The sequence below is a fragment of the Chitinophaga vietnamensis genome (assembly GCF_902167635.1).
In the GTDB taxonomy this organism is placed as follows: Bacteria; Bacteroidota; Bacteroidia; order Chitinophagales; family Chitinophagaceae; genus Chitinophaga; species Chitinophaga vietnamensis.
The window spans coordinates 173,015-230,685 of the sequence record NZ_CABHMS010000005.1 but is presented as its reverse complement, the minus strand read 5'-3'; the positions used below and the strand labels follow the sequence as shown (position 1 = coordinate 230,685).

General features: G+C 49.4%; 46 protein-coding genes and 2 tRNA genes (2 of these 48 running past the window's edge). 27 read left to right on the top strand and 21 right to left on the bottom strand.

Annotated elements, in window-relative coordinates; genetic code table 11:
• The 6 genes from rpsJ to fusA form a co-directional block, all read right to left on the bottom strand.
• A protein-coding gene (gene rpsJ / locus FPG75_RS15085; protein WP_012789286.1) for a 30S ribosomal protein S10 crosses the window boundary here: on the bottom strand, positions 1-36 show its 5' end (the start). It extends 270 nt beyond the left edge of the window; 36 of the gene's 306 nt are visible here — the first part of the coding sequence; it begins with the start codon at positions 34-36; its stop codon lies off the left edge, out of view.
• 1,078 nt (positions 37-1,114) lie between these two features.
• The gene (locus tag FPG75_RS15080) at positions 1,115-1,714 is read right to left on the bottom strand and encodes a porin family protein (RefSeq protein WP_143307694.1); all 600 of its coding nucleotides are present in this window, start codon (positions 1,712-1,714) and stop codon (positions 1,115-1,117) included.
• A 345-nt stretch (positions 1,715-2,059) separates the two neighbouring features.
• Positions 2,060-2,836, bottom strand: a complete 777-nt coding sequence (locus tag FPG75_RS15075) for a polysaccharide deacetylase family protein (RefSeq protein WP_143307693.1) — start codon at positions 2,834-2,836, stop codon at positions 2,060-2,062.
• Positions 2,837-2,852: 16 nt separating this feature from the next.
• Positions 2,853-3,635, bottom strand: a complete 783-nt coding sequence (locus FPG75_RS15070) for a polysaccharide deacetylase family protein (protein ID WP_143307692.1) — start codon at positions 3,633-3,635, stop codon at positions 2,853-2,855.
• A gap of 26 nt (positions 3,636-3,661) precedes the next feature.
• Positions 3,662-4,702 (bottom strand): glycosyltransferase family 2 protein, encoded by a 1,041-nt coding sequence (locus FPG75_RS15065; RefSeq protein ID WP_143307691.1) that lies wholly within the window; start codon positions 4,700-4,702, stop codon positions 3,662-3,664.
• 434 nt (positions 4,703-5,136) lie between these two features.
• Complete coding sequence (gene fusA / locus FPG75_RS15060; protein WP_201747969.1) at positions 5,137-7,281, bottom strand: elongation factor G; 2,145 nt, start codon at positions 7,279-7,281, stop codon at positions 5,137-5,139.
• Positions 7,282-7,771: 490 nt separating this feature from the next.
• Between fusA and FPG75_RS15055 the strand changes: the two genes are divergently transcribed.
• From FPG75_RS15055 to FPG75_RS15040, 4 genes are read left to right on the top strand one after another with little or no spacing between them, the layout of a single operon-like run.
• Positions 7,772-8,275 (top strand): T9SS type A sorting domain-containing protein, encoded by a 504-nt coding sequence (locus FPG75_RS15055; RefSeq protein WP_143307689.1) that lies wholly within the window; start codon positions 7,772-7,774, stop codon positions 8,273-8,275.
• A gap of 35 nt (positions 8,276-8,310) precedes the next feature.
• Complete coding sequence (gene porV, locus FPG75_RS15050) at positions 8,311-9,480, top strand: type IX secretion system outer membrane channel protein PorV (protein WP_143307688.1); 1,170 nt, start codon at positions 8,311-8,313, stop codon at positions 9,478-9,480.
• Between the two features lie 35 nt (positions 9,481-9,515).
• Positions 9,516-9,893, top strand: coding sequence for a hypothetical protein (locus FPG75_RS15045; RefSeq protein ID WP_143307687.1), 378 nt, complete (start codon positions 9,516-9,518; stop codon positions 9,891-9,893).
• 13 nt (positions 9,894-9,906) lie between these two features.
• The gene (locus FPG75_RS15040; RefSeq protein ID WP_143307686.1) at positions 9,907-13,200 is read left to right on the top strand and encodes a hypothetical protein; all 3,294 of its coding nucleotides are present in this window, start codon (positions 9,907-9,909) and stop codon (positions 13,198-13,200) included.
• A gap of 229 nt (positions 13,201-13,429) precedes the next feature.
• Here the strand turns inward: FPG75_RS15040 and rpsG are convergent, their stop codons facing one another.
• The 3 genes from rpsG to FPG75_RS15025 form a co-directional block, all read right to left on the bottom strand.
• Entirely contained in the window at positions 13,430-13,897 is a 468-nt protein-coding gene (gene rpsG, locus FPG75_RS15035; RefSeq protein WP_143307685.1) for a 30S ribosomal protein S7, read from the bottom strand.
• Between the two features lie 29 nt (positions 13,898-13,926).
• Positions 13,927-14,307: a 30S ribosomal protein S12 gene (gene rpsL / locus FPG75_RS15030; RefSeq protein ID WP_012789278.1), complete on the bottom strand. Its 381-nt coding sequence runs from the start codon at positions 14,305-14,307 to the stop codon at positions 13,927-13,929.
• Between the two features lie 284 nt (positions 14,308-14,591).
• Positions 14,592-15,689, bottom strand: coding sequence for a branched-chain amino acid aminotransferase (locus tag FPG75_RS15025; RefSeq protein WP_143307684.1), 1,098 nt, complete (start codon positions 15,687-15,689; stop codon positions 14,592-14,594).
• Between the two features lie 128 nt (positions 15,690-15,817).
• Between FPG75_RS15025 and FPG75_RS15020 the strand changes: the two genes are divergently transcribed.
• The 4 genes from FPG75_RS15020 to FPG75_RS15005 are packed head-to-tail and all read left to right on the top strand — an operon-like array spanning position 15,818 to position 17,991.
• Positions 15,818-16,318 (top strand): hypothetical protein, encoded by a 501-nt coding sequence (locus FPG75_RS15020; RefSeq protein WP_143307683.1) that lies wholly within the window; start codon positions 15,818-15,820, stop codon positions 16,316-16,318.
• Between the two features lie 29 nt (positions 16,319-16,347).
• Complete coding sequence (gene rdgB / locus FPG75_RS15015) at positions 16,348-16,929, top strand: RdgB/HAM1 family non-canonical purine NTP pyrophosphatase (protein ID WP_143307682.1); 582 nt, start codon at positions 16,348-16,350, stop codon at positions 16,927-16,929.
• 21 nt (positions 16,930-16,950) lie between these two features.
• The gene (locus FPG75_RS15010) at positions 16,951-17,385 is read left to right on the top strand and encodes an acyl-CoA thioesterase (protein WP_143307681.1); all 435 of its coding nucleotides are present in this window, start codon (positions 16,951-16,953) and stop codon (positions 17,383-17,385) included.
• Between the two features lie 12 nt (positions 17,386-17,397).
• The gene (locus tag FPG75_RS15005; protein WP_201747967.1) at positions 17,398-17,991 is read left to right on the top strand and encodes a nitroreductase family protein; all 594 of its coding nucleotides are present in this window, start codon (positions 17,398-17,400) and stop codon (positions 17,989-17,991) included.
• Between the two features lie 113 nt (positions 17,992-18,104).
• Here the strand turns inward: FPG75_RS15005 and FPG75_RS15000 are convergent, their stop codons facing one another.
• Positions 18,105-19,670, bottom strand: coding sequence for a glycerol-3-phosphate dehydrogenase/oxidase (locus FPG75_RS15000; protein WP_143307680.1), 1,566 nt, complete (start codon positions 19,668-19,670; stop codon positions 18,105-18,107).
• A gap of 139 nt (positions 19,671-19,809) precedes the next feature.
• Here FPG75_RS15000 and FPG75_RS14995 point away from each other — a divergent pair, with 139 nt between their 5' ends.
• The 3 genes from FPG75_RS14995 (at position 19,810) to FPG75_RS14985 (ending at position 23,663) form a co-directional block, all read left to right on the top strand.
• Entirely contained in the window at positions 19,810-22,344 is a 2,535-nt protein-coding gene (locus FPG75_RS14995) for a mechanosensitive ion channel family protein (protein ID WP_161596817.1), read from the top strand.
• Between the two features lie 113 nt (positions 22,345-22,457).
• A tRNA-Met gene (locus FPG75_RS14990) sits at positions 22,458-22,531 on the top strand.
• Between the two features lie 226 nt (positions 22,532-22,757).
• Complete coding sequence (locus FPG75_RS14985; RefSeq protein WP_143307678.1) at positions 22,758-23,663, top strand: hypothetical protein; 906 nt, start codon at positions 22,758-22,760, stop codon at positions 23,661-23,663.
• Positions 23,664-23,679: 16 nt separating this feature from the next.
• Here the strand turns inward: FPG75_RS14985 and FPG75_RS14980 are convergent, their stop codons facing one another.
• Both FPG75_RS14980 and FPG75_RS14975 read right to left on the bottom strand, forming a co-directional pair.
• Positions 23,680-24,222 carry an alpha/beta hydrolase gene (locus FPG75_RS14980; protein WP_143307677.1) on the bottom strand — a complete coding sequence of 181 codons (543 nt, stop codon included), beginning with the start codon at positions 24,220-24,222 and terminating at the stop codon, positions 23,680-23,682.
• 33 nt (positions 24,223-24,255) lie between these two features.
• Positions 24,256-24,756: a DUF6496 domain-containing protein gene (locus tag FPG75_RS14975; RefSeq protein WP_143307676.1), complete on the bottom strand. Its 501-nt coding sequence runs from the start codon at positions 24,754-24,756 to the stop codon at positions 24,256-24,258.
• A gap of 251 nt (positions 24,757-25,007) precedes the next feature.
• Between FPG75_RS14975 and FPG75_RS14970 the strand changes: the two genes are divergently transcribed.
• Both FPG75_RS14970 and FPG75_RS14965 read left to right on the top strand, forming a co-directional pair.
• Positions 25,008-25,802, top strand: a complete 795-nt coding sequence (locus tag FPG75_RS14970) for an AraC family transcriptional regulator (protein WP_143307675.1) — start codon at positions 25,008-25,010, stop codon at positions 25,800-25,802.
• Between the two features lie 74 nt (positions 25,803-25,876).
• Entirely contained in the window at positions 25,877-26,728 is an 852-nt protein-coding gene (locus tag FPG75_RS14965) for a class I SAM-dependent methyltransferase (RefSeq protein WP_143307674.1), read from the top strand.
• Between the two features lie 214 nt (positions 26,729-26,942).
• On the opposite strand, the gene FPG75_RS14960 is transcribed toward FPG75_RS14965, so the two are convergent.
• Entirely contained in the window at positions 26,943-28,133 is a 1,191-nt protein-coding gene (locus tag FPG75_RS14960) for an NHL repeat-containing protein (protein ID WP_143307673.1), read from the bottom strand.
• Between the two features lie 21 nt (positions 28,134-28,154).
• On the bottom strand, positions 28,155-30,299 hold the full coding sequence (locus tag FPG75_RS14955) for a TonB-dependent receptor plug domain-containing protein (RefSeq protein WP_143307672.1): 2,145 nt from the start codon (positions 30,297-30,299) through the stop codon (positions 28,155-28,157).
• Between the two features lie 142 nt (positions 30,300-30,441).
• On the opposite strand from FPG75_RS14955, the gene FPG75_RS14950 reads away from it, so the two are divergent.
• On the top strand, positions 30,442-31,416 hold the full coding sequence (locus tag FPG75_RS14950; RefSeq protein WP_143307671.1) for a helix-turn-helix transcriptional regulator: 975 nt from the start codon (positions 30,442-30,444) through the stop codon (positions 31,414-31,416).
• A gap of 1 nt (position 31,417) precedes the next feature.
• On the opposite strand, the gene FPG75_RS14945 is transcribed toward FPG75_RS14950, so the two are convergent.
• A complete protein-coding gene (locus tag FPG75_RS14945; protein WP_143307670.1) occupies positions 31,418-32,443 on the bottom strand; it encodes a S41 family peptidase in 1,026 nt (341 codons plus the stop codon).
• Positions 32,444-32,603: 160 nt separating this feature from the next.
• Between FPG75_RS14945 and FPG75_RS14940 the strand changes: the two genes are divergently transcribed.
• The 9 genes from FPG75_RS14940 to FPG75_RS14900 all read left to right on the top strand — a co-directional run bounded on the left by FPG75_RS14940 (position 32,604) and on the right by FPG75_RS14900 (position 44,676).
• Positions 32,604-33,479: an AraC family transcriptional regulator gene (locus tag FPG75_RS14940; RefSeq protein WP_143307669.1), complete on the top strand. Its 876-nt coding sequence runs from the start codon at positions 32,604-32,606 to the stop codon at positions 33,477-33,479.
• 65 nt (positions 33,480-33,544) lie between these two features.
• Entirely contained in the window at positions 33,545-34,294 is a 750-nt protein-coding gene (locus FPG75_RS14935) for an SDR family NAD(P)-dependent oxidoreductase (RefSeq protein WP_143307668.1), read from the top strand.
• Between the two features lie 47 nt (positions 34,295-34,341).
• Positions 34,342-35,238: a glycerophosphodiester phosphodiesterase family protein gene (locus FPG75_RS14930; protein ID WP_143307667.1), complete on the top strand. Its 897-nt coding sequence runs from the start codon at positions 34,342-34,344 to the stop codon at positions 35,236-35,238.
• Between the two features lie 121 nt (positions 35,239-35,359).
• A complete protein-coding gene (locus tag FPG75_RS14925) occupies positions 35,360-35,953 on the top strand; it encodes an RNA polymerase sigma factor (RefSeq protein ID WP_143307666.1) in 594 nt (197 codons plus the stop codon).
• A 57-nt stretch (positions 35,954-36,010) separates the two neighbouring features.
• Positions 36,011-37,147: a FecR family protein gene (locus tag FPG75_RS14920; protein ID WP_143307665.1), complete on the top strand. Its 1,137-nt coding sequence runs from the start codon at positions 36,011-36,013 to the stop codon at positions 37,145-37,147.
• A gap of 159 nt (positions 37,148-37,306) precedes the next feature.
• Positions 37,307-40,675 (top strand): SusC/RagA family TonB-linked outer membrane protein, encoded by a 3,369-nt coding sequence (locus FPG75_RS14915; protein ID WP_161596816.1) that lies wholly within the window; start codon positions 37,307-37,309, stop codon positions 40,673-40,675.
• A 17-nt stretch (positions 40,676-40,692) separates the two neighbouring features.
• A complete protein-coding gene (locus tag FPG75_RS14910; RefSeq protein WP_143307663.1) occupies positions 40,693-42,129 on the top strand; it encodes a RagB/SusD family nutrient uptake outer membrane protein in 1,437 nt (478 codons plus the stop codon).
• Between the two features lie 17 nt (positions 42,130-42,146).
• A complete protein-coding gene (locus FPG75_RS14905) occupies positions 42,147-43,001 on the top strand; it encodes a DUF4843 domain-containing protein (protein WP_143307662.1) in 855 nt (284 codons plus the stop codon).
• Positions 43,002-43,029: 28 nt separating this feature from the next.
• Positions 43,030-44,676: a PKD-like family lipoprotein gene (locus FPG75_RS14900; protein WP_143307661.1), complete on the top strand. Its 1,647-nt coding sequence runs from the start codon at positions 43,030-43,032 to the stop codon at positions 44,674-44,676.
• A gap of 287 nt (positions 44,677-44,963) precedes the next feature.
• On the opposite strand, the gene FPG75_RS14895 is transcribed toward FPG75_RS14900, so the two are convergent.
• Positions 44,964-46,070, bottom strand: coding sequence for a suppressor of fused domain protein (locus FPG75_RS14895; protein WP_143307660.1), 1,107 nt, complete (start codon positions 46,068-46,070; stop codon positions 44,964-44,966).
• Between the two features lie 71 nt (positions 46,071-46,141).
• Between FPG75_RS14895 and FPG75_RS14890 the strand changes: the two genes are divergently transcribed.
• Positions 46,142-47,962 (top strand): hypothetical protein, encoded by a 1,821-nt coding sequence (locus FPG75_RS14890; protein ID WP_143307659.1) that lies wholly within the window; start codon positions 46,142-46,144, stop codon positions 47,960-47,962.
• Here FPG75_RS14890 and FPG75_RS14885 read toward each other — a convergent pair.
• The gene (locus tag FPG75_RS14885; RefSeq protein ID WP_143307658.1) at positions 47,937-48,638 is read right to left on the bottom strand and encodes a hypothetical protein; all 702 of its coding nucleotides are present in this window, start codon (positions 48,636-48,638) and stop codon (positions 47,937-47,939) included. The two genes, FPG75_RS14890 and FPG75_RS14885, sit on opposite strands and share 26 nt — an antisense overlap.
• Positions 48,639-48,706: 68 nt before the next feature.
• On the opposite strand from FPG75_RS14885, the gene FPG75_RS14880 reads away from it, so the two are divergent.
• Positions 48,707-49,477, top strand: coding sequence for an NIPSNAP family protein (locus FPG75_RS14880; RefSeq protein ID WP_143307657.1), 771 nt, complete (start codon positions 48,707-48,709; stop codon positions 49,475-49,477).
• 205 nt (positions 49,478-49,682) lie between these two features.
• A tRNA-Met gene (locus FPG75_RS14875) sits at positions 49,683-49,754 on the top strand.
• Positions 49,755-49,804: 50 nt separating this feature from the next.
• On the opposite strand, the gene FPG75_RS14870 is transcribed toward FPG75_RS14875, so the two are convergent.
• From FPG75_RS14870 to FPG75_RS14860, 3 genes are all read right to left on the bottom strand, one after another.
• The gene (locus tag FPG75_RS14870; RefSeq protein WP_201747966.1) at positions 49,805-51,613 is read right to left on the bottom strand and encodes a RagB/SusD family nutrient uptake outer membrane protein; all 1,809 of its coding nucleotides are present in this window, start codon (positions 51,611-51,613) and stop codon (positions 49,805-49,807) included.
• A 21-nt stretch (positions 51,614-51,634) separates the two neighbouring features.
• Positions 51,635-55,015, bottom strand: coding sequence for a SusC/RagA family TonB-linked outer membrane protein (locus tag FPG75_RS14865; protein ID WP_201747965.1), 3,381 nt, complete (start codon positions 55,013-55,015; stop codon positions 51,635-51,637).
• Between the two features lie 259 nt (positions 55,016-55,274).
• Positions 55,275-56,357 carry a FecR family protein gene (locus FPG75_RS14860; RefSeq protein WP_143307655.1) on the bottom strand — a complete coding sequence of 361 codons (1,083 nt, stop codon included), beginning with the start codon at positions 56,355-56,357 and terminating at the stop codon, positions 55,275-55,277.
• 256 nt (positions 56,358-56,613) lie between these two features.
• Here FPG75_RS14860 and FPG75_RS14855 point away from each other — a divergent pair, with 256 nt between their 5' ends.
• Entirely contained in the window at positions 56,614-57,138 is a 525-nt protein-coding gene (locus FPG75_RS14855; RefSeq protein WP_161596815.1) for an RNA polymerase sigma-70 factor, read from the top strand.
• Between the two features lie 88 nt (positions 57,139-57,226).
• Here FPG75_RS14855 and FPG75_RS14850 read toward each other — a convergent pair whose 3' ends face one another.
• Positions 57,227-57,671 carry the final stretch of a RagB/SusD family nutrient uptake outer membrane protein gene (locus tag FPG75_RS14850; protein WP_143307653.1) on the bottom strand. 1,130 nt of this gene lie beyond the right edge of the window, so 445 of the gene's 1,575 nt are visible here — the last part of the coding sequence; the start codon falls outside the window, past its right edge — the gene reads right to left on this strand; the stop codon is at positions 57,227-57,229.

The window sequence follows — 57,671 nt, the reverse complement described above, 5'->3', positions numbered from 1 at the left end:
GTAGGACTTCAGCTTGATTCTTATTCTCTGAGACATATGCAATGAACTTCTACTTTTTTTCCCTTTACAAATTGGGAGGGCAAAGGTAACCCGTTTTTTTTATTTGGCAAATAATTCTCAGGAAAAAATAAAAGATTACTGGCAGCAGACACAGTTTGGCAGCAGCGAAAGGAGGGATCTACAGTAGGGAATAGTGCAATGAGGCGCTCGAAAACATTCATTCTGTGCATATTAGGCCTTAGACTAAGTTAATATGCCCATTTTGACAAATATAGGTAAACAAATTTCACAATTCCAAAAATCAAAGAGGATTTATTTATACACAAAAAAAGAGAGGCTGTACCTCTCTGCAGGGAACAGCCTCTCGAATAATCAGGCGCATCGCCTGGGCTTGCTTAACTCTTACAGAGGTAAGCCACCACCCAAACCGCCTAATAATGATTTTACTAATCCTAAGATCAGTGCCAGCAGTTGATTCAGCAGATCCATAGTTTGAAGGTTTTAATAGGTAAACGCCTACTCTATTCTCTGGTTTTCGGCAATCCCAGTGGTTATTTTGTTACCGGAATAAATTTAGACCCAAACTTTCATTCCGCAGTCGTTCATTTTATTCATTTGTCCAACATAACGCCTCATCCATTCATTCCGCTGGCAGCAAGCATTTCAACCAACAATTCGATTTCATATTTTTCAAGTAAGTACGGATTCCTCACAAAAAAAGAGCTCCGGCACGGATCCGGAGCTCTTGAATTTCGTAAGGGAATAATACTGTAATCCCTCACTGGCGGGAACGTACTGATTACAGGCCGCCCAGCAGAGATTTCAGCAATGCAACAATAGTTTGCAGCAGTTGGTTGAGTAAATTCATAAGATGGTTTTTACGTCAAAATAATACCTACTCTGTTACTTGGTTTTCGGCAATCCCAAGGGCTAGCGCTAGACCCGGCATTGAAATTAAAGTGTATTCAGAATATATCACCCATTCATTTTATTCAATTCGTCTTCACTATCTTTCACTTGTTCATTGCGCTGAACCACAGCAAACGGACTCCTAACAACAAAGGCCCCCGGATATATCCAGGAGCCTTGTTGTAAAAGAAATAAATGCTTAAACCTATTTACCAGTTTCTTCTTTATAGATCTGACGAGCTTTGGAAGTAGGCAGGTAGATCTGGAACCCGATGTTCAAACCCAGGTGGTTGGCAGTAGTAGAGCTACCGCCGCCAACAGTCAGATCATACTTCAGCAAGCCTTCCAGGCCCACATTAGGCGTAATGAAATAAGAGATACCAGGGCCTACACCAATGTTGAAACCATTGGTAGAAACACCATTAGCAGGGTTGCTACCGGCGAAGCCTGCATTACCTTCCAGGAAAAAGCGCACCCGCTTTGAAAATTCCAGCTTGCGCACATTCTTGTCTTCAATATAGTAACGGGCAAAACCTCCTACACCGTAATTCACGTCGGAACCGGCATCCTTAACGGTTTTCAGCCCGAAATTAACATACCCGCCAATGGCAAGACCATCCTTAATGAACCAACCTACTTTAGGCGTCAGGTCAAAATTGAATGTCGTGCTGTTTTTCTGGAAGATAAAACCGAGATCGGTTAGATTTGCCCCTACCATTATATTTCCTTTCTGGATTTGTGCATTGGCAACAGAGCCGAACATCAGGGTCAATAATACAAGGGTTAAGAGACGAATTTTTTTCATGATCTAATTTTTAGTTTTAACAATAACATGCTGAATGAGTAACGGTTGACACAGCAATGCAGGTATGCATCAACTGCATTCATGGTAACCAGCGCTTCAAATAATGAACTCGAAAAAAATGTGCAGGCAGGGATAATGGGGAGATATAGTTAACAATCCAAACATTCACAAGGCATTCACACTATACATATGCTTACAAGGGCAAAGCTACTGAAAATGAATATAATAAGTATCTTTTTCTCTCAATAAAATTTAAAAATTCTACTGTAAACCCGTGAATTCCGCTGCCATCAAAGATTATAACACCTTATCACAGCAGGTTGTTTGACAGCATACTGAAAAAATTTATGCATTTATCGGCAGCATATCGATATGCGCACAGAAGGCGCCCTGCTGGCGGAGGAATTGCAGGAAACAATCCATTTTCCTTTCCATGTTGATTCCAGATGTACGCTTGATATAGCCTGGCAATGCATAATTGCTGATATCCGTCATCTCCCAGGGATGGAAGTAAAAAGAAAGGTAGTTGTCTTTACGCAGCACTGTTTTGCAGAAATGCCTGGACAACCACAGCGGCACATTTTTCACGCTGAGCCAGTTGATCGGGTAACGGATCACGGGGGATACGGAAGCTGGAATGATCCATATATTTTCTTCCCGGGAAATTGTACGGGGAAGATGAAAATGGTTATAACGACCGGGCATCCAGGTGGGATTTATCGAAGCGTCGTAAAGGTAGCCGGCCTTATGGAGGGCGGGGAAATTCACCTGTTGCAGGCGTGGCATCCGGAAGCCACGGATCTGCTGGCCGCTGATCTCCTGTAATACCAGCCTTGAGCCTTCAAGATCGGCCGGTGTAAAGGTGTTGTGGTAGTAAGCATGGGAGGCGATCTCATGGCGGGAGGCCACCTGGCGGATCAGTTCAGGATAATGCTGGGCCCAATATGCAGTAATGAAAAAGGTAGCGCGCACCCCATGCTTTTCAAAAAGCTCAAGGGTAGCATGCAGCCCACGACGGGATATTTCCAACTTTTCCTGCAAAGGAACCTGTTGGCCAAATTCTTCGGGGATATCGAATTCTTCAACTTCTACGCTGATCAATATCCTTTTATCGTGTTTCATACAATACCGAACCGGGTTAGCATAAGTTCTTCAATTCAAGATATTCCTGCATGGTAATGAAGCTGCCTTCGGCGGACAGGTCTCTCAACAGCTGCCGGAGGCGGTTTTGCAGGGCAGGACCGGCGTGTCTTTTGGTATATGCCGGTATCTGATACGCTGTCAGTTCCACAAACTCCCATGGATGAAAATACAGACACAGATAGCCATCATGTTTTAAGGTCTGTAATGCGAGAGACTTGAAAACAGCATAGGGAAAATTCTTGAAAGCAAGCCAAAACAAAGGTATACGGAGATTAGGACTAACAGCAGCGGGTACACGTAGTACGCCCTCTTCTGTGTAAACGGTGCGCGGTTTTGACCGATAGTTGTAGCGGCCGGGGATCCAGGTAGGGTTGATCGATGAATCATATACATACCCGGCATTTTTCACATCCAGCATTTCCACATGACGCATACGGGGCATCCGCAGGCCATATACCGGTTTTTCCGTAATGCTCTCCAGCAATTGCTTGCTTTCCAGCAGGTGCTCCGGTGTAAAGGAGGAATGATAGAAGGTATGAGAAGCGATCTCGTGTTTTGTGGCGATCTCTTTGATATCCCCGGGAAAAGTCCGGGCAAAATTGGCCGTAGTAAAAAAGGTAGACCGGGCATTTGTTGCATTCACAATATCCATGGTAGCTATCAAGCCCTCATGGCCTACTCGCATCTGATCGGCCATGTTTACCTGCTGGTTGTATTCCAGGGGCATATCAAACTCCTCCACATCAAAACTCAGTAATACATATCGGTCTTTGGTCATAAATGCTTTTCCTTTGCCGGGCTTCGCTATGAGATGTTCCTTTCTACAACGAGATTATTCTCCCTCAGTATATATCTTTCTTTTGTAATACCTAAATTATTCTCTCTGATCATATCTGTAGACCACATCGTAGGAGCATGCTTTTCCATGTTGCTTTCACTGACCAGGTAAACCGGGCGTTGTTTGCTTTGTGTGAACAACTTGCCGAGGTAGATACCGATAATCCCCAGGATCATGAGTTGCAGACCGCCGAAGAAGGCAATAGTAACGATAATGGACGCCCAGCCGGAGATCGGGTGATCAAAGATCAGACTGAAAAACGCGTAAGGAATATACAGTGATGATAACAGGGAGAAGACAAGCCCGATATAAGTGGCGGCATATAATGGACGGGTACTGAAAGAGGTAAAGCCCTGCAATGCGAAATACAACATTTTCTTGAAAGTGTATTTAGACACGCCAGAGGAGCGTTGCTCGGGCATATACTCTATGGCCAGTTGTTTAAAGCCTACCCATTTTACAAGCCCGCGGAAAAAGAGATCGTATTCCTGGAGGTTACGGATCACGTCCACTACTTTTCTATCGAGCAGGCGGAAATCGGCGGAACCTTTTTCTATTTCTATTTCGGAGAGCTTACTCATCACGGTATAGAAAAGATTGGATGTTTTCCTTTTCAGGAATGGCTGCTTATTATCTTCCTGGCGGAGGGTATATACTACTTCATAGCCTTCTTCCCATTTCTGCAGCAGCAGGGGGATCAGTTTGGGCGGATGTTGCATGTCGCCGTCCATGCTGATCACACAATCGCCATCAGCCATATCGAGACCGGCTTTGAGAGCAGCCTGGTGGCCGAAGTTCCTTGAGAAGGAAATATAACGGACATTTTTATAGACAAGGGCGAGGTTCTTCAGAACGTCGAGGGTACCATCGCGGCTGCCGTCGTCCACGAAGAGGATATTAAACCTGTAAGGTAATGCTTCAAATACTTTCTGCACTGCCTGGTTCAGGAGTGCGACATTACCTTGTTCATTATAAACCGGTACAACGATGGAAATCAATTTCTTCATCTTATGCACAAATTTGATCGTTCTGGTGACACTTTAAATGAAGGCCGGAAGTCATTGCAACCAAGCTCCCGACCTCTGGATAACAGTTGCAGGAGGTAAATGTAATGTGTTCAAGAACGACATATTATTGGTGGCTATCAGTAAAAACTACAGGCAATCAGGTGCATATCACATATAGACTGACATACATAAGAGACGGCTTATTTTTGTCTCCCCCCTATTCAGAGATTAAAAAATCCTGAAATAAAAAGGGCTCCCGATAACTCGGGAACCCTGGCAGTCGGCAAAAAGTATTATGCAGTTGTAAGGTTATTTTACCGAAAATATTAAATTCCAGCTTGATTACAATAGCATGTTCATGCCATCGGGTATAAAAGCAGAAAGGTTGCCCTCGCTATAAGCGGAGGCAACCTTTCCTATAAAAGAGCTAAAAATTAAGCGTTTACTTTACCCTTTACTTTAGCGATCACTTCTTCAGCTACGTTGTTAGGCGCAGGAGAGTAGTGAGAGAATTCCATGATGGAAGTAGCGCGGCCAGAAGACAGGGAACGCAGCTGGGTTACATAACCGAACATTTCGCTCAGCGGAACTTTAGCTTTGATTACCTGTACACCGTTTTTAGAGTCCATACCTTCCAGCATACCACGACGACGGTTCAGGTCACCTGTAACATCACCCATGTACTGATCAGGAGTTTGTACTTCTACTTTCATGATCGGCTCGAGCAATACTGGTTTAGCTTTGCGGGCAGCTTCGCGGAATGCTTGTTTAGCGCAAAGTTCGAAAGACATTGCATCGGAGTCCACTGCGTGGAAGGAACCGTCGAACAGACGCACTTTCAGGTTTACCAGCGGGAAGTTTGCCAGTACGCCCTGACCCATAGATTGTTCGAAACCTTTCTGTACAGCCGGGATGAACTCTTTCGGGATAGCACCACCGAAGATATCGTTGATAAACTGGAATGATTTACCATCGTTTTCTTTCAGCCATTCAGCATCAGCAGGGCCGATCTCTACCTGGATATCAGCGAATTTACCACGACCACCAGTTTGTTTCTTGAACACTTCGCGGTGTTCAACTTTAGCGGTGATAGCTTCTTTGTAAGCCACCTGAGGAGCGCCCTGGTTTACTTCTACCTTGAACTCGCGACGCATACGGTCAACGATGATTTCGAGGTGCAGCTCACCCATACCGCTCAGTACGGTTTGGCCGGTTTCTTCGTCTGTTTTCGCTTTCAGGGTAGGATCTTCTTCTACCAGTTTAGCGAGGGCCATACCCATTTTATCAACGTCTGCCTGAGTTTTAGGCTCGATGGCGATGCTGATCACCGGATCAGGGAAGGTCATGGATTCCAGTACGATCGGATGGTTTTCGTCGCACAGGGTATCACCGGTTTTGATATCTTTAAAACCAACGGCAGCACCGATATCACCAGCTTCGATGAAATCAACCGGGTTCTGTTTGTTAGCATGCATCTGCATGATACGGCTGATACGCTCGTTCTTGCCGGTGCGGGTATTGAGTACATAAGAACCTGCATCCAGGTGACCGGAATAAGCGCGGAAGAACGCCAGACGGCCTACGAAAGGATCGGTCATGATTTTGAACGCCAGTGCAGCGAATGGTTCTTTTGCATCTGGTTTACGTTCAATTTCTTCACCGTTATCAGGATTGGTACCTTTTACTGCATCCACGTCCATTGGAGAAGGCAGGTAGCGGCAAACCGCATCCAGCATTTTCTGAACGCCTTTGTTTTTGAAGGAAGAACCGCACATCATCGGGATGATAGCGATATCGATGGTTGCTTTACGGATCGCTTCGTGGATTTCAGCTTCGGAGATAGAGTTAGGATCTTCGAAGAATTTCTCCATGAGTTTGTCGTCGTATTCGGCTACTGCTTCAACGAGGTTAGCTCTCCATTGTTCAGCTTCTTCTTTCATATCCGCAGGAATTTCGATTTCCTGGTAAGTAGCGCCTTTACCTTCTTCGTCCCAGATGATACCTTTCATGGTGATCAGATCTACCACGCCTTTGAAGGTATCTTCAGCACCGATAGGCAGGGTCAGGGGAACGGGGTTAGCACCCAGCATTTCCTTTACCTGTTTAACCACGTTCAGGAAGTCGGCACCGGAGCGGTCCATTTTGTTAACGAAACCGATACGGGGAACGCGGTAGCGGTTAGCCTGGCGCCAAACGGTTTCTGACTGAGGCTCAACGCCGGATACAGCGCAGAACAGTGCCACCAGACCATCCAGTACACGGAGGGAACGCTCTACCTCAACGGTAAAGTCCACGTGGCCCGGAGTATCAATGATGTTGAATTTATATTGTTTGGTATCTGGAGTTCCTTTACCTTGTTGAGTGGGAAAATTCCAAAAACAAGTGGTAGCAGCAGATGTAATGGTAATACCTCTCTCCTGCTCCTGTGCCATCCAGTCCATGGTAGCGGCACCTTCGTGCACCTCACCAATTTTGTGGGATTTACCTGTATAATACAGGATACGCTCTGTGGTAGTGGTTTTACCCGCATCGATGTGCGCCGCAATACCAAAGTTCCTTTGAAATCTTAAGTCTGCCATAATATTAAAATGACTAAATAATGCGATTTGGGGGGCAAAGGTAATCTATTTTTAACAATAAATAAAACGCTCCCAGTTTGCCAAATTGTTATTTCTTTTTAACAACCAATCCCTTGGTCGATATAAGGAAAAACATCTATGGGTTAGTATACTTTAGCCGTTTGTCGAACTGTACCTGCCGCTTTTTCAGCAAAAACCGCCAGAATTTAAATCCCGCTTTTCGGGCCGGGAGTTTTGCCGCAAATTTAACCCGTTATACTCCCAAAGCAAAGCACTATTCCCCAAAGCATGGAGTTGCGTTATCATTATTGTTTTAACTAAAAATTGAAGTCGATGGCCCTGAATTGTACTATCTAATCACGGGATCTTCCCGTTTGTTTATCTCCCCGTCTGTCATGTGGCTGAGCATTGCAATAACTGTGTGACCAGTACCGGGCACCCCATAAAATTCACCTAGTTAGTACCAGGACAGCGATCAACCAAATTTATTATGAAAGTATGTACCCCAGCCTGTGCAGGCATGTTATTAATGATGGCATGGCTATGCCCATCCGTGAATGCGCAGGTACTCAACAGACAGGTTGTGGCAATTGCCGGTGGCAGCCGGATTGTAAACCAGTTGCAAATCCAGTACACAGTAGGCGAAACAGCAATTACTCCTATTACTGATGGCAGGATGTTACTTACTCAGGGCTTCCATCAACCGGAGGAGCTGCCCAAGCTACCGCCAGGCGGCAATGCAGTGAAAAGTTATATTCTCTTCCCCAATCCTGCGGCTACCAATGTAAAGATAACCTTTGAGCTGATCGCGGGCACCACCGTGACGCTGGAGCTGATCAATACTGCCGGGCAAACCTTGCATACCCAGCTCATTGAGCTGGGACCAGGCAAAACCACTGTGGTATTGCCGGTCAACCATTTTGCGGCCGGTATCTATACTGTTATGCTTAAAATGAATGGCACGGTGTACTTCGAAAAGCTCATCATACAATAACCCCATCAACCTGCTCATCTTAAAAAGACGAGATCATGAAACATTACTTCACCAGTGTTATCATTCCTGCCATGTTGCTATGTACGACTGCCGTTGCGCAGAAGGGCGTGCAAAAGCCTCCTAACATCGGCGCCAGTTTTCTGCTGGTAAACCCTGACGCACGTAGCAGCGGCACAGGCGACGCTACCACAGGCCTTGAGCCTGACCCCAATGCGCTGTTTTCCAATGCCGCAAAAATTGTATTTGCGGGCGACTGGGGCATCAGCGCCAATTACTCTCCCTGGATGTGGGAGTTGAATAATAACCAGTCCAACATGGCCTATGTATCTGCCTACAAGACCTGGCACGAATCAGAAGGGATCGGCATTTCCATGAAATATTTCAACTATGGCAATGTTACTTTCAGAGACGACAATGGCACCGTGTTACAAGATTATAATCCCCGTGAATTTTCGGTTGACGGCAGTTATGCACGCAAACTGGGGCAGCACACTGCCGTGTCCCTGGGCATCAGATATGTGCGCAGTCAGCTGGGCCAGGGCTCCTTTAACGGATTGCAGCAAAAGCCGGCATCCGCGGTAGCTGGCGATATCGGCTTCTATTACCAGAACAGTGTGGACAAACTGGATTTTGGCAACCGCTATTGTTTTGGTGTAAGTATCACCAACGTAGGTACGAAGTTGCAGTACACAGATGACGCCAACAGAAAGAGTTTTCTGCCGATGAACCTTCGTATCGGCGCCGGCTATACGTTTGTGCACACTACCGATCATGAGTTCACCCTTTCGCTGGATATCAACAAACTGCTGGTGCCCACGCCACCAGTTTATGCACTGGATTCAAACGGCATTCCTACCAATCAGATACTGAAAGGCAAAGATCCCAACCGGGGCGTGGTAGAGGCGATCTTCTCTTCTTTCGGCGATGCGCCGGGAGGGTTTAGCGAAGAGTTACGGGAGTTCGCGATCGGCTCAGGGATCGAGTATGCCTACAGACGTGTCTTTTTTGTGCGCACAGGTTATTTCTACGAGCATCCCAACAAAGGCTACAGGCAACACTTTTCAGCCGGGCTTGGCGTGCGCGTGCAAAACATAGGTTTTGACCTGGCTTACCTCATGCCCACAGATGGTAGCCTGAGAGAAAGGCGGACATTGAAATTCTCGCTTGTGTATAACATCGGCCACCAGGCTGCCAAAGATCAATAATTCCATCATCGCTCATCTTCAAAAAAACGATTCATATGAAACTTTTTATTGCATTCATTGGCTTGATGTTGCTGCTTATTGTAACAAGCGTGCAGGCGCAGCAAGCCCCTAAAAATGTGCCGATAAAAACAGGCGCCGACAAGATCAACCTCCAAAAGGAAGTACCTGTAAAACCGGGTGGAGAAGCGGGTTCGCAAGCTCGTTTCAATACATTAGCTACCCACACCAATACACAATCGCCCACTGCTTCTGATACAAAAAACGATGCCGGCAATAACAGCAGGCGCGCTAACGCAATCACGCCGGCACCCGCAACACAAGATAAAAGTGCATCGAGGATACAATCAAATATTGCTAAAACCCCACCGGCTATACGAATAGAATCAGCTGAAAAAGCCGCCAGACAACAATAAAAAAACAAAAGCTATGAAAAGGATATTTCTATACACTACGTTTGTCATCTTTTGCCTGATTCATTATACTAAAACCCAGGCACAAAGCGGCTTTTCGGGCATCAACTATCAGGCCGTGGCGCGTAATGCCAACGGTACAATACTATCGAACCAGCCGATGCAGGTGCGTTTCTCTGTGCTGGATGGTTCCCCGGCGGGCAACGTTCAGTATCAGGAAACACATGATGTAACAACCAATCAACTTGGTTTATTCACCTTACAGATAGGCAAGGGCAGCCCGGTTACCGGCACTTTTGCAGGTGTACCCTGGGCGCATGCCAATCAGTTTTTACGTGTTGAAATTGCCACTAATGGCGGTAATTTCAGTGAGCTGGGTACCAGTCAGTTAATGAGCGTACCCTTTGCGATGGTATCTGCTACCGGTAATCCTGGCCCAACAGGGCCACAAGGGCCGGCTGGACCGGCGGGGCCGCAAGGCGCCACTGGCGCTACCGGACCGGCTGGTGCAACAGGGCCGGCTGGACCCGCCGGGCCCATTGGATTAACAGGGCCTGCAGGACCGGCAGGACCTATCGGACCAGCAGGGTTAACCGGGCCGGCAGGGCCGACGGGACCTGTAGGACCGGCAGGGCCCATGGGATTAACCGGACCTGTAGGACCAGCAGGCCCCATAGGTTTGACCGGTCCTATAGGCCCAATCGGGCCGATGGGACCTATTGGACCTGCGGGACCCATAGGCTTGACCGGACCGGCAGGACCTGTTGGACCACAAGGACCTGTTGGGCCAGCGGGAAGTCTTACCGGAGCTGCTGGCGGTGACCTTACTGGCAACTATCCTAATCCGACCATCGCAAATGCCGCCGTTACCGCGGCCAAGCTGGCCCCCGGTGTGATTCCTGCCAGTCTGCCACCGAATGGCGCTGCCGGCGGTGATTTGAGCGGCACTTATCCCAATCCCGGCGTAGCCAAATTGCAGGGCAAACCAGTAGCTACTACTGCGCCGGCAGCTGGCCAGGTACTTACCTTTGATGGCACCAACTGGTCGCCAGCGGCTGCAGCAGCGGGTTTCGCCATACCGTATGTGAATACGTTCAACCTTCCTACCAGCTTGTTTTCCCTTACAAATCAGGGTATAGGCGCTTCCATAGAAGGTATAAACTCCTCTACCAGCAGCAGTGTCAATGCTGTGCGGGGCACGATATCCTCTACCACGCCGGGAGGTTTCTCTACTGCTGTACGTGGGATTAATAACGGGACTGGTGGATTAGGAATCGGGGTGTGGGGTTCCCAGGCTGGCAGTGGTTGGGGCGTGTATGGTTCTGTACCTACCGGCATAGGCGTATATGGCAATGCAACAGGCAGCGGTTTTGGTGTATATGGCAATAGCAGTAGCGGTACTGGCGTGTATGGCACCAGCAATACCGGCTCGGCCGCTAATTTCGGCATCAGTAACAATGCCAACAATAGTAGCGTAACGATGATATCCACGGTTGGTGGCGGCACAGGCATTAATGTGAGCACTGTTGGCGGAGATGGTATATCTTCCCTCAGTACGGGCGCATCGGGCGTACATGGTTTTGCGCAGGCCTTGTCCGGAGCCGGTATACTTGGCAAGCATAATGGTGGCGGCGAGGCAGTTACGGGGCTTACTCAAAGTGCAACCGGCATACCTACCGGCGCCGTAGTAGGCCGGAATGATGGACCAGGTTATGGTGTAGAAGGGTTTGTTACAACAGATGCTTCCGGTAATGCGGTGGCTGTATTAGGACGCGTTGGTATTGCCAGCGGTACCGGAAGCGCGGGTAAGTTTGAGAATATTAGTACCTCCAATACCATATCTACAGTGGTAGTAACGACGCAGAGCGGCGGTAATGCGGTGGATGCCACTGCCATAGGCGGATTTGCAGTACACGGTACGGCCACCAATATTAGCGGCGGTGGCATTGTAGGAGATAATAGCGGCGGTGGAGAGGCAGTAACGGCGAGAGGCAATACCGGCGCTGGCATCGGCGCCTCAGTAGGCCGCAATGACGGTGGCGGATATGGTGTTTATGGTTTCATTGCTACCAATAGCAGCGGTACGGCGGCAGCGGTGGCGGGCCGGGTGGGGCTCGGTGGCTCTACCGGCAGGGCGGGTTTCTTTGAGAATACTAATACTGCCAATACACATAATACTGTGGACGTGATTAACATAGGTAGTGGATCCATTGGCGATCGCTCACAGGGAAATGCGGGCAATTTCTTTTACAACAATACCAACGGCGTAGGCGCAGGCGTACGTGGAGAGGTGAACAGTATTTTCGGAAATGAAGGGACAGCCGGCGTATACGGTGTGGCTTCCGGTACGGGAGGCTATGGAGGATTTTTTGAACATACCAGTACCACTGGCTACGGGCGTGCATTATATGTCAACTCGCAAGGGCAGGGAACGGCTACGGAGCTGGATCACGGCGGCCCCTCCGGCAATGCTGTACTTATTCAAACTAATAACACTGCCAACACAGACAATACGCTCCAGGTGATCAACAGAGGCGGCGGTGTGATTGGAGATCATTCTTTGGGTAATGCCGGTAATTTTTTCGTGAACAATACTACGAGTGTAGGCGCCGGCGTGCGGGGAGAGGTAAATACCATATTCGGGAACGGTGGTGCAGCAGGCGTTTATGGCGTGGCCTCAGGCACCGGAGGTTTTGCCGGCTACTTCGAGCATACCGAATCTACGGGTTTCGGCACTACCTTATTAGCCACCACCAATGACCTGGGTACTTGTTTCATTGCTAACCACAACGGGGCTTCGGGTAATGTGGCTATCTTCCAGTCAGGCGGCCTTAATGTTGCCCGTATTGACAAAACCGGCAAGGGCTTCTTTGATGGCGGTGCAGTCACAGGGGGAGCTGATATGGCGGAAGCCTTTGATGTGAAAGGTAGTGCCCAGACATATGAACCGGGGGATGTGTTGATCATTTCTACGGATAGCGACCGTATGGTGGAAAAATCAGCCACGCCCTACTCCACCCTGGTAGTGGGTGTATATGCCACCAAACCGGGGGTATTGATGACAGAAGAAAAGGTAGATGCAGATATGTCCGGCAAGGTACCGATGGGCGTGGTGGGTGTGATACCGACGAAGGTATGTAATGAGAACGGGGAGATCCACCGGGGCGATCTGCTGGTAACTTCCAGCAAGCCGGGATACGCCATGAAGGCCGATCCCGACAAGGTGCGGCCGGGGCAGGTGATTGGTAAGGCTTTGCAGGAATTTGCCGGTGTTGCCGGGAAGATCAAAGTACTGGTGAATGTTAAATAATAGTTTCGAGAGATGAGATGAAAAAAGGGCTGCCATCGGGCAGCCCTTTCTTTATGGTGAGCATACCTTATCCATACGCTATACAGGCAGTATACAGGCAGTATACAGGGAGTATACAGGGAGCATACAGGCAGTATCCATACTTGAACCTTGTTATAAACACAAAAGGCAAACAGCTCCATGAAGGAACTGTTTGCCAAATATATTGAGTTGCCTGTTAGGGCGATAACTATACTCTGAAGTGAGAGAAAGCTTTGTTAGCTTCAGCCATACGGTGAGTATCTTCTTTCTTTTTGAAAGCTGCGCCTTCACCTTTGCTTGCTGCTACGATTTCGTTTGCCAGCTTATCAGCCATGCTCTTACCGTTTCTTTCACCAGCGTAGCGAACCAACCATTTGATGCTCAGGGACACCTTTCTATCGGGACGTACTTCAGCGGGGATCTGAAAGGTAGCACCACCGATACGGCGGCTTCTAACTTCTACAGCAGGAGTAACATTGTTCAATGCTTTTCTCCAAACCTCGTAACCGTTTTCGCCGGTCATCTGGCTCACCTTATCCACAGCATCGTAGAAAATTTTATAGGCAATGCTCTTCTTTCCCTGTTCCATTACGTTATTAACAAAGCGGGTAACCAGCTTGTCATTAAATCTTGGATCGGGAGCCAGAGGCAATTTCTTTGCAGCTTGCTTTCTCATTTATTGAAAATTACGACTATTTATAATTGTTATTTCTTAGCCTTTTCCTTTTTAGTACCATATTTGGAACGGCTCTGCTTTCTGTCTTTCACACCAGCAGTATCGAGAGAACCGCGAACGATGTGGTAACGTACACCTGGTAAGTCTTTTACCCTTCCACCACGGATCAGTACGATAGAGTGTTCCTGCAGGTTGTGACCTTCACCTGGGATATAGGCAATTACCTCAACTTTGTTTGTCAAACGCACTTTTGCCACTTTACGCAAAGCGGAGTTAGGTTTTTTAGGCGTGGTAGTGTACACACGAGTACAAACGCCGCGACGCTGAGGGCAGCTATCTAACGCCCTGGACTTGGACTTAGCCCGGATAATTTCTCTTCCTTTTCTTACTAATTGTTGTATAGTAGGCATTCTTTACCTAGTTTTTTATGTCGGTTTACAATGACATCCAAATTTCCCATATGGGATTTTGGGAGGGCAAAGGTAAAACTAATATATGTGAATAACAAAATTGTTCTGAAAAATTTTGCCGGATTATTATCCCGGCGGGCCGGGTGGCCTTTGGTTGCCGGTAATTGATACCTTACCTGAAACCGGATTGCAAAGGTATGCTTTCTGACAGAAACTACCATAAAAAAGATGGACTGCTTTTTCACAGTCCATCTAATCTATTATATTAATACATAACTGGCTGATTATTCACCTACCCGATAATTCCAGTGGCGGGTATCTGCTGCCCTGCCGGTACGGATCGCATCCAAACGGCGAATCACTTCGGCGCCCACTTCATATTTAGCAGTGTCGAGCCGCAGGTGTTCGTCCTTGTAATCCAGCTGTTCTACGTAGGCCACGCTGGCAGCGGTGCCGGTGCCGAACACTTCGCGGAGGCTGCCTTTTTTATAGGCCGTCACGATCTCATCGATGGAAACCGGCCTTTCCTCCACCGTGAGGCCCATGTCGGAGAGTACATCCATCACGCTGGCGCGCGTAACGCCCTCAAGGATGGTGCCCTGGGTAAGATCCGGTGTGACAGCAGTATTGCCAATGATCGCAAAAACATTCATGGTGCCGCATTCCTGCAGGTATTTGTGTTCGTAGCCGTCTACCCACAGTATCTGGTCATAACCCTGTTTCCTGGCCTGCATGGTAGGATACATGGCGCCGCCGTAGTTACCTGCGGCCTTGGCATAGCCCACCCCGCCGGGGAAAGCGCGTACATATTTATCCTGCACCAGCAATTTGATCGGCTTATTAAAATAAGGGCCGGAAGGTGAGTTGATAATAGCGAACTTGTAAGTATCAGAAGGGCGAACGCCGATGAACTCATCCGCAGCGATCATGAAAGGACGCAGGTAGAGGGAACAGCCGTCGCCGGTGGGTATCCAATTGCGGTCCAGGTCAATGAGAAGATCCAGGCCACCGATAAAGAGCCATTCCGGCACTTCGGGCATGCCCATTCTTTCTGCGGAGATATTGAAGCGCTTGTAGTTATCGTAAGGGCGGAAGATCATGGGATTACCCTGGGGATCCTTATAAGCTTTGATACCTTCAAAGATAGCCTGGCCATAGTGCCAGGCGGCGTTGGAGGGGCTTACGGAAAGGTTCTGGAAAGGGAGTATCTGGGCATTTTTCCATTCTTTCCCGTCGAAATCCGCCACCAGCATATGGTCGGCGTATTTTTTCCCAAAAACCAGATTGTCAAAATCCACTTCACTTAACCTGCTCGCGGTAGTTTTTGTGACTTTGATCTTCTGCAGTGCTTCTTCCTTAACTGTTGATTTTGCTACCATCATGGTTAATCAATTTTATCTCAATATTTTTACATTTTTATCGGCATAGGGCCCGTCTGGATGGACGGCAGTGCAAATAAACTGATTTTTCCCCACGCGGGATTGTCACATAAAATTAAATCATAATAAGTATGTCACTTGAGCAACTGGAACTCGACCCTTACTTTGTGGCTAAAATCTTTACCCAGCCGATCATTCCCGGGAAAAGCACGCCTGTTGCGGCGCCGCAAAAAGCAGCCCCTAAAGTGAAATATTTAGGAGAAAATCAAAAAAACATTGCGCTCTTCATACAAAACGAAAATGAAGCGTATTTAAACGAGGAATTATTCAACCTCCTTACCAATATATTAAATGCCTGTAAACTGGGCATGCAGGATGTATCGCTGATCAACACAGTTTCAGCGCGGGGATTGAGCCTTATCGACTGGCAGGCGGGCGTGCTTATCAAGCAGGGCGTACTGTTTGGCATTACGCCGGCGCAGGTGGGATTGGGAGAAGAAATCCCTTTATACCAGCTGGTGACGGTGAACGGCGCCACCTTCCTGTTTTCCGACGAGCTGCAATTGATCGGCACGGATAAAATGCTGAAAGCGAAGCTCTGGGCAGGCTTGAAACAACTATTAGGCATCTGATACAATAAAAGGCAAACGTAAACGACTATATGAAATTGATCTTTGCGACGAACAATGATAACAAGGTGAAAGAATTCCGTTCGCTGCTGGGCGACCGGTTCGAGATCATCACGCTGAAAGAGGCGGGCATTGATATCGATATACCGGAACCGCATGATACGCTGGAAGCCAATGCCCGCGAGAAATCAACGACCATCCACCGAATGACGGGTCTGAGCTGCTTCGGTGAAGATACCGGCCTGGAGATCGATGCGCTGCATGGCGCACCGGGCGTATTATCCGCCCGTTATGCCGGCGAAACCAAGCTGGCAGCGGATAACATCGCCAAGGTATTGCAGGAGATGGAAGGCAAAACAAACCGCAGCGCGCAGTTCCGTACCGTGATATCACTGATATTGAACGGAGAGGAATACCAGTTTGAAGGCGTGAGCCGTGGCCATATTACCACAACGGTACATGGCGACAAAGGTTTTGGCTATGACCCGATATTTGTGCCGGAAGGCGAAACCAGGGCATTTGCAGAGATGGACCTGGCAGAGAAGAACCAATACAGTCACCGGGCGAGGGCTTTCCGTCAGTTTGTGGATTTCCTTCAATCAGCAAAAGTTTAGTATCTACCTATAAATAATATAATGGCAAGGATCAAAATAGAACTACCGGCAGCTTTTCCTTTCAGCACCCATATTCCTGTTAGGATCCAGGATATGAACTATGGCGGACATGTAGGCAATGACGCCATTCTCTCCATCCTTCACGAGGCAAGGGTGCAATACCTGAAGAGCATCGGGACGAAAGAGCTGGACCATGAAACGGGCAAAGGCTTAATTATAGTGGACGTAGCCATAAGCTACAAGAGCGAAGCTTTCCATGGTGATACCTTCCTTGTGGAGGTAGCAGCGGGCGATTTCAGCCCCTTCGGCTTTGACCTCTTCTACCGTATCACCACACAACGTGAAAGCAAGACCATTGTAGTGGCAGAAGCCAAAACAGGCATGATCTGTTTCGACTACCACCAGAGAAAAGTAACGAAACTGCCTGCCGATATGAAGGCAAGCATGGAACAATAAAAAAACAAATCAATGATAGACACAACAACAACGGCTACCTACCTCGACAAAGTGATCAGCAGCCGCCGGAACATAAAGCCCACCAGCATGAACGGCAAGCAGATCCCTGACGCTACCGTACAACACCTGCTGCAGATGGCCGACTGGGCGCCCACACATGGCTATACCGAACCCTGGTATTTTGTGGTTTTCAGCGGTGATAAAGCCCGCCAGTTCTGCGCAGATCATGCAGATATCTATAAGCAATTTACACCGGCAGATAAATTCGTGGCTGGCAACTACGATAAACTGCAACACCAGGGCGACCTGGCTTCGCATGTGATTGCGATCTGCATGAAACGCGGGAATAATCCCAAGATACCGGTGCTGGAAGAAGTAGCAGCTGTGGCTTGCGCCGTACAGAATATGTGGCTCAGCGCTACTGCCCTCAACATCGCCGCCTACTGGGGCACCGGCGGTATGACCTTCCACCCTGCCATGAAGGATTACCTGGAATTGGGTGAAGAAGACCAGGTGATGGGATTTTTCTATCTTGGTTATACAGATGAAGCGCCGGTACCGGGCAAGCGTATCAAGCCAATGAGTGAGAAAACCAAATGGATTTAAATATTTGAGGATTTCTTGATTTACGGATTTATGAATTTATAGCAATGCTGAGGTTCGCTTATAAATTCATAAATCCGTAAATCAAGAAATCCTCAAATATTTAGGCGCACTAATTATAATATATACATTTTGGCTTCTTCCGTGAAACTCCTTACCTGTTCAGTGATCCAGCCATCGTCTTTTTTGAGTTCGGCAGCCATGATAGCGGCTACGGCGGGGGCTATACGAATTGCTTCGCGGGCATCCAGGAACAGGAGGCGGGTGCGGCGGGCCAGAAAATCTTCCACTTTACGGGCCATCTCTTCTCTCACGGCCCATATGACCTGTGCTTTAATAATATTGTATGCGGGGCTCAGCACTTCCTGGAGATCGGGTTGTGTGGCTACCATCTGGTGGATATGTAAGGCATCGCTGCCATAGAAATACCAGGGATCGTCCCAGTTGACGTTGTCGGTGGCGCCGTGGAGTTTCATTTCATGAGTTACGGATGCGGTTTCTTTCCAGCGGAGGGCGCGTTCGAGCTCGTGGATCACATCTTCCGCCATGCGGCGGTAGGTGGTCCATTTACCGCCGATGATGGTGACGAGACCTGATGCGGCTACGATGATCTTGTGGCTGCGGGAGATCTCTTTTGTTTTATGCCCTTCTGCTTTGGGCGCTGCCAGCGGCCGGAGGCCGGCCCATACGCTGCGTACATCGCTACGTTGCGGAGGGTGTGCCAGGTATTGATCTGCTGTGCGGAGGATGAAGCTGATCTCCTCTTCCAGCGCATGCGGTTCCAGGCTGATATGATTCACCGGCGTATCGGTGGTGCCTACTACTACTTTGTTGTGCCAGGGCACTACGAAAAGCACGCGGCCATCGCTGGTAGAAGGGATCATGAGTGCGTTGTGGCCCGGCAGGAAATTGCTGTCGAGCACCACATGTACACCCTGGCTGGCGGCGATAGACTTCGGCGCCGCGGGATTGTCCATCTCAAGGATATCATCTGCAAACACGCCGGTGGCATTGATCACCGCGCGGGTGTTGAGATGAAATTCATCTCCCCCATCCAGTGTATCCTTCACCGTTATACCGCTGATAAATCCTTGCTGATCTTTGTGCAAGCGCGTTACACGCAGGTAGTTCAGTACTGTGCCGCCCTTATCGGCAATGGTTTGCGCGAGATTGACGGCCAGGCGGCTGTCGTCGAACTGGCCATCGTGATACAACACGCCGCCTGCGAGGCGGTCCTGCTTCAGTGTAGACAGGCGTTCCAGCGTTTCTTTTTTAGAGATATGGCGGGACCGGCCCAGACTGAGACGGCCTGCGAGCCAGTCGTACATTTTAAGTCCGATCGTATACTTGATATTTTCCCACCAGCTAAAAGTGGGGATCACGAAAGAGAGGTTACGTACAAGATGCGGGGCATTGTGAGCGAGCAGCCCGCGTTCCACGCTGGCTTCACGCACCAGTGATACATCGCCTTGCGCGAGATACCGCACGCCTCCATGTACCAGTTTGGTACTTTTGCTGGAAGTGGATTTTGCAAAGTCGGCCTGCTCGAGCAGCAGGGTACGGTATCCCCTGGTGACGGCTTCCACTGCGGCTCCCAGCCCGGTGGCGCCACCGCCGATGATAACAATATCCCAGGGTTCGAGATCGTTTCTTAGTGTGGCTACGATTGCTTCTCTTTTCATATCATCAAATGAAAGTCATCTACACTTAAACCGTAAAGGACGATAAAAGTTTGAAAGGCGGAACAATTGGCCGCAAAAAATGTTCTCGAAAAGGATTTCTTGATTAAATTGTAAGCATCCATCAGCAATTCATATGTACATGCAGGTTATAAGGCCATTGTTACGCGTGTTTCTCTTTGTTTGTCTTTTCTTTGCCGCCACGGCGGCAGAAGCCCAGCATAAGAAGAGGCCCCTCCCTCCTATCCCGCCGCCAGATACGCTCCGGACGCCCGACAGCGCCACCTTGAGCAAACGCCTGAGTAACCTGGCCAAAGATTCTTCCAACAAGGCCGGCATTCACCGCTCGGATACCAGCGTGGCGATATTGATCAGTCGCATTGAAAGTTATACCCTGCTGCTGAACCAGGAGATGGCCTCGCTGCGCCGTGGATTCGATACCTCGGCCATCACCGAAGAGATGCCACTGGTGGACGCTTCGCTGGATCTCGTCAAAGAAAATATTGCAGGCCTGAACCGCACGCCCAACATCAACGATATCTATACCAACAAGATCATGCTGGACCAGCTGGACCGCAAGCTGGACTCCTGGCAGGATCTGCTGTTCGACTACTACAGCAAACTGGTGAACATCAATGATACGATACATTCCCTGCGAAAAGATACTGCTATGCGCAGCATCCCCGCGGAAGGCGAACTATATGGCTTTTATATCGGGCAACTCAGCACGCTGATCATGAAATTTCATGCGGTGGACAGCGCCAACCGCATTAATCTATTGAAGATAGGGCTGCTGCAAAACAAAGTAGCCAACCGCTACATCGAGGTGAGCAACCTGGCCGGAGATATGGACTATCGGCTGGATCAATTTACCGCACAGATGCTGAACCGCGACTACCGCTACATCTGGAAGCCGCATCGCGACAGCATCAATCCACTGGATTTCTTCCCGGTAGTAAAACAATCTTTGCACAAGAGCACCAAGGTGCTGGGCATTTTCTTCTCCATACAATGGCCGGTATTCTTCATCTGGCTGATGCTGGCAGGATTATTTTCGTGGTGGATATATTACAATATGCGGCGCATCAAGCAGCGGCACGCTGAAGAGGAAGCCGAGGCCATCATGCAACATTCGCAGTATGTGTACCGGTACCCGATATCGAGCACCATTATATTTGTGACGACTTTGTCATCTGTGTTGTCTGTCCGTTATCCTATTTTATATACAGAGATCAATGGCGCTCTGACGATGATTTCGCTCACTTACATCTTCCGTACCGTCTTCCCGAAAACATTATTCAGGAACTGGCTGCTGTTGATGGCGCTCCTGTTCCTTTATGGTTTGAACAACCTGTTGATAGAGATCACATACGTGGAACAATGGGGGCTGCTGATCGGCAGCGTGCTCTCTATTGTGCTGGGGGCAAGGCTTTTGAAGGAATCTGCCGTTACCACTTTTGTGCAGCCGAGGTATACACGACTGCTATTCAAATCATTTATTTTGATGAGCGCTTTGTCGCTGCTGATGGTGTTGTTTGCCCGTGTGAGCTTTGCCAAGATACTCGGTTCAAGTGCAGTGGTGAGCACGGCGCTGGCGATCAATCTTTTTATCTTCGTGAAGATTGTGCTGGAAGCGATGTATTTACAGGTAGAAGCCAATAAGAACACCAGTAGTTTTATTTCCTTTGTAGATTACCAGGAGGTACAGCGGAAGATGAAGACCTTTCTCACTGTGATGGGCTACATTGGCTGGCTGATGATCATTACACGCAACCTGTATGTGTATGACGATATTTACGAGGCGATCTCGGATTTCCTGCTAACCCGCCACCAGCTGGGCAATTCAGACTTCACCTTCAGCAGTGTGATCATCTTTATGCTGGTGATATGGGTTGCGTTCATCTTATCACAACTGATCTCTTATCTTTTTGGCAACACCGGCCAGGAGAAGGCGCCCGGCAAAAAGAACAAGCTGGGATCTGCCTTGCTGCTGGTGCGGCTGGCGGTGCTGGCAGGCGGTATCCTGCTGGCCTTTGCCGCTTCGGGCATTCCGATGGACAAGCTCACCATCGTCATTGGTGCGCTGGGCGTGGGCATTGGCTTTGGCTTGCAGAACATTGTGAACAACCTGGTATCCGGTGTGATCCTGGCATTTGAGAAACCGATCGAAGTAGGCGATGTGATTGAAGTGGGCAGTCGCTCCGGCACGGTGAAAGAGATCGGGATACGGTCGAGCAAAATATCCGCCCCTGACGGTTCCGAAGTGATCGTTCCCAATGGCGACCTGCTATCGCAGCAACTGGTCAACTGGACGCTGAGCAACCGTACGCGCCGTGTGGAACTGACCATCGGCGTGGGTTATGGCAGCAATGTGCAGCAGGTGAAAGATATCCTGCTGGGCGCTTTCAAAGGCCGCGAAGGCGTGATGATGGCGCCGGAGCCAGTGATCCTGCTCAGCCAGTTTGCCGATAATTCCATTAACTTCAAGGTGTATTTCTGGATCAGCGACCTGGGCACTGCCGGTACGATGCAGAGTGACGTGATGGCGTATATCTATGATGAGCTGAATAAAGCAGGCATCGAGATGCCTTATCCACAGCGGGATCTGCATATCCGTTCAGTGGATAACGAGGTGTTGCAGCAATGGCGTCCGCCGGCTCCCGGGAAGGATGTTTAAAAAAAGTTTCAAAAAAACGCGGGATACATTTTGAATTTTCGTTTATAAGCCGTTATCTTTGCACTCCCGTTTTGAGGAATGCGGCCACTGGTAACGTTCTGAAAGGGAAATATGGCGAGGTAGCTCAGGTGGTTAGAGCGTTGGATTCATAACCCAAAGGTCTCGGGTTCAACTCCCGATCTCGCTACAGATAAAAAGCCGCATCTAATGATGCGGCTTTTTATATTGGTTCACATTCAATACTATCACTCACAATCATTGCAGCAATCAAGCGCTTTTCGACTGCATCGCCCCTCCGACTCACTCATCTCTGTGAACCGCTCAATGAGGCTTTCTTCATGCGTTTTTAAGTTGGAGTTTTGATAAAAGATCCGGCTATTTTATTGTCTTGTCCAATTCCAAAAAATCAACGGATGAAACAGTTATTAATACTATCTGCCACAAGTCTGTTACTGTTAGCAGCTTGCAGCAAGAGCGCCCATCCATCTCCCGGCCCCAATCCACCTCCGGTCACTTCAGGCGCTTTTGATTTTTTGAAAAACTCACAATGGGTAGGAACCTATCATATTGTTTCCCCGGGCACACAGTACGACCCGCCCTGCTGCCTGCAATTCAATGGAGACAATACCGCCGTTACCCTATATTCCAATTTTATATTTTATAATCAGAACCGGTCGGGCTATATATACCTGGACAGCATTCAAGGGACGATAAAAAGTATAAAGAAAGTAGATTACTTAGGTAATCCGAACCAACAGGATACCAGTCAGGTAGGCATTGAGCTGATCTATGCCGCCACGGCAGATACGCATAGGATAATCATTTCGGCAGACAGGAACCAGATGACCAGCTCCACCACTATCGCCAATGCCTATAATTTCAATGCGATCATTGCGGCGAAACTGGCGCCATTCCCGGCTGCCGGATACTCTCTGACCGGCACCAGCTGGAAAGGTAAATATTATGATGGCAATTCTTACCCGGATGTAGCCGGCATTGAATTTATAAAAGATGGTACTAATAATGTGACACGATACCTTAGAAGCGGTATCCTGCTGCATGATGGTGATCAGAAAGCAGTGCAAGCCCTGTATGTTCAACAAGGATGCAGGGTGTATATGAGCGGATTTAATGAAGAAAATCCTCCGGCTGGATTTGTAGGTCGAGCAGTTCCTTATTTTGGCGTATTAGCGCCTGATGGCAAGAGCATGTGGGTACATTCCACTTCCGATCATAGCAGGCTTCCGTATTATGGAGGGACGTCTCCAAATAATCCTTACGGGCCTGTAGGGACCACGCCGGAGATAATCAAGAACTAAAAATGCAAGCAGTCTGTTATTCGAGTTGATCAATATCATCAGCCAGGGTAGCTGCTGCTGTGATCAATTCATGACCGCCCTTTTTAAATGTTCTTACAACTGCGTTGGGTAATTTGTCTGCATAGCGCTTGTGATGGGCAAATGCGACTATTTCATCGTCTTCTGCCTGATAAATGAAAATATGATCAATAACAGGAAGGCGCTCATTAAAATCATCTTTCAGTTTAAAGACCGCGTACTCCCATCCAGGCTCCCCCCAGAACGGGGCTGACACCAGGAAAAGCGCTTTGATATTTTTAATTCCCTTTTCTTCCGACAATAATTTTAGTAATACTGAACCTCCCAGAGAATGTCCTATCAATACGATGGGCGCATCCAATACTTTTAGTTGTTGCAGGATCACTGCTTTCCAGGGTTCATAGTCCGGCGCTTCCTCCCGGGGCATCGGGGGATAATGAAAGGACATATTTCCTTTCACGTATTTTTGTAATTGTTCTACCAGTAACCGATCTAACGCATAGGCGCCTTCACCGGCGCCCTGAATAAACAGGACATTCATCTTCTCTTTTTACACTAAAAATAATAATTCATTTTAACTATGGGCTTTCTTCGCTCTTGTTTTTGCGGCCTTTTTCGCGGCTGCTGAACGTTCGCGCGGACCTTTTGTTTGTGCTGCCTTTTTTGCTGCGGCGGAACGTTCAGACTTTGTCCGTTTCGTTGCTGCACTATGCGCCTGACGAGAGAGCGCCTCATGAGACGCAGCCGTTGTGCTTTCTTTCTTCAAAGCCTTCACCCTGGCTTGTGAGCGCGTTTTTGAAACAGGTTCATGCTTTTGCCCTTTTTCATAAGATCTTTCTGCGCTCTTGCGTGTTTTTTCGGATACAGCTCCTGCTTTGGGCGGTTTCAATTTTACTCCGGCACGACGGGCCTCCGATAATCCAATGGCAATAGCCTGTTTGGCGGATCTTGCACCATGCTCGCCTTTACGGATCTTTTCTATTTCTTTATGTACAAACTCACCAGCTTGTGTGGTGGCGGATTTACCCTGACGTGCAGCTTTCCTCGCCCGCTCAATTGTTTTCTTTTCTGGCATAAGACAATTTTTTAAGTGTGGTAAATAATCTCTTCCATCCAGATGCCGGCAATATCCAAGCCACCTCAATACTTTACGATATACGCAGGTTATCAGGCATTGCCCGTGGCGTTTGACGGACAGAATGCGTAATAAAACCTACAGCATCATGGCTGGAGCAGCCCGTGCAGTAAGGGTTTCAAGGATATGACCTGTGTAGACCCGATCCTGTCTGGCGGTATTTTGTATCTTTATATTTGAAAGATCACTACATGCATTTCCAGTTAATTGCAGCTCCGGCGCCACTCAAAAATTATGTTCAGCATTTCTGGATGCTGGAACATCGAACGAATGATCTATCACATAAAACATTCAGGGTGATGTGCACCGGCGCGCCGGGGCTTATCTTTCAGGAGAACCCTGATGCTTATACTGGTTTCGAAGGAGAGCAGCTGCCGCAATTATTTGTTTTTGGTCAGGCGAAGCAATACGGGCAATTGAGCAGCAGCGGCAGCTTTCGCACGATGGGTGCAAACTTTCATCCGTCGGCGCTCAAGTCGGTATTTGGCCTGGATGCTAATGAGTTAGCCCATCAAAACATCTCCCTCTCTGATCTTGTTAAAACATCTCTGACCGATCAGCTGCTTGGTTGTTGCACGATACAGGAGCGGGTAGCCTTGCTCTCCAATTTTTTGCTGGAGCAGATACGTCATCATGAAAACGATAATCAAAAAGTGGCGTATGCTGTTGCGGCTTTGCAGCAGGGTACGGATATATCCGGCGTGCTCAACGATCTTCAATTATCTGAACGATCATTGGAGCGGCTTTTCCATTCGCATGTGGGCATTACGCCGATCCTGTTTGCACGTATCTGCCGCTTTCAGTCGTCCATGGCGCTTTTGCGCGGGGGCAGGTTTCATTCGCTCACAGATATTGCACATACGCTTGGCTACTACGATCAGTCTCATTTTATCCGTGATTTCAAATTATTTTCCGGTGCGAGCCCGGGTATCTATTTGCGCAAGGCCATTGAGCGGATGCCTGGTTTTCCCGAATGGGCATCCTAAAAGTGCGCTGTCGGTTTTTTACAATTCAGCTATAGTTGGCGCGGGTAACTTTGCTTCAAATTAAATCAACATTTATGCAAAAGACGATACCGGATAATACCGCAGTGCGTACCGCTTTGTGGAGAGCCCTTCATGTACAGATCGATGCGCCGCCGTATATACTGGAAGATGAAACCGGTCTGCAACTGATTGCGCCGGATGCCGGCTGGCAGCAGCGTCCGGATATGCATCCGGAAGGAACGAAGCCTGCGCGCATGTCGATTGTTACGCGGGCACGTTTTGTAGAAGACCTCGTGGAGACAGCCATCAGCCGTGGCGTGCGGCAGTACGTGATCCTGGGCGCCGGCCTGGATACCTTTGCTATACGGCGGAAAGACCTTGGTTCGAAAATAACCGTCTATGAAATTGACGAACCTGCCACACAAGCCTGGAAGAAACAGCGTATAGGCGAGCTTGGCTTTGACGTACCTCACCTGCACTTCGTGCCTGTTGACTTTGAAAAAACATCCAACTGGCTGTCGCCCCTGGCGGATGCAGGCTTTGACATGAAAGCTCCTGCCGTAGTGGCCTGCACCGGGGTGAGTATGTATCTCACACAGGGAGCGGTTGCCGGTTTGCTGCAACAGGTAGCTGCGATGGCGCCCGGTTCAATGCTGGCTATGTCTTTCCTGATCCCAGTGGAATTGCTGGAACCCGCAGAACAACGTTTATTGGAGATGGCGATGAAAGGAGCTGCGGCGGCAGGCACGCCTTTCCTTAGTTTCTTTACGCCGGAGCAAATGCTGGAACTCGCCGTGAAGGCGGGTTTCCGGGATGTGAAAATTATATCGGCCAGCGATCTGTCCGCAAAATATTTTGCAGACAGACAGGATGGCCTTGCGGCATCCAATGGAGAACAGCTGCTGGTGGCTGATAGCACCATTTGAACTGTTCGGAAAACCCGAACAGTTGCTATTTCCAACTGTCAAGGTATCCTTGACAGTTACTTCTTTCTCGAAGATAAAAACACTGTAAAAACAAGAAAGCTTCACGTAATTATTTGTCTATTTTATTATTTTGATATTTTGATATTTAGCCTCCGGGAAAACATTCCTGGAGGCTAAATATCAAAATATCAAAATAATAAAATAGACAAATAATTTAAAACACCTCTATCACTGATGGGTCTCCTTGTGTTGTCACCACCGGGGCCGGACTTGCTATTCCTGAACCGGGATCGTATGTGTAAATACCAACACCGGTAACTGATGAAGCAGAGAATAATATCTTCCCTTCAAATGGCACCACATAGCCAGAATAGCCGTTGGTATTGGGAATACCTATTTTGGTGATCGTTTTTGCCGCCAGGTCCAGTTTGAACGCGCCATAGGAGCGATCTGTCACATAGTTAGGCGGATTGCTTACCAACGAAGGAATATTGCCGGTTGCATAAACAATACCGTTACCTGCATAGGTGAGATAATGCAGGTAGTTGACAGTGGCAGATAGCCCGCTGATCGTGGCTTTGGAAATATTGAAGAAATATGCCGGATCGAAAGTGGTTTCACCATTGCGGATACGCAAGATGCCTGCATCCTGTCCGGGCACAAAGCCATATGACCCAACGCAATTAATATACAGGTCTCCTTTCTCATCAAAGAACATAGAACGCGGTGCATCAATGCTACCGGCCCAGGTAGTACGCGCATCGGTAGTACTGGTGATCTTCTGGCCATTCTTCAGGTCCACTATCAACACCTGTGCGGGATGCGTACTGGTATAACCATTAGATGTTTGTGTAACAGCAATATAAAGTTTGCCATTCCCGTACACCATGTTGGAGGGATTGGGAGTACTGCCTGCGATAGCATAGGCGCGAAGATCGATCGTGCCGGTCAGTTGCATGGTCACTGGATTGAACCGTACTACTGTTCCGGTATTGTATAAGGTGCACCAGGCGCTGGTATCGCTTTCAAAAGCGAAGCCTGTAGGCTGTGATGCAGCGGGCAATACCAGGCTGCCACTCTCCGAGAGCTGGCCATTGCCACTGCGGGTGTACTTTTTCAGTATATCGCCTCCACGGTTGGGTATTACAAAAACGTCGTTGTTGCGGGTATAAATAAAAGGTACGATAGACGAGGGTCTTGCGTTGATATTTGTATAACTGCCTACACCCAGATCTTTCAGTGTTCCTATATAAGATACCTGTGAAGAACCGTTACTGATGCTGGTAACCACCAGCAGTTTGTCTTTTCCGTCAGATGGGCTATTGCCTTGCTGGTCCTTCTTGCAGGCCGCGCCCGACAGCAAGGCGGCGAAGATCATCCACCTGGTAAAATGATTTTGTTTCATAAAAATATCTGGTCTTGTTTTTTACTGATTTTTCCCGAACAGCAGGTAGCGCAAACGCAGGCGCCAGGTGCGGCCGGGCAGCGGATTGTTGTAGTTGTTGATCATCACGGCATCGCCTATATTATGCACTTCTGCAGTGATGGTATAACGGTTACGCCTGAACGATTGCTCCCACGCTATGTTGTGTGTATGATAGGCAGGTATGGTGAGATCGTTATAACTACTCACGGCAAATCCGTAGTCAAACTGGTGTACGTAGCTACCTTCATAGATGATGCGCATCCGGCAATACCGTAGTGGCCAGCCGTCGCGGTGGAACTCCAGGTTCCAGTTGGCAAAGAAAGACGGAATGTTGGGCAGCTGCATCCGGTAGGTGGGATTGGGCACATGCGATGTGCCGGGCAGGTAAGGCATTGCATCCGTAAGGCGCTGGTAAGTAGCGTTGGCAGATACATAAAACTGTTTACTGAGATCATATTTCACTTCTGCATCTGCGCCGTCGATATGCGCTTGCTGGTAATTGACATACCCCACAGAAAGCCCGTTGCCCGCCAGTTGTATCAGGTTCTCCACACGCATGTGAAAGATATTTGCTTCGAGCTGAAGGCGGCGATCGCCGGCATGTACTTTATCGTATAGCCATCCTATTGTGGCGTTGTGGGCAATCTCCGGTTGCAAAGTGATAGCAGGCGTTATCAAGGCGCCATCCCCGAAAAGCTCCGATGGCAGCGGCATACGCAGCGCCCGCTCATAGCTGGCCTTCATCAGCAGCCAGGGAGTGAAGTTGTACCGGGCGCCAAGGTTATACCCCAGCTCCTGTTGCGTGTTGGACACCTCTTCCGGTGCGCCGGTGATATATACATTTGTGTTATACCCATTCACTTTGTAGTAGTAATGCTTCCCGGAGGCCGATAGCAACAGGTTATCATTGATCAATGCACCTTCCAGCGTAAGCCCGCTAACGGTGTTGAATAAACGCCCGGGATAGTTGAAGAGGTTCTTTCCGGCGAAAGCGTTACCCAGACTATCATCCGGCTCGAACCTTGCTGCGCGGAACGTATTGTTCAGGTTCAGGGACCAGTCTTTATTGAGCTTGTAGTTCAGATTGAAACGGTGCCGGGCCTCACGCTGCACAGTGGTGCTCAGGTTAGGCCCTACTCCCAGCTCTCCCTTACCCAGTATGCTTGGATAAGCGCTGCCATCCCAGTTGTACATATTGGAAGACGTATCAATGAGATGTCCGGTAAAACCGGCAAGGATGAAGTTATAGCGCAGATCAAGTTTGCCTTTCAACAGTTTTTCCTTCCGGAGATTGAGCGCTAGGATGCTGGCACGGGAGCGGGTTTCCACGTGCTGTACATTGCGTTGGATGCCTTGTATCTGTTTATAGTTGTCCATATAAACTGCTTCCAGCTCTGCTTCATCAAACCAGGCTTTGTGCATACGAAAGCTGGCGCCTGCGAGCAGGGAGCGATAGCGGTCGTGATCGCGGCGTATCCGCAAACCGGGCTGATAAGGCGACGACATCACATAATCATTGGCGGCATTGGTATAGAAAATTCCGGCGCCAGTTTCTATCCCTGGTTTATCAAAAGTTTTCTTTCCCAATATGGAGGCCTGTGTGGTATGGTTGGCACTTTGTGTGACGCTGGCATCAAGGTAACTGATATCACGATGTTTGATCACAATGTTCACCGCGCCGCCGAGGCCATCACCGCCGAGCCAGGCCGGTACAGTGCCTTTATATATCTCCACGCGCTCGATGAGCTGCAAGGGAATATCATTGATGCTCAAACTGCCATCGGGCGTATTCAAGGGATTGCCTTCAATGAATATCTGCACCCGCTTGCCTTCCAGGCCTCTTATTGAAATGCGGGCATCGCTGCCCAGGCCTCCTGTGAGGCGGATCTGCACGCCTGCTTGTCTGGCCAGCATCTCGGTAAGGTTGCTGGCCCTGTTCTCTATGTCTTTGGACGATAATATCGTTACCGGCACTACGCTACGCTTCAATGCGGCAGCGCTCTCCTTTGCCGGAGCCTGACTGGTAACGTTCACTTCCTGCAGTGCGTGCACTGTTGTGTCTTTTGTGGTTCCTGTGGTCTGGGCGAAAGAACATATCGGCCAGCATAGCAATGGCGCCAGCCATCTCCCTATCTGATCCTTCATATTTTAACCTGGTATGGAATAAATGGGTAAATATTTTTTGAAACACTGTTGCATTTATAATTATTTTTGAGCAAAAATAAGGCAAGCATATTCCCGGGATTTGCCTGAAAGGGAGTATGATTTGCCTGAAAAGGAGTTTATTATGCGAGGAAATATCATAGCGGGAAACATCTCTGAATCTTATGATTCAAGCCAGCTATATGCCGACCCTATGGATATCAATGTAGAAACGGTATCTTTTGATTTCGGCGCGATCCACGGCACACGTAAGAGCTATTACTTTGACGGCGGCGCTATCTTCCATATAAAAGCCTTTGCAGTAAAGGATTACCGCCTGCAGGCAGAACATGATGCACTGGTAAAGCTGCATTTTTGTTTGAATGGGGAGAGAAAATCAGGCATCCCTGCTGATCATCAATACTTCCACACGCGAATGCGGCAGCATAATGTCTATTATTTCAAGCCTGGCAATGGTTATATCGATTTTTGTGCGGGCCAGGAAATGGAGTTTGTAGATATCTGCCTGGATGCCTCCCTGGTGCAGCGTTTGTTCACGGCCTATCCACTGGCCTTTCCGGAACTGCTGGATGCCATACGCCACCAGCGGTTCTTTCAGCTCTCTCCTGCCCCCTTGCCCATCACGGCAGCCATTCATACTCAATTAACAGACATCCTGCATTGCAATGTTACCAGGCGCCTGAAGCGTGCCTTCTTCGATAACAAACTGCTGGGCCTCCTGCTACTACAGCTCGAACAGGCTCAACACAAAGCGCCTGCGTGCCGCTACAGCAGCCCGCATGACCTGGAAAAACTTGAGGCGGCCAGAACATTGCTGATCACACAACATGCCTCCCCTCCTTCCCTGCGGCAGCTGGCAAGACAGGTAGGCATCAACGATCATAAATTGAAAAGAGGTTTCCGGGAACTGTATCACAATACTGTGATGGGCTATCTTACCGATTATAAAATGGGGTTGGCCCATGAGCTGCTGAGCAGCGGCAACTATTCCATCTCTGATGTGTGTTACAAGCTGGGATATAAGTCGGTAGCGCATTTCTCCAGGCTATTCAAGAAAAAATGCAGCATGAGCCCGAGCCAGTTAAAGAGCAGGCATTAGCTTACCATTTTATTTTCCTGATCAGCTGATCAGGCGGCAGGTTCACATCTGCGGGGATATCCGGTATCAGTTTATTCACACCTGTTTTGCCGGCCGGGCGTATCCATTCTTTCACGCCGAATTTCAACTGGATACCCGTATAAGGAAGCTCCACCCCGTAGTTCTCACCAAAATGTGTAGGGTGGCCATTCTCCGGCGATTGCCCTGCCAGCTGCGCGATGCCGTTATCTTTTACAAGTGTGGCGAACATGATGGCGCTGGAAAAAGTTTTCGGGCCGGTGAGCACGATCACTTTCCCGTTGAAGCGGTCTTTGATACTTTCAGGAGGCGTGATCGTATCCGGATCAAAATGTACAATGTCGCCTACGGCGGTATGTTCATATACTTCATCGTTGGAGTGCCATGATTTCATCAGATGGAGGTATTCATCACTGCGCCGCCAGTTGCAGGCATAGCCTATGTAGGGTTTGTTCCAGATATGGTTGATGATGATGTCGCCTACGCCGGAATTACCGCCTGTATTGTGGCTTACATCTATCACTAGCCGGGTAATGCCATCGAGGTGTATCTGATGAAAGATGCTGTCGATATTATGTTCATAGATCGCCATTTCTTTATCGCCATGGCAGGAGAAAGAACGTGCCAGCAGGTAGCCGCTGCGGCCGTAGCGGGTGTAAGAGATATTGGCGGAAACATCTTCTTTACGATCATCTATGATGTGCTGCTTTACTGTTTCCGGCAGGAAGAGCGCGGAATGTTCGTCTTCCAAGGGCGCCAGTGCAGGCTTTGCGCGCTCTAAAAATTCAGCAGCGCTGAGCGGTGCAGTGATACGCGCTTCCATGGAATCCAGGTAATGCGTGTATTGCTCTTTGGTAAGCACAGAAAAAGGATTGGCATGCGCATTGAAAAGCTGTTGGCGGATGAAACGGAAATCTTCCTGTAAAGCGGCCACCGGGAAGGTGTTTGTTTGTGCTTTCAGGTAGATGGGAAGCAGCAACACAAGCAGGCAGATAAAGTTCTTGGGCATAGCGCTGGATGGTTTATGGAAGAAGATACAAAATATAAAGCCCGCGTATCCCGGACTGCCGCTTATTTTTTCAGCTTGATAGTTATATTGATCTGCAAATGCTTTTCGCCCGCCCCGCAGCAGCGATAGATTCTTGATTCGTAATCCGTAATTTTAACCCATGTTCCAGCAATCAACAGACGCCTTGCATCATTTCAAGGTGATACGCCTGCACAGCAATAGCGGCACAACTGATGAATTTAACACCTTGCAACGTGATGAATATTTTCAGATCATCTGGCTTCATAACGGCAAAGGCACGCATTCCATCGATTTGCATGAGTATGTGTATGAGGGGCCTGTGGTGTTCATCATTGCGCCGGGGCAGCTGCATAAGATCATACCGCAGATACCTTCAGACGGCTACCTGTTGAAATTTGCGCCCGGCGTATTCAGTCATGAGAAAGATTTTTTTGACTACATGCTGGATACCTGCCTGTTTGATCGCGTGAATGCCTGCCACACCATTAAGATACCGGTATCGCTGCAACCATTGCTGGAAGAGGTATTTTCACGGATGCTGGAAGAATACCGGCAGCCGGGCAGCGGGACCGACAAACTCTTTACGGCTTACCTGCGTATACTCGTCACCCATCTGAACCGCGTGAAGAGAGCGCTGCTGGAAGAAGGCCCTGCCCTCAATCACCCGCAGTACGAGCTTTTCAGGGCATTCAGGATCGCGGTAGAAAAACATTACCGGCAGGAACATGCCTTGCCATTCTATGCGCAATTGTTATCTGCTACGGTACGTCAATTGAATAATGTTACCCGTAAATATGTGGATAAATCGGCTGGAGAGATTATACAGGACCGGCTGATATTAGAGGCGAAACGCCGTTTATACCATGATACCCGCAGCGTAAAGGAGATCTGTTTTGAGCTGGGCTTCGAAGACCCCGGCTATTTCACCCGTTTCTTCAAGAAGCACGCCGGTATTGCCCCGCAGCATTTCAAGGCGCAGCGCCTGGAAGGGTATGATGTCGAAAAGTACAAGTAATCTGCTTCATTGTCCATTCCCTGTTTTTGCTATTGTGCTCAACTTTGCAGCATTAAAACTTTACTATGAACAATCGTACAGCAATTATAACAGGAGCTTCATCTGGCCTGGGAAAGGCCATGGCACTGTATTTCCTGGAGAAAGGCTTTAACGTGGTGGCCGGCGGCACCAGTGAAACAGGCCTCCAGGCGGCATTTGCCGCTACCGGTATGCCGGCGCAACTGAAACTGGTGGCAGGCGATATCCGTGAACAAGCCACCGCGAAAGCGCTGGTAGCCGCTGCGGTGGAGCATTTCGGCACGGTGGATGTATTGATCAACAATGCCGGCATCTTCCAGGGCAAGCCTTTTCTTGAAGTAGAAGAAGCAGACCTCGACCTTTTTATGGATGTGAATTTCAAAGGTACTTTCTTTCTTACGCAGGCGGCGATACGTGAGATGCTACAGCATGGCGGCGGCGCCGTCATCAATATCGGCACGGTGCTGGTAGATCATGCCATCGGCGGATTTCCTGCTACGGCGCCCATCGCCAGCAAAGCGGCCATCCATGCGCTCACGCGGCAACTGGCAGCGGAGTTCGGGCCGCAGAATATCCGCGTGAACACGATCGCGCCGGGCGTGATCCGCAGCCCGCTGCAAGCCAAGAGCAGCGTGGATAATCCTGATGCGCTGGGAGTGCTGTCGCTCCTCAACCGCATCGGTGAAACAGAGGAAATCTCCACCCTCGCCTGGCATCTCGCCACCAGCAACTTCATCACCGGAGAGATCTTCCGCGTCGATGGCGGCCACACTGCTGGTCATCATCTCCGTAATTAACATTAATATAATGGGTAAATTTCCCATTTATTGAGTTACTTGTGCACATGAAACAGTTCATCTTTTTATTTGCAGGTCTTGCCTTCATGAAAACCGCCCTGTTTGCCCAGCAGATGGATGTGCAGGCGCACCGCGGCGGCATGGGCCTGATGCCGGAAAACACCATCCCCGCCATGATCAACGCCGTGAAGCTCGGCGCCAGAACGCTCGAACTCGACTGCATCATTACAGCGGATAATAAAGTAGTGGTATCGCATGATCCTTATATGTCGTCTGAATTTATGCGCCAGCCTGATGGTCGCGATATTCCTAAAGCAGAGGAGAGAAATTTCATCCTCTACAAAATGACATACGACAGCATCCGTAAATATGATGCAGGCACCAAGCCGCATCCACGCTTTCCGCAACAACAGAAGATGCCCGCCTACCGCCCGCTGCTGGCCTCATTGATCGACAGCGTGGAAGCCTACGTGAAACAACGTAAACTGAAACCGGTATATTACAATATCGAAACCAAGAGCGATCCTGCCGGCGACGGTGTGATCAACCCCACGCCGGAAGTATTTGTATCATTGGTCATGGGCGTGATCAACGACAAAAAGATCGCTGGCCGCGTCACCGTTCAATCATTTGATATCCGTACCTTACAGCTGATCCACAAACAATTCCCGCATCAGCAATTATCCTTGCTCACTTCCGGTAAAGACAGTTTTGAGAACGAGATCAAAAGACTGGGCTTCGTACCCGACGTGTACAGCCCCTTCCATGGCAGCGTAACACCCGAACTCGTGAAAGCCGCGCACGACAAGCATGTAGCGGTATTGCCCTGGACGGTGGATGAAGAAACCGATATCAAACGCCTCAGCGCCTGCGGTGTAGATGGTATCATTTCCAACTACCCCGACCGCCTGGTGAATATCTTCGGCAGTTATCAGAATAAATAAATATTATAATAAGGCCCGGGCCCTTGAAGCGTAGAAGGCGCTTCAAGGGCTCTTTTTATTTCGCAATCAATACCATATTTTTATACCCCTGAATGGTGAACAATAAAACCGGGGAAGCAATATGGACAGACCGCTAACTGAGGAGTTATTGCTCCAACGGCTAGCGCAGGGTGATGAGCGTGCCTTTGCGCATTTATATGACCAGTATCAACCAAAACTATACTTGTTCATTTTCCCGCTTACAGCCTTCTCAAAGCAGGATACAGACGAGGTGATACAGGACATCTTTTTTAAAATATGGTTGAGGAAAGAAACCTTGACAGGCGTAAAGTCCATCCAGGCTTATCTTTTTACGATGGCCCGCAACCGGCTACACGACCTGCGGACCCTGCATGTACGGCAGCGCGAAATGATCAGCACCCTGGAAAACCACCAGCCGCTCCACCATTCCGAAGTGCAGGAGAACGCACAGTTCAATGAATATACCGCCATTGCGCGGCAGGCCATCAACCGCCTGCCCGCGCAAAAAAAGAAGATATTCTCCCTTCGCAATGAAAAAGGTCTCTCCCTCGATGAGATAGCCGAGGAACTACAGATCACCAAATTTGCCGTAAAGAAACAATTATACGATGCCATCCGCTTCGTCAAAGAATACCTGAAATCCAATGCAGGATTGGATCTCCCATTAGTATTGCTGTTTTTCTTCTACCGATAAATTTTTTTTCTTCCCGGAGGTGTTCTTTTCAAACGCACAAGCGTCTTATTAGTGACAATGACTACACGTAACCATATAACTGTTTTATTGGAGAAATATGCTGCCGGCACTATTAGCGCCGAAGAGCAAGAGCAGCTGTCGGCCGCCATCAGCGCGGCGGACGACGCACTGTATACGCAACTGTTACACGACTATGAGCAGGTGGTGATGAGCCATACCACCACGCTCCCGCCCGATGCCCGGCTGTTTGCACAGCTGAAAAGCCGCATCACCGCTATGGATCAGGAGCTCGCAGCTCCCCGCGTGATCCGCTGGAAACAATATGCCGCGGCCGCGGCAGTAGCGCTGCTGGCCGTATGGGGCGCACAGCATTTCTTCTTCCGCCATAATGCTATTGCTCCCACTGCACAGCAGCTGCCGGTGCCCGGCGGCAACAAAGCCATCCTCACACTGGACAATGGCGCCACTGTAGCGCTCGACAGCGGCAACAAAGTGATACAGCAAGGCACTGCGTCTATTTATCAAAAGAACGGGCAGATACAATACAGTAAAACAACGGGCGCCGTTGCGTACAATACCTTGTCAACGCCCCGTGGTGGCCAGTTCCAGGTAGTGCTGCCTGATGGCAGCCATGTATGGCTCAATGCCGCTTCTTCCATCCGTTACCCTACCGCCTTTACCGGCCATGAACGGAAAGTGGAACTTAGCGGTGAAGGATATTTCGATATCTCGCCGGATGCGCAGCGTCCTTTTGTTGTGAGCTGCGGCGGAACGGCAATACAGGTGCTCGGTACGGAATTCAATGTGATGGCCTATTCCAACGAGCCGGCGCAACAGGCCTGCCTCGTCAGCGGCAGCATACAAGTGATACATGCCAGCGGCAAAACCTTGCTGCAACCCGGCAGGATGGCGTTTATCAGCGCCAACGACGTTACCGTAAAAACGGCCGATATAGAGCAGGTAACCGCATGGAAAAATGGCCAGCTATCACTCAACACCACCGATCTCAAAAGCCTGATGCGACAGGTAGAACGATGGTATGATGTAGAAGTAAGATATGAAGGAACGATCCCTGACAGGCAATTTGGCGGGCTTGTCAGCCGTAATACACAGTTATCAACCTTAATCCAGTTCCTGCAGGAAAGCGGGATACACATTAAAGAAGATGGACGTATTATCACCGTGATGCCTTAACAGCTGACAGTAGCAATCATTTCAGGTCATTCGATTTTGTGCATGGCGTTTCTCGGAATGAGAAAGGCCCTTGCTATGCCCGTATACCTGCCAATATCAGAATAGTAAAAATCAAAAACCAACCAAATGAACTTTTCGCCAACCAAAATGCTGATGGTTATGAAAATGACTGCCATCCTGATGCTGACCGCGATGTTACAGGTCAGCGCCAGCACCTATGCACAGCGGGTGACCTTGTCGCTCCGAAAAACGCCGCTGGAGAAAGTTTTCAGCGTGATCAGAAAGCAAACCGGCTATTCCTTTTTTTGGGATCAGCAGCTGCTGAACAAGATGCTGCCGGTAAATGTAGACATACAGGATGCCTCCCTCACTGAAGCGCTGGATGCCTGTCTTCAAGGACAGCCGCTCACTTACGAGATCAGGGAGCGCGACAAGGCCGTGTTCATCCGCCGCCGCGCGCCCCAGATAGTTGACGATGTCAACGATCAACAACCGGTACGCCTCAACGTACATGGCCGCATCACCGATGATCGCGGCCTGCCGCTGGCCGGCGCCACCATCGCCATCAAAGGCGCCCCGAGAGGTACCACCACCAACGAAAAAGGAGAATTTGAACTGCGAAATGTAGAGGAGCAGGCCGTACTGGTGATCAGCATGCTGGGCTATCAGCCTGCGGAATATAAATTGAACGGCCGTGTGATCGTCAATGTTTCACTTGCGCGCAAAACGCAAAACATTGGTGAAGTGATGGTGAGCACCGGTATCTTCAAACGCCGCCAGGAGAGCTTCACCGGCGCCGCCGCCACCTATTCCGGCGAGCAGCTTAATACTGTCGGCAACCAGAACGTGATACAGAGCCTCAAATCTCTCGATCCTTCTTTCATCGTCATAGAAAATAACCTGGCAGGGTCCAATCCCAATGCCATGCCCAATATGATTATCCAGGGGAAATCAAGCATCATCGGTGTTGTTGATAAATTCCAGAAAGATCCAAACCAACCATTATTCATTCTCGATGGCTTTGAAACTACCCTGGAAAATATTATCGGTCTGGACATGAACCGCATCGCATCCGTAACGGTATTGAAAGATGCATCATCCACCGCTATCTATGGCTCCAAAGCCGCCAATGGCGTGATCGTGATCGAAACCAAACTGCCGCGCCCCGGCCGGATGAACCTCTCGCTCACCATCGATAATACTACTTCTTTTGCAGACCTGCGCGACTACAACATGATGACGGCCGCAGAGAAACTTCAGTTTGAGAAGCTCGCCGGCATTTACAAAAAAAGTGAAGACTATATGGGCCAGCGCATCACGCTGGACGAGCTGTACAACCGCCGCCTCAACGACGTGATGAGCGGCGTAAACACTTACTGGATGGGGTATCCCATCCGCAGCACCACCATGGCCAACACCTATTCCGTTCAGGCCGATGGCGGCGATAACAAATTCAGGTACGGACTCGGATTCAAATACCGCAACGAACCCGGCGTGATGAAAGGCTCACAACGCAATACCGGCGCGGCTAACGTCGATCTCGTATACAAACCCGGCAGGTTCTCCTTCTCCAACAGGATATTGCTCAACACCTTCACCGCAAAAGAATCCGAGTATGGCAGTTTCTCTACTTATGTAAATACGATCCCGTATTATAAACCCAATTTTACCAATAAATATCTCGATACGGTCTACGACAACTACGGCGGCGCCGCCGCTTATTACGTCTGGAACCCGCTCTACCAGGCCATGTTACCCAAGAAAGACCAGACCGTGGATGTGCAGTTCTCTAACCAGTTCCAGTCGTACTACATGATCAACGACCAGTTCAGGATTGAAGCCAAACTGGCATTGACCTACGGCACCAACGAACATGAAGTATACCATTCTCCCGGCATGGAAGAATTTAAAGACCTTGATATTTCGCAAAAAGGAAGCTACACCAATAACCGCAGCCACAGCTTTAATTACCAGGGATTCCTGCAAGCCAGCTATGGCAAAACCTGGGGCAAAACGCATGAGGTCAACATCGTGCCGGGCGTCTTCATCGATGGCAGCAAAGCGGTGAACAATGGCTATCTGGCCGTGGGCTTCCCGGATGTAGCACAGATATCGCCTTCCTTTGGCAGTGGCTATCCTGTGGGCGGATCGCCTACCTATACATCGGCGGTAACCCGCTCCCTCAGCGGTTTTGTGAACGCCTACTATGGCCTTTGGAGAAAATACATGGTAGATTTTGACTACCGGAGAGATGGTTCATCTATCTTCGGCGCCAACAAACGCTTCACCGATACCTGGACAGTAGGCCTCTCCTGGAACCTGCATAACGAAGCCTTCATCAAGCGCGCCCGCTGGATCAATTACCTGAAACTGCGCGGCAGCATTGGCAACCCGGGCAACCAGAACTTCGCCTCCTATAACTCTTTCACCACACTCGTTTACAACGCCAATGCCCTCAACTATTTCGGCCTCGGCACACAGGTAGATACCTGGGGCAATAACAATCTCGCCTGGCAGAAGACTTTGAAGAAATCACTCGGCCTCGACGTGAGATTGTTCAACGAACGTATATCCATGGTCGTTAATGCCTACAACAACCTCACCGATCCATTAGTGGTAAAAATGGATAATGCGCCTTCCGTTGGCAGCAGCAACGTAATGCTCAACGTAGGCCATGCCCGTACCAAAGGCATGGACTTCACCATCAGCGGCGCCATCATCGATATCCCGAAAGACCGTATCTCCGTGCGCCTCAACGTTATGGGCAAGCGTGAAACCACCACCTATGGCGGCCTAGGTGATGCGTTACAGGTAATTAATTATAACAACCAACATGCGGTAGATAACCACGATCAGAAACAGGATTACAATTCTATCAACATCAACCTGCAACGTTATGTAGATGGCGGTCATCCTGATGATCTCTGGGCGGTACGTTCCATGGGCATCGATCCGGCTACCGGCCGTGAATTGTTCCTCACGCGTGATGGCCAGCTCACTTACAAATATGATGTGGCCGATATCGTGAAAGTAGGTAATTCCATGCCGCTCATGCAAGGCGTGATCGGCGCAAGCGCCCAGTACAAGGGCCTCTCCGTGAATATCGGGCTGCGTTATATGCTGCGTTCACAGCAATTCAACAATGCCTTGTTCAGCAAAGTGGAAAACCTTTCCCGCGAGCAGATCTACAACCAGAACCTCGACAAACGCGCACTCTATGAACGCTGGAAACAGGTGGGCGATAAAGCGCAATTCATCGGCATCCCCGACCTCAGCTATGGCGGCGCTTTAGGTGGCACTAATATGTCGTCGAGATTTATACAGGAAGAAAATACCCTCTCCGGCGAAACTATCTCGGCCACTTATAATTTCTATCAATCCGCCTGGCTGAAACGCGCCGGCCTGCAAGGGCTCTACATTACGGGCTATATGAATGATATCTTCCGTTTGTCGAACATCAAGCGCGAACGTGGTATCGATTACCCTTATGCCCGGTCGTTCTCTTTAAAGCTCAATGCCACTTTCTAAACACCTAAAGGAAAATTATGAACAAGGTTCTGAAAAATATATTGATCGCGGCACTGGTAACCGGTGGTATCAGCAGCTGCAACAAATACCTGGATGTGAAACCGGAAACAAGCGTATTGCAGGATGATGCCTATCAATCGGAAACGGGTTTCATGCAGCATCTCAACGGCGTGTACCTGGCCTTGTCTGCACAGGATATGTATGGCGGCGCCATGACCATGCAGATACCTGATCTGCTGGCGCAGCGCTACTTCCAGAGCGCGTCTCCGACGCATTACTCCTATTACGAGATCGCTACCTTCGACTATACGAATACTGTTGTGAAGCCGGTATTTGCCGCCTACTGGGCATCGCTTTACAAACAGATCGCCAATGTGAATACGATATTGGATCATATCGACGGGCAGAAAAACGTTTTCACCCATCATAATTATGAGATGATCAAGGGAGAAGCGCTCGCATTGCGTGCCTTCCTTCATTTCGATGCCCTGCGGATGTTTGGGCCGGTGTATAAATCATCCGACTCCACCCGCAATGCCATTCCCTATTACAGCCGCTGGACACAGGTGCCACAGCCATTCCTGCCGGCCAACCAGGTGATCGACAGTTTGCTCCGCGATGTGCAGCAAGCCAGCGCCCTGCTCTCCCAGGACCCCGTGATCCTCAATGGTCCCAATGGTGATCCTACTTATCCCTATGCTGCTGCACGCAACCTGCGTTTCAACTACTATGCAGTAAAAGCGCTGGAGGCCAGGATACATCTGTATCGTGGTAACAAGGCGAATGCGTTCGCCGCGGCGCAAACAGTGATCGCGGCGCAACCTGGCAAGTTTCCTTTCACTGCCACCAACGACGGCGCCATCAAAGCAGATCCTTCCCTGCTGGGTGATTGCCTCTTCATGGCGCAGAATACAAAACTCGTCAACAGCTACAATACCTGGTTTGCCTACACGCTGCAAGATGCCGACCTGCTGGCGCCCCGCGCTGATATGCTCAACAGCATTTATGCGGATGCCAGCGATGTACGCATCCGCTCCGCCATATGGAACCTGCCGCCCGACGGCTCCCGCACCATCAAATGCTTCCTGAAATATGCGCCGCTGTCGCAACAGAAACCAAACACGATGGTGCCGCTCTTCCGCGCTTCCGAATGCTACCTGATTGCCGCAGAATCCGCGCCCGACGCCACTTCCGGCCTCGGCTACCTCAATACCCTGCGCGTTGCCAGGAATATTGCCGCTTTGCCGGCTAACGCAATGCTCAACGATGAGATCAGGAAAGAATATATGCGTGAATTTTATGGAGAAGGACAGCTGTTCTATTATTACAAACGCACCTTTGCCACTTCTATCCCCAATGCAGCCACCACTTCCAGCAGCGGGAAAGTGACCATGAGCGCCACACAATATGTGGTGCCCATCCCGGATCAGGAGCTCACGGTTCATCATCCATAATCTAAAAAAATCAACCAATGAAAAAGATCATCATATTCTTCAGTGCCTTGCTCGTCATCTCCTGTAAAAAAGCAGAGCTGATGCGCTTCCAGGCACATAACAATATATACTTCAAACCTACGCCCAGCTATAATTACGTGCGTACTGCCGATGATAAAGGCGTACTTTCCATCCGCTCCTTCGACGCAGCGAAAGTAGATACCGCCGCCATGGATACGCTCTACACCAATTTCGGTTTCTATTCCGACAACCTGCCCGAACTCAGCATCATGATGGAAGTACAAGTCATGGGCGATACTTCTGCACAGAACCGTCCGATCAAACTGTCTGTTGTGAATAGCACGGTGCCTGCCAGCCTGTTCACCATCAAACCGGAAGACTGCGTGCTGCCGCATGGCACTATGAATACACTGATACCGCTCACTATCCGCAGGGCCGATACCCTTCGCAGCGGCTTCCAGTATATCACGGTACAACTCGAAGCCGGCAACGACCTGGCCACCGATTACCGGCAAGTGAAAGTGAAGAGTAACCCCGACAGGTTTAAAACCACTGTGCAACGTACGTTTGCGATCACCGACAACCTGCCGGTACCTTCCTGGTGGCTGGGCTCCGGCAGCATAGGCGCTTATTGCCTGGGCAATTATTCTGTTACTAAAATGAAGATGCTCATCAATGATATGAACATCCCGCTGGCCACCCTGCTCAACGACCGGCCCGATATCGGCTACCTCTTCGCGCTGGCGCAGTTGTATAACTGTCATCTCGCGGAAGCCAGGAAAGCCGGGCATCCCATCCAGGATATGAACGACAAAACCGGTCAGAAATTCGATATGGAACCCAGCGTAGGCGGCGGTAACCTCTGCGATTAATTTTTTCAGAAACAGGAAAACAAACATCATGAAACGCACCATAAAAAATATATTGCTGCTGGCATCAGGAAGCGCTTCCCTGCTCTTCAGCTCCTGCTATAAAGATCTCGGCAACTACGCTTATAAAGATGTGAATAAAGTGGTCATCGATACTTTTCCATCTTCTATCTTCGTATATCAGTTCGATACCTTGCGGCTCACGCCGAAAATATCGGCCACCCTCGATTCGTCTATCCTCAATGATACCGCGCGCTTCGCCTATCAGTGGACTATCGGCGGCAATGGCTCCTCTTATGTAAAAGGCACGATACTCAGCTATGACCGCAACCTCAATGCCCGTGTTACCAATGCCGTAGGCAGCTACGGATTGTATTTCGAGATGACCGATAAAAAGACCGGGCAGGTCTTCACCAGGTATACCTCCCAGCTCGTAATAGGTTCATCCACCTACGAAGGCTGGATGGTGTTATGTGATGTAGATGGTAATACCCGCCTGGATATGGTGAACTTCGTGAACGGCAACACCCGTTTCACCCGTGATATCCTGTCGCTTTCTCCCGATCTTCCCAAGCCTCTGAAAGGCCCGCGCTATATCGCATACTATGCTACCGGCAGGCCCAATGCCGCGCCGCCACCGTATCACAACCCGGCAGTATCGCTGGTCGACAGGGAATGGATCTACCTCTGCACCGACAAAGGCAGCTGGAAGCTGCGCAACGACTACCTATACACCTCCGGCGCCTGGTACACTTCCAAAGAGTTCATCTCAAGGCCCGACAGCGCCACCTTCCTCCCTGGCTTCGTGGGCGCCAACGAAGGCGCCGCCAGCAGCGACTATGTATATGTTTACGACAACAAAGGCAATTTCTATGAACGTGATCCCTACCAGTGGTACGTTACCAATATGAATAAAGTTTCAGGAGAAGGAAATTTCAGGGCTGCGCCCTTCCTGGGCAGAAACTACGGCATGGCTTTCTTCTATAATTCCGTACTCTTCGATATGGACAAAAAGCGTTTCCTGCTTTCCACGCCCGGCAGCAGCACCTGCAATATCATTCCCAATCCCGACAGTCCCTTGTTCGACTTCTCCAATACCGGCATGGACCTGCGCTGGATGCGCTCCGTACCCGGCCTCGACCTTACTTTCGCCATTATGAAAGACGCCGCCGGCGATACCTGGCTCCTCACTTTCGATGTAAGGTCCTCGGTAACACAAGACAGAAAAGTGAAACTAACGGGAACGGATATATCAAAAGCAGAGCATTTCACCGTCGATAAAAACTACGGCACCATCTACTATTCCGTTGGCAGCAAAGTATACGCCATGAACAAAGACTTCCCCGGCGTATGCTACCAGGTACTGGATGCAGGCAACAAAAAAATATCCTGGCTCGACCAGCATCTATTTACAGTGAACAAAGGCTATGGGCCCTCCCGCGGCGGCTACGTGAACGGCTACACTTACAACAATCCGCAGGGGAGCGGCTCATTAGACAATTACCCCGGCAGCTGGCTGGGCGTGGCTACCTACGATCCCGCCCAACCCACTGCCAGCAACGGCACGCTCACCTTCTATTCCCCGCAAGACTTCCTATCGCAACACGCCGCACTCGTGAAAAAGCAGGAATACAGCGGGTTTGGAAAGATCGTCAGCGTATCGTACAGAGAAAGATAAGATCACGAACCACCATACACATCCATTGTTATCCTGTGTTAACGCCAACGATGAGGGGCTGCGCAACTGCGCGGCCCTTTTAGCTCAGGATTGAATGATTGAAAGGATTACCAGGATTTTCGAATTTATTGATTTTCGGATTTATTGATTTAATTAAAACGGAGATGGCAAATTGTTCATCTCCGTTTTAATTAAATCAATAAATCCGAAAATCAATAAATTCGAAAATCCTGGTAATCCTTTCAATCATTCAATCCTGAGCCAAATTAATGCGAGCGAAGCGAGCATCAAACCACCGCCCCGCGTCGTTTTACGATGTGCGTAATTCCTTTATTGATCATCAATTCCAGTAGTTCATAACCGCCATTGGGGCGGCTGTGCGCGAATTCGCGCTCTTCGAAGGTAAGGGGGGAACCCCAGTAGAGGTTTACTTTATCGCCATACATTTCCGGCATATCGATCACCGGGCCATTGTAGATGGCGGCAGAAAGGATCAGGCTTTCATAGCCTTTGGGTAAGGCGGAAGAAGCAATGGTATGGCCTTCTCCCAGCCAGGTGATGAGCTTCCAGGGACGGTCGGCCAGGCCGGAGAGCAGCTGTGCTACTTTCATGATCTCTTCTTCAGAAAAATCTTTCTTGCTCATCGCAATGGCCAGCTCGGCACGACGGAAACCCGATGCGTTATCGTTGTACAACATCTCTACCCAGGGCATCGGCCGGATGCTCATACCCAGCGACAAGAAATAGGTGATATCTTCTGTGTCATACTTGGCGAGGGCCATGGGCGGCCATTTGCCGTCATCTATCGCGAAGTATTGTTGCGTAGGTCCGAAATGTTTTTCGTAGGCAGACAGGAACTGTTGCTGTATCCGGCTCCAAGGCTGGCTCTCTTTGTTATCCCATTCCTTCCAGAAATCCATTGCCTGCTGAAACCGGCTATATTGCTGGTTGGTAGCGGGCGTACCCAAGGGGAACATGAGTCCATCTTCGCCGTCGATACAATCAGCAGCATAGGCCACCGGCTGATCAGCATACAGCGCCCATCCGGGGATTACGCCCATGATTGCGCCATCATATAACATAGCGGCGCCATCTTCTTCTTCATTCCAGACGAAAGAAATACGTTCTTTCTGCAAAGGCTCCTTCCCTTGCGGATGATTGCAGTATCGCGCTTCCAGCATGGGCGCTACGCCATTGTCCATCGCTGCGGTATCTTTTTGCTGAGGGGCAGGCTGAAGATTGCGCAGCCAGCAGGGACGCGGCTTGAAGCGGTTGCCCATCAACTCGGAAGGATAAAGATAAAAATAGGCGGTACGGTTATCCTGCTCTACTATCGCGTATAAGGTGCCACGGCTGTTGGTCACTTCTATCAATAATTCTGCATCCTGGTACATAGCAATGGTTTTTTCAATGGCGTAAATGTACTGATTGTGTCTGAATCAATTAATTTCCTTTACTTGCAGATATGAAATACCGTTGTCTGTTATTACTGTTGTTAGTAATACCCTTTTGTTCTGTTGCCCAGCAATTAAGCCTTCCAGCCGTTAAACAATTGGCGCAGTCGCTGACCGATCAACAACTGCTCACACCTTTCGGGCGTGATGAGCTTATCCGCTTTGCACAACAGCAGCCTTTGCTGGCATATAAGGACGTGCATGATCTCGACGAACTACGGCAACCCATATACGTAGCAGAAAGTGCATTCATTCATCTTTTGCCGGGAGATACCCGCATCACCCGAGCCCTGCTCGATTCCGTTTCCCGGCAGGTACGCTTTGACGACGATGCATTACAGGAAGAATATTTTCTGGCAGACAGATTCCCGGTGAAGAGAGACCTGTATAATTTTGTGAGATATATCGGTGATTACTACGCATCCGCCAATCCCTTACTGATAAAGCGTTTTGGTGAATACTTCGGCAAAGCCGCTTTCGACAGCAGCGGCCAGTTCAGGCCCGGCGCCATACCACAGGCATTTATACAGGCAGGCATCCTGCCTGCTGATGACCCATTCAAAGAGAGGGATAATGCCAGCGAGCTGGGCAAGCGCCTCGACTGGCTCGACAAATATCCTTACGCGCAACAGCGGCAAATGGCGCTGCTGGATAGTCTCCGCGCTACAGGCCTGTTCACCGACTCCGCAAGGCAGCTGATGACGACACGTTACCAGCCGTTTACCCTGCTCACCGTCAATGATATCTTTGGCAACTGCGGATATGCGGTACCGTTATACTACGCCACCGATATTGAGCCATACGCCGGCCTTCCGGAAAACGCCTATGGCGTCATCGATACCAATGCGCTCCACAGCGTGATGCAAAGGGTCACCAGCCGTATCCATCAGCATATAGTACCCATGGAGATCACTGCCTGGAGCGCGCACAAGGTACCGCCATCCTCTGATGGCCAGTATCCCTATGAAGAAGAGCTGGCATTGCGGCGCTCCGCCAAATTGCAATTTGCAGAATTAACTATCGGCGGGCATCTGTACAAAGAAGTGATCGATGAAAAAGAATTTGAAACATGGATACGTCCCGAAAATTTCCAGTTCCTGAATCATGTGATGGAAGATCGCAAAGACCCGCGGCGTTTCTTCTTTATCGAACAGGAAAGATACACTGGCCTGGAACCTGCACCCATTGTGCTTTTCGTTGCACTGCTTACCGAACGGCAGGCGGCGTTGCTGCAAAGCAAATATCTTTTCAAACGCATAGAAGGTTGTTATAATGGCAGTCCGGGCGACTACCAAAACTGCGTATATCCCGGCGATTACTTTTATCCGGAGCGCCGCCTCAGTGCTGCACAGATACATGCACTGGTGACCTGGTGCGCAGAACGCCAGCTGCTTAACACAGCCAACAAGGCGCTGTTGCCGCATTTAGAAGCTGCCATCCGCGAAGAGAACCCGCAGGATATGACGGGCGTATTACGCTTCTCGCCTGCTTTCATCAATACGGAGCCGCGGCTGTCTTCGATGATCAGCAGTGTACAATGGGCATTATCCAATGCCTATCCGCAAAATAAAAAGCGTTTTATTTTCAACAGCAAGTCCTATCCGCAGGCAGATATTGATATGAATAAGCTGCAAGCAGCTATCAACAAGGCTTTGGTGGCAGCGGGCTTCAATTGCCAGTTGGTACGATTGATCGACTCCAACCCCTTATACCGTCAGGATGATTCAGGGGCGTTTCAGTATATGCTGCTGAAACCGGCTGTGGCAAAGGAATTGAAAGAGCAACACCCCGAGGTGTTGTATGCGCCTAACAACCCATCGGCATATCGATAGCAACGATCCTTACTACTGTTTTACCGGTGCTTTTCTGCTTGCCGCTCACGCGAAGGTAATAGCGGCTGATGCCTACTGCTACCGGGTAATCGTAGATAGATTTAACGGTATCAACGGCTTTGATCCATTGCTCATCAAGGCCGCCGCGCTTCAGTTCAGCCTTCAGTTCTTCCATGCTCACTTGGGGAAAGGGCGCATGCTCTGTTACTTCATAGGTAATGGCCGTGAACTTGCCCGGGCCGGATGTTGGCAGTTTGGCCCAGGGTGAAGTATAATGTTTCCAGTCGGTAAGGTCCCAGTGCGGGCCTTCCTGCTGAATGGTGATGCTGGTTTCATAGCACTGTTCTACGGTGATATCATCGAGCTGTGTGCTTTGAACGATCACCTTGCATCCGTCCAACATTTCGCCCAGGCCGGCAGACAGTATCAATGTATCATGTCCCCATGCGGAGGGCACGTCATTGCTCATGCCATGTATTTCCAGGGAAAATTCAGGACAGCTGGCGGTCATTACAGAATCTTCGGGAACGGCGGTAGCTGCTGCGGGTTGTGCGGTGGCGACTTTGACAGTATCGCTTACCAGGGAATCCTTTACAGGCGCCGTTGTTGAGGGCCTGCTGCCCGACTGGCAAGCCAGCAGGAATAAGGGAACTACAAACAATATATGCAATTTCATGGGCGCAAGATATAACTATAAAACCTGATTTTTTTACACTACATTGTCTTGTCAAAAAATTTTTTGCGATGAGAAATTCCACGATGTTATTACTCTTCTGTCTTGCCTGCCTTTCTGTTTCCGCAGCCGGCAAAGGCACGCGTCAATATTACCAGATCAGGATATTTCACCTGAAAGCCGGTCAGGAAGCACGTACCGATAGTTTCCTGCAAAGGGCCTACCTGCCTGCATTGCATCGGGCGGGTATCGCACAGGTAGGCGTTTTCAAACCGATAGACCAGGACACGGCCGATCTTCGTATATACGTGCTCGTGCCTTTCCGCACGCTGGAACAATTCTCCAACCTGCCCGCTATACTGGAACGCGACAAACAATATCAATCCGCTGGCGCGGGCTTTCTGGATGCAGCTTACAACCAGTCGGCCTACAACCGCATAGAATCCATCCTGCTGCTGGCATTTGAAAAGCGGCCGCAGCTCACATTGCCTGCGCTCAGCGCTCCCAAAGCCGAACGCGTATACGAACTGCGCAGTTATGAAAGCCCTACAGAACAATATCACGTCAACAAAGTGAAGATGTTCAACGATGGTAACGAAGTAGGCATTTTCGACAAGCTGGCATTCAATCCTGTATTTTACGGCTCCGTACTGGCAGGCAGCAAAATGCCCAACCTCATGTACCTCACCACCTTCAACAGCCGCGCCGACCGCGATGCCCACTGGAAAGCCTTCTCCGCCAATCCCGACTGGAAGCAGCTTCAAGGCATGCAGGAATATAGCCACAACGTCTCTCACTCAGATATCCTCTTCCTCCGCCCGGTGGAATACTCCGACATCTGATGAGGACTCAGGATTAAATGATTGAAAGGATTAGCAGGATTTTTTTATCAGGATTTTAAAGGATTCGCGAAGATCAAATCAAGGTGATCTTCGCGAATCCTTTAAAATCCTGATAAAAAAATCCTGCTAATCCTTTCAATCATTTAATCCTGAGCTAAAAATAAATTTTGTTCTTTAATTTAATTGTCTACATTTGCAACCTCATTGCGAGGTAGAGCAGAGGTAGCTCGTCGGGCTCATAACCCGAAGGTCAGTGGTTCGAATCCGCTCCTCGCTACAAATAAAAAGTCCTGAACGTAAACGTTCAGGACTTTTTGTTTGTAGCAATTACTGCCAACCGAACAGCTGTTTCAGGTTCGGATTTAACACTGTTTGTGCCAATGGTACTGGCCTGTAGTAATATTTCGGTTCTTCAAATTTGCGTGGTACATCGCGGTTAGCGGTGAACATAATGTGACCGGAAGTATTATTTTCCAGGTAGAAATTATTGTCTTTTCCGTCTTTATCTTTCAGATAGAAGCGGGAAACAGACGCCCGTACATTTGCCGGCAAACCCGCCAGGGCAGCGGTATCTGTGGGAGACGCGAGGATAGCAATATCGGCTACGCCATCGCCGCTCATATCGATGCCGCCAAGTTGGGCCACATACATACCTTGTTGCGCATCCTGGAAGCGCATACCTGCTTTCCATCTGTTCACATCGTTGAAGCGCAAGCCTTCACAGGCCATCTCCACCCGTCTTTCTCTTCTGATCTCTAACAGTACGCCTTTATTAACGCCGCTCACATTAGGATAGGCAGCAGCTTGCACCGGATCAGGCAGCGCATTGGCGGCAGCCATATTGAGCGGCGGCATCTGCACGCGCAGGCGCAGCTGGTTGATGGTGTTATCCACATCGCTCTGGGTGAGCGTGCCCAGTTCGGCTTTTGCTTCCGCATAGTTCAGCAGCACTTCTGCATAACGATATACCGGGATGCCGCTGTAGTCGGCGCCCCAGCCCTGACGTTGCGCGGGATCGCGCGGAAAGAATTTCAGCTGATCGTATGCGCCGAGGTTGGGCTTCGGAATGTAAAGGCTCTTATCGTTAGTGGTAGAATATCCGGGATAGGCTACGGTTTCGGCTAAACGTGGATCGCGGTTCTGGAAGGTTTTCACGAAGTCCATTTTGTCGTAGCCAGGCTGTGAGGTAAAGGGCGTACCATCTTTCATGAGATAGCTGTACACGAGGCTCTGGCTGAGTGACCACATCCAGCCTAATACGGCGTGTGTGTTGTTACCAATGCCGAGCGCCTGCTGGTAATCTACCCACTGGATCATCTCCGGGTTACCGCTCAGGGTAAGAGAAGAGAACAGCGAGCGGTAATCCTGTGCACCATTGCCGGTACTGTAAATTTTGAACTTGCCGCTGCCCATCAGCTGTTCGCAGGCCCAGGCGGCCTTTTGCAGGTAGGTGTTAGCGGAGCTTTGCAGGTTCAGCTCATCGTGGTATTTACGGAATGTTCCTTCAAAAACGCCGAAACGTGCCATGAGTGCGAGTGCGGTCCATTTGCTCACGCGGGTGCGGTTGCCTTCGTCGGGCATGATGTTATCCACGGCAAATTGCAGATCCGCCATAATGGAATCTACCACCTTGGTACGCGGATCACGCGGTGCATAGAGCGAAGAATCGGTGTTGGACATGGCGTGCGAATACCAGGGCACATCAGAATAACGCGCTACTTTGGCCATGTAGAAACGGGCGCGGAAGAAACGCGCAATACCGATGAAATGATTGATGGCAGCGGGATCGCCTTTGGTCTTCGCTACATTGTCCAGCATAAAGTTGTAGCTGCGCAGTTTGTTCCAGTCGTCCCAACCGGAAGTTCCTACTGTAGTGGAGTTGAGACCATTATGCACCATGATATCCAGTTCTCCGCCACCGCTGTAGCTGGAAATATTGTCGGAGTTGATATCATCTGTTGCATATACCGGGTTATCATAAAAGCTGTTGCTGTATGTTTCCAGGTCTTTCGGCGTATTGAAGAAGGCTTCCGGTGTAATGCTTGTCTGTGGCAGGCGCTGGAGGAAATCTTTATTACACGAGGCTATTGCACTGCCCAGTAAGATCAACGTTGCGTATATGCTGATTTTTTTCATTTTGCACATTTTTTTCTGGCATTAAAAGTTCATGTTCAAACCGAATGAATAGGTTTTCTGGAAAGGATAGATAGCGCCATCCAGGCCTTCCGGATCGATGTTCGCTCTCAGGTGAGAAACGGTGAAGATGTTTTCTGCGGAGAAGTATACACGCAAACGGGCGATCTTCATTTTCTCGGTCAGCTGCTTGGGCAGCGTGTATCCGAGGGTGATGTTCTTCAGGCGCAGGTAAGCGGCATTTTGCAGGTATTTGGTTTGCGCTGCAGCCAGCTCGCTGTCGGCATCTTCAGCGATGTAGGATTTCACGCGGGGGAAATAAGCGTTCGTATTCTGCGGCGTCCAGTGGTCCATGTTCTGCACCTGTACGTTGGTCCATGGTTGTGCATAAATACCCCAGAAGTAGTGGTTGCCCGGACCGGGATACCAGTCTCTCTTGCCCACGCCCTGTGCAAACACACGCAGGTCAAATCCTTTGTAGCCGGCACTTACATCGATGCTGTAAGGAAAACGTACGCTGTTGTTACCAATGATCTTTCTGTCACCCGGATCAGACACGGTGTTTTTACCATAGCTGATTTCACCGTCGCCATTGAGGTCTTTGAATTTGAGGTCGCCTACATAAAATTTGTAGTTCTGGTCATCTTCACCCACTTTGGTTTGGTCGGCATGGTTTTTCAGTTCTGCATCATTCTGGAAGAAGCCTTCTGTTACGAGTCCCCATATCTCGCCAATTTCTTGTCCGTTGCGGTAATCGCTCAGGCTGCCGGTAGGGTTGTCGTATTTGGTGATGAAGGTGCGGCTATCTGCCAGCGCAAGTTTCACACTATAGGAGAAAGGATTTCTGTTGATATTGAACTGATCGCGCCACAGGATGCTGAGCTCTTGTCCGCGTGTTTTGAGATCGGCGGCATTGGTCACAGGTTCTGGTGCGCCGAATACAGCAGGCAGTGTTTTGCTTTTCACGAACATGCCTTGCGTATAGCGGGTGTAGCGGTCGTAGCTTACGCTCAGTCTTTCTTTCAGGAAAGATACATCCACGCCGCCGTTCACGGATTTCACGGTTTGCCAGGAGTAGTTGGGCGTTACGGGTCTTGGCAGGTAAACGCCGATGGGTTGTTTACCATCGAGGATTACGTTCTCTTGTTTTGCCGGCATGGTAGCGAGATAGCTCAGGCTGCCGGTCTGGTCTACGGTCTGATCGCCCAGGGAACCATAAGAGCCGCGCAGTTTCAGGTTATCGATCTTCAGCGCTGCTGCAGCAGGCTTGAAGAACTGTTCTTTAGAGATCACCCATGCAGCGGATGCCGACGGGAAGAAGCCCCAGCGGTGGTTTTCAGGGAAACGGGAAGAACCGTCTCTGCGGCCATTGAGCTCCAGCAGGTACTTGTCATCGAAGGCATAATTCACCCGGAAGAAGAGGCCTCTCACGGCCCAGTCGTTGATGCTCTGCGTCTGGCTTACCTTTCCGGTAGCAAGGCCGGTAGTCGGGAAGTCAGGGCTGATCAGGTCTTTGGCGCTGGCAGAAAAATTATTGATGTAATAATATTCCTGGTTGAAACCCGCGAGGGCGCCCAGTTCATGCTTACCGAATTTCTTGCTGAAATCAGTGTAGATGTTATATACATTGTAACGCGACTGCATCGCATTGTTGGAGGCGCTGGACTGGTTACCATCGGTATATTTCAGCGGTTGGTCAGGACCGGTGCGGTAGGCAACCGGCACGGTGTAAGCAGATCCTACGCCATTGCTGCGGCGGAAAGTGACATCTGCTTTCAGCGTCCACACTTTTTTCACGAGGCCGATCTCGGTATTGAAAGTGGTCATAAATTCACCGAGATTGGATTTGTTGCGGCCACCACTTTCCAGGCGACCGAGCAGGGCGGCGCCGTCGGAAGTCCAGGTGCCATCCGGGTTACGCGGCACGGAGAGCGAAGGCGTACGGTTGGCGTTGTGGAAGAAGAGATAATCCATTGCATTGGATGGCGAATTATAATCCATGTTGGTATACACGGTGTTGGTACCGATCTTCAAACGGTCGTTGAACGTGTAAGTAGCCTTTCCACGCAGGTTGTAGCGTTTGTAGATATCAGGATTGGTGCGGAGCATACCATCCTGTTGATAAAATTCTCCTGACAGATAATAATTCAGTTTATCATCACCGCGCGAGATGCTGAAGTTGGCCGTGGTGGCAGGTGCTGTTTTGTTGTACACTTCATGCAGCCAGTCGGTCATACCGTAATACATCCAGGCGTTCTTGTTGGTAGGGTCTACGATCACTGCGGGCAGGGAAGGATCTTTGGATCGCTGTGCAGCGTAGGCTCTTACGGCATCCGGGTACAGGTCGTAGAGCGGGGTGGCTGCGTCGTGTTTCATCTGCATGGTGATGAGCGGATCGGTGATGATCTTTGGTACGCTACCCAGTGTACGGATAGCATAGTTGGCATTTACCGATACGGCCAGTCTCCCGTCCTTGGCGGATTTGGTGGTAATGAGCACTACGCCAAAGGCGGCGCGCGCGCCGTAGATAGCGGCAGATGCTGCATCTTTCAATACGGTCACGCTTTCCACATCGGCAGGATTGAGGCGTGATACTTCATCAGCAGAGAATGGAATATTATCTACGAGGATGAAAGGATCGCCGCCATTCAGCGAGGTATAACCGCGCAGGTTGAAGCCTGGCGCGGAAGACGCGCGACCGTTGTTGATCAGGATGTTCAGGTTGGGGATCAAGCCTTGCAGGCCGGTACCGAGGTTGGTGATCGGGCGGCTTTCCAATGCTTTACCGGAGATATTATCCACCGCACCGGTGGTATTGATCCTTTTCTGTTTACCATAACCTACTACCACAACTTCATTGAGGCCGCTGGAATTGGCCGCCATCTGGATGTTATAGTCACCGGGGCCTTTTACGCTCAGCTGCTTTGATTCGTAGCCTACGTAAGTAAATTCCAGCACCGCATTTTCCGGTACTTCTATTTCATATTCACCTTTCGTATTGGTGGTAACGCCCTGCGAAGTGCCTTTTACGTGTACGGTTACGCCGATGAGCGGTGTGCCCAGCTCGTCTTTCACGATACCTTTCACCTTGTTGGTGCGCACGGTTTCGCCCGCGCGGATGATCACCACCAGGTTGTTAGGCATCACGCGATAATCCAGCGAGGTACCGGCCAAAGCCTTGTCCAGCACTTCTTTCACGGAAGCGTTCTCCATGCGGATGCTGATCTTTTTGTCGGGGATCGCATCGTTCTTATACAGGAAAGTATAATCACTTTTTTTCCCGATCATGTTCAGGAATTTACCAATGTTGATATTGTTGTAATCAACACTGATCCTTTCCTGCGAAAATCCATGAGCGCTCAGCTGTAAAAAACCGGCGCATAGCAATACGGATGTCAGTTTCATACGCATCATAAGTTTCCTCATATCCCCTTGTGGGAGACCAGAAGGCCACCAATAGCTTTTTTTCATAAATTTGTTTCGTTAGGTTAAATAATAGGCCATTACCAGATCGAACGGATCGGTTTAATTATTTAGCCAGCATTTAGAAAAGGGGGAATGTTGCCGCATTTCCCTTTTTTTATTTTACCGGCCAGGTATATTTGTTTGTTTTGATTAGCTGTCCATCAAACGGATTTTTAATCAGGTAAATGGATGAAGGGGACTACCAGATATAGATGATATTATCTTTACTATCCAGCTGATAATGAAAAGACGAAGTCAGTTGCAATGCCTGCAACACTTCATCTATGCTTTGTTTCTTAAAGGCGCCGGTGAACGCTTCATGTTTGTAACGATCATTGCGGAAGCGGATGGTGACATTGAACCAGCGTTCCAGATCGTGCGACAGTTCTTCAAAAGAGGCATTGTCAAATTCAAAGCGGTCGTTCATCCAGGCAGTTTCCGGCTTTGCATCTTCGGCGCCGGTATGATTACTTTCACTTGCTTTTACAGGTACGACTGCAAATCCCGTTGTAGGTACCGGTTGGTTTTTTGAGGAGAATATATGGGTGATATTAGGGATCACCAGTTTTTGATCCGGCTGCAATACCACTACCCTCCTGGCTTTGGTGTTGTCGTTATCCGGAAAGCTCACTTCCACTTTACCGCTGATGAGTGTTGTTTCTACGTTGGCATCTTCGGTATAGGCCTTTACATTGAAGGCGGTGCCGAGCACTTTGATGTTCACGTTGCCCGATTGTATCACAAAAGGATGGGAAGGATCATGTTTGACATCGAAAAAGGCTTCGCCGGTGAGCACTACTTCGCGGTCGCCGGAGAGAAAGCGCTTGGCATCGTACTGAAGGCGGCTGCAGGCATTGAGGGCCACGCTGGTGCCATCAGGTAATACCAGCGTGGTTTTCGAACCTGTTTTAGTGACCACTTCATTACGGAAAGCATTTTTAGCCGGCAGGCGTAACAGGCTGTAACCCGCTATCAGCAAGGCAAGGCCGGCAGCGATGCCGCCCGCTGTTTTCCAGGGGAACAGCCGCCGCACCACAGCGGTATGATCTTCCTGCAGGAACTGCGTCATTTTATCGAGGCCGCGCTCACGAGCGGCTTCTTCTTCTGTTGCAGTGAAACCACCCGGTATCTCTACGGACTGTATCTCTTCTATAATAGTATAGGTATACTGTAGCTCCGGGTATTGCATCAGCAACTGGTCCAGTTCCTCCAGTTCAGCTACTGTGGCCTCTCCTGCCGTTTTCCGGGCCATCAGTATATTTATGCGGTGACGCTCGATCATCTTGATTTACATCCGTGTTTTCAGGAAGAGGACGAAAGGAAAAATAAAAACCCCCAAAGGCAAGGAAAAAATTTTTATCTGGTTAACATACGGATAGAAAATATCAGGCCCTGATAATATACTACCATTGACGAAAAACATTTTGCAGACAAAATATTTTGTTAACTTTAGCTTAATCTGCGTTATATAACTTGCAACCAATATCTAGTAGCTTTAAGGGATGGACCAGTGTACAATTAATGAGCTTTTCAGGAATATGACAGCGAACAGTGATCAAGAGGCATTCAAGGCTTTCTACAATCATTTTTTCGTGAAGCTGCTCCGTTTCTCCTTCTCTCTCACCCGCTCCAAAGAAACTGCTGAAGAAATCACCAACGATGTGTTCATGCATTGCTGGCAAAAAAGACAATCGCTCACTGATATTAAAAACCCACAGGTATATTTATTTGTCGTCGCTAAAAACAAAGCGATCGATACGCTGCGCAAGCAAGCCGCATCGCGCCAGGTGGCCTTTACAGAGGAAGATAAACTGGAGATCGCATTCGACAGCGATCCTGAACAACTGATGATTTCCGCAGAGATGATCCGCAAAATGGAGTTCACTATACAACAGCTGCCCCCAAAATGCAAGATGGTATATATGCTCGTAAAGCAATACGGGCTTCGTTATAAAGAAGTGGCAACTTTACTCAACCTCTCTGTAAAAACAGTAGAGAACCAACTCGCCATTGCCATGAAACGCCTTACACAGGCCGTGAATTTTACGCTTGAAAATATTTAGGGATTTTTTGATTTACGGATTTACGAATTTGGGGCGAACCTGAAGGCCGCCCCAAATCCATAAATCCGTAAATCAAGAAATCCCTAAATCAATTATAGCCTTCGTTCTGTGGTATCAGTTTCGGATTGTTCTTCATTTCTGAAGTAGGCAGCGGAAACAGCAGGTGTTTCTTTTGTAATGCCTGTCCGGAGTTTTTGTTGATGTGGCCAATGAAAGCATCGAAGCCATTGGTATCTTCATTATATACTTTCTGCAGGCGCACCATGTCGAACCAGATGATGCCTTCATAACAGAACTCATGCCAGCGCTCACGCCAAACATAGGTTTCAAAGTCGGTTTGGCTGAGGCCCGCCAGTGCAGGGTTTCCGGCGCGTGCGCGTACCGCGTTGAGCGCTTTGTAAGCGGCTGCATTGGGCGATCCGTCTGCACGGTTCTCTGCTTCCGCATAGATGAGCAGCGTTTCAGCATAACGTATCTGTGGTACGTTCAGGTTGCTGATAGCAGTGCCGGGCTTGCCGGGAGCGCCATGCGCT

What these genes read in the sequence shown, in the direction of transcription:
- FPG75_RS14855 (WP_161596815.1), top strand. Translation starts at nt 56,614, where the DNA reads ATGACAGCGAACAGTGATCAAGAGGCATTCAAGGCTTTCTACAATCAT.
- FPG75_RS14955 (WP_143307672.1), bottom strand. Translation starts at nt 30,299, where the DNA reads ATGAAGGATCAGATAGGGAGATGGCTGGCGCCATTGCTATGCTGGCCG.
- FPG75_RS14860 (WP_143307655.1), bottom strand. Translation starts at nt 56,357, where the DNA reads ATGATCGAGCGTCACCGCATAAATATACTGATGGCCCGGAAAACGGCA.
- FPG75_RS14935 (WP_143307668.1), top strand. Translation starts at nt 33,545, where the DNA reads ATGAACAATCGTACAGCAATTATAACAGGAGCTTCATCTGGCCTGGGA.
- FPG75_RS15075 (WP_143307693.1), bottom strand. Translation starts at nt 2,836, where the DNA reads ATGAAACACGATAAAAGGATATTGATCAGCGTAGAAGTTGAAGAATTC.
- FPG75_RS15020 (WP_143307683.1), top strand. Translation starts at nt 15,818, where the DNA reads ATGTCACTTGAGCAACTGGAACTCGACCCTTACTTTGTGGCTAAAATC.
- FPG75_RS14975 (WP_143307676.1), bottom strand. Translation starts at nt 24,756, where the DNA reads ATGCCAGAAAAGAAAACAATTGAGCGGGCGAGGAAAGCTGCACGTCAG.
- FPG75_RS14950 (WP_143307671.1), top strand. Translation starts at nt 30,442, where the DNA reads ATGCGAGGAAATATCATAGCGGGAAACATCTCTGAATCTTATGATTCA.
- FPG75_RS15025 (WP_143307684.1), bottom strand. Translation starts at nt 15,689, where the DNA reads ATGATGGTAGCAAAATCAACAGTTAAGGAAGAAGCACTGCAGAAGATC.
- FPG75_RS15065 (WP_143307691.1), bottom strand. Translation starts at nt 4,702, where the DNA reads ATGAAGAAATTGATTTCCATCGTTGTACCGGTTTATAATGAACAAGGT.
- FPG75_RS14880 (WP_143307657.1), top strand. Translation starts at nt 48,707, where the DNA reads ATGAGAAATTCCACGATGTTATTACTCTTCTGTCTTGCCTGCCTTTCT.
- FPG75_RS14960 (WP_143307673.1), bottom strand. Translation starts at nt 28,133, where the DNA reads ATGAAACAAAATCATTTTACCAGGTGGATGATCTTCGCCGCCTTGCTG.
- FPG75_RS15080 (WP_143307694.1), bottom strand. Translation starts at nt 1,714, where the DNA reads ATGAAAAAAATTCGTCTCTTAACCCTTGTATTATTGACCCTGATGTTC.
- FPG75_RS14940 (WP_143307669.1), top strand. Translation starts at nt 32,604, where the DNA reads ATGTTCCAGCAATCAACAGACGCCTTGCATCATTTCAAGGTGATACGC.
- FPG75_RS14995 (WP_161596817.1), top strand. Translation starts at nt 19,810, where the DNA reads ATGCAGGTTATAAGGCCATTGTTACGCGTGTTTCTCTTTGTTTGTCTT.
- FPG75_RS14865 (WP_201747965.1), bottom strand. Translation starts at nt 55,015, where the DNA reads ATGAAACTGACATCCGTATTGCTATGCGCCGGTTTTTTACAGCTGAGC.
- rdgB (WP_143307682.1), top strand. Translation starts at nt 16,348, where the DNA reads ATGAAATTGATCTTTGCGACGAACAATGATAACAAGGTGAAAGAATTC.
- fusA (WP_201747969.1), bottom strand. Translation starts at nt 7,281, where the DNA reads ATGGCAGACTTAAGATTTCAAAGGAACTTTGGTATTGCGGCGCACATC.
- FPG75_RS15070 (WP_143307692.1), bottom strand. Translation starts at nt 3,635, where the DNA reads ATGACCAAAGACCGATATGTATTACTGAGTTTTGATGTGGAGGAGTTT.
- FPG75_RS14930 (WP_143307667.1), top strand. Translation starts at nt 34,342, where the DNA reads ATGAAACAGTTCATCTTTTTATTTGCAGGTCTTGCCTTCATGAAAACC.
- FPG75_RS14980 (WP_143307677.1), bottom strand. Translation starts at nt 24,222, where the DNA reads ATGAATGTCCTGTTTATTCAGGGCGCCGGTGAAGGCGCCTATGCGTTA.
- FPG75_RS15010 (WP_143307681.1), top strand. Translation starts at nt 16,951, where the DNA reads ATGGCAAGGATCAAAATAGAACTACCGGCAGCTTTTCCTTTCAGCACC.
- FPG75_RS14985 (WP_143307678.1), top strand. Translation starts at nt 22,758, where the DNA reads ATGAAACAGTTATTAATACTATCTGCCACAAGTCTGTTACTGTTAGCA.
- FPG75_RS15005 (WP_201747967.1), top strand. Translation starts at nt 17,398, where the DNA reads ATGATAGACACAACAACAACGGCTACCTACCTCGACAAAGTGATCAGC.
- FPG75_RS14970 (WP_143307675.1), top strand. Translation starts at nt 25,008, where the DNA reads ATGCATTTCCAGTTAATTGCAGCTCCGGCGCCACTCAAAAATTATGTT.
- FPG75_RS14885 (WP_143307658.1), bottom strand. Translation starts at nt 48,638, where the DNA reads ATGAAATTGCATATATTGTTTGTAGTTCCCTTATTCCTGCTGGCTTGC.
- FPG75_RS15055 (WP_143307689.1), top strand. Translation starts at nt 7,772, where the DNA reads ATGAAAGTATGTACCCCAGCCTGTGCAGGCATGTTATTAATGATGGCA.
- FPG75_RS14905 (WP_143307662.1), top strand. Translation starts at nt 42,147, where the DNA reads ATGAAAAAGATCATCATATTCTTCAGTGCCTTGCTCGTCATCTCCTGT.
- FPG75_RS14870 (WP_201747966.1), bottom strand. Translation starts at nt 51,613, where the DNA reads ATGAAAAAAATCAGCATATACGCAACGTTGATCTTACTGGGCAGTGCA.
- FPG75_RS15045 (WP_143307687.1), top strand. Translation starts at nt 9,516, where the DNA reads ATGAAACTTTTTATTGCATTCATTGGCTTGATGTTGCTGCTTATTGTA.
- FPG75_RS14900 (WP_143307661.1), top strand. Translation starts at nt 43,030, where the DNA reads ATGAAACGCACCATAAAAAATATATTGCTGCTGGCATCAGGAAGCGCT.
- rpsL (WP_012789278.1), bottom strand. Translation starts at nt 14,307, where the DNA reads ATGCCTACTATACAACAATTAGTAAGAAAAGGAAGAGAAATTATCCGG.
- FPG75_RS14895 (WP_143307660.1), bottom strand. Translation starts at nt 46,070, where the DNA reads ATGTACCAGGATGCAGAATTATTGATAGAAGTGACCAACAGCCGTGGC.
- FPG75_RS14890 (WP_143307659.1), top strand. Translation starts at nt 46,142, where the DNA reads ATGAAATACCGTTGTCTGTTATTACTGTTGTTAGTAATACCCTTTTGT.
- FPG75_RS14910 (WP_143307663.1), top strand. Translation starts at nt 40,693, where the DNA reads ATGAACAAGGTTCTGAAAAATATATTGATCGCGGCACTGGTAACCGGT.
- FPG75_RS14945 (WP_143307670.1), bottom strand. Translation starts at nt 32,443, where the DNA reads ATGCCCAAGAACTTTATCTGCCTGCTTGTGTTGCTGCTTCCCATCTAC.
- FPG75_RS14965 (WP_143307674.1), top strand. Translation starts at nt 25,877, where the DNA reads ATGCAAAAGACGATACCGGATAATACCGCAGTGCGTACCGCTTTGTGG.
- FPG75_RS14920 (WP_143307665.1), top strand. Translation starts at nt 36,011, where the DNA reads ATGACTACACGTAACCATATAACTGTTTTATTGGAGAAATATGCTGCC.
- FPG75_RS15040 (WP_143307686.1), top strand. Translation starts at nt 9,907, where the DNA reads ATGAAAAGGATATTTCTATACACTACGTTTGTCATCTTTTGCCTGATT.
- porV (WP_143307688.1), top strand. Translation starts at nt 8,311, where the DNA reads ATGAAACATTACTTCACCAGTGTTATCATTCCTGCCATGTTGCTATGT.
- FPG75_RS14915 (WP_161596816.1), top strand. Translation starts at nt 37,307, where the DNA reads ATGAAAATGACTGCCATCCTGATGCTGACCGCGATGTTACAGGTCAGC.
- FPG75_RS14925 (WP_143307666.1), top strand. Translation starts at nt 35,360, where the DNA reads ATGGACAGACCGCTAACTGAGGAGTTATTGCTCCAACGGCTAGCGCAG.
- FPG75_RS15000 (WP_143307680.1), bottom strand. Translation starts at nt 19,670, where the DNA reads ATGAAAAGAGAAGCAATCGTAGCCACACTAAGAAACGATCTCGAACCC.
- rpsG (WP_143307685.1), bottom strand. Translation starts at nt 13,897, where the DNA reads ATGAGAAAGCAAGCTGCAAAGAAATTGCCTCTGGCTCCCGATCCAAGA.